Origin of the sequence: Pseudopedobacter beijingensis (assembly GCF_042678145.1) — a bacterium.
In the GTDB taxonomy this organism is placed as follows: Bacteria; Bacteroidota; Bacteroidia; order Sphingobacteriales; family Sphingobacteriaceae; genus Pseudopedobacter; species Pseudopedobacter beijingensis.
In genome coordinates this window covers 1-57,671 of sequence record NZ_JBHUDG010000006.1, presented here as the reverse complement: position 1 = coordinate 57,671, position 57,671 = coordinate 1, and the positions used below count along the sequence as shown (strand labels likewise).

General features: G+C 36.3%; 43 protein-coding genes, 1 tRNA gene and 1 riboswitch. Of the genes, 33 read left to right on the top strand and 11 right to left on the bottom strand.

Annotated features, from left to right (window positions below):
- Positions 1-176: 176 nt before the first annotated feature.
- From hemF to ACFSAH_RS07530, 3 genes are read right to left on the bottom strand one after another with little or no spacing between them, the layout of a single operon-like run.
- Positions 177-1,088 (bottom strand): oxygen-dependent coproporphyrinogen oxidase, encoded by a 912-nt coding sequence (gene hemF, locus ACFSAH_RS07540; RefSeq protein WP_379662103.1) that lies wholly within the window; start codon positions 1,086-1,088, stop codon positions 177-179.
- On the bottom strand, positions 1,088-2,869 hold the full coding sequence (locus ACFSAH_RS07535) for a chloride channel protein (protein WP_379662102.1): 1,782 nt from the start codon (positions 2,867-2,869) through the stop codon (positions 1,088-1,090). Before ACFSAH_RS07535 ends, hemF begins: the two co-directional genes overlap by 1 nt.
- Complete coding sequence (locus ACFSAH_RS07530; protein ID WP_379662101.1) at positions 2,870-4,096, bottom strand: MFS transporter; 1,227 nt, start codon at positions 4,094-4,096, stop codon at positions 2,870-2,872.
- 432 nt (positions 4,097-4,528) lie between these two features.
- On the opposite strand from ACFSAH_RS07530, the gene ACFSAH_RS07525 reads away from it, so the two are divergent.
- From ACFSAH_RS07525 to ACFSAH_RS07505, 5 genes are all read left to right on the top strand, one after another.
- Complete coding sequence (locus ACFSAH_RS07525) at positions 4,529-4,996, top strand: DUF4442 domain-containing protein (protein ID WP_379662100.1); 468 nt, start codon at positions 4,529-4,531, stop codon at positions 4,994-4,996.
- 72 nt (positions 4,997-5,068) lie between these two features.
- On the top strand, positions 5,069-6,433 hold the full coding sequence (locus ACFSAH_RS07520; protein WP_379662099.1) for an MATE family efflux transporter: 1,365 nt from the start codon (positions 5,069-5,071) through the stop codon (positions 6,431-6,433).
- Positions 6,434-6,470: 37 nt separating this feature from the next.
- Positions 6,471-6,761: a DUF3817 domain-containing protein gene (locus tag ACFSAH_RS07515; RefSeq protein ID WP_379662098.1), complete on the top strand. Its 291-nt coding sequence runs from the start codon at positions 6,471-6,473 to the stop codon at positions 6,759-6,761.
- A 17-nt stretch (positions 6,762-6,778) separates the two neighbouring features.
- A complete protein-coding gene (gene map, locus ACFSAH_RS07510; protein ID WP_379662097.1) occupies positions 6,779-7,543 on the top strand; it encodes a type I methionyl aminopeptidase in 765 nt (254 codons plus the stop codon).
- A gap of 448 nt (positions 7,544-7,991) precedes the next feature.
- A complete protein-coding gene (locus ACFSAH_RS07505) occupies positions 7,992-9,221 on the top strand; it encodes an exo-beta-N-acetylmuramidase NamZ family protein (protein WP_379662096.1) in 1,230 nt (409 codons plus the stop codon).
- 91 nt (positions 9,222-9,312) lie between these two features.
- On the opposite strand, the gene ACFSAH_RS07500 is transcribed toward ACFSAH_RS07505, so the two are convergent.
- The 4 genes from ACFSAH_RS07500 to ACFSAH_RS07485 form a co-directional block, all read right to left on the bottom strand.
- A complete protein-coding gene (locus tag ACFSAH_RS07500; RefSeq protein ID WP_379662095.1) occupies positions 9,313-10,206 on the bottom strand; it encodes a polysaccharide deacetylase family protein in 894 nt (297 codons plus the stop codon).
- Between the two features lie 146 nt (positions 10,207-10,352).
- On the bottom strand, positions 10,353-10,727 hold the full coding sequence (locus tag ACFSAH_RS07495) for a DoxX family protein (protein WP_379662094.1): 375 nt from the start codon (positions 10,725-10,727) through the stop codon (positions 10,353-10,355).
- Positions 10,728-10,742: 15 nt separating this feature from the next.
- On the bottom strand, positions 10,743-11,201 hold the full coding sequence (locus ACFSAH_RS07490; RefSeq protein WP_379662093.1) for an SRPBCC family protein: 459 nt from the start codon (positions 11,199-11,201) through the stop codon (positions 10,743-10,745).
- 1 nt (position 11,202) lies between these two features.
- Entirely contained in the window at positions 11,203-11,535 is a 333-nt protein-coding gene (locus tag ACFSAH_RS07485) for an ArsR/SmtB family transcription factor (protein WP_379662092.1), read from the bottom strand.
- Positions 11,536-11,775: 240 nt separating this feature from the next.
- Between ACFSAH_RS07485 and ACFSAH_RS07480 the strand changes: the two genes are divergently transcribed.
- The 5 genes from ACFSAH_RS07480 (at position 11,776) to ACFSAH_RS07460 (ending at position 14,753) form a co-directional block, all read left to right on the top strand.
- A complete protein-coding gene (locus ACFSAH_RS07480) occupies positions 11,776-12,372 on the top strand; it encodes a superoxide dismutase (RefSeq protein ID WP_379662091.1) in 597 nt (198 codons plus the stop codon).
- A gap of 12 nt (positions 12,373-12,384) precedes the next feature.
- On the top strand, positions 12,385-12,828 hold the full coding sequence (locus ACFSAH_RS07475; protein ID WP_379662090.1) for a tetratricopeptide repeat protein: 444 nt from the start codon (positions 12,385-12,387) through the stop codon (positions 12,826-12,828).
- Between the two features lie 10 nt (positions 12,829-12,838).
- Positions 12,839-13,459, top strand: a complete 621-nt coding sequence (locus ACFSAH_RS07470; RefSeq protein ID WP_379662089.1) for a peroxiredoxin — start codon at positions 12,839-12,841, stop codon at positions 13,457-13,459.
- Positions 13,460-13,593: 134 nt separating this feature from the next.
- Positions 13,594-13,881: a hypothetical protein gene (locus ACFSAH_RS07465; protein WP_379662088.1), complete on the top strand. Its 288-nt coding sequence runs from the start codon at positions 13,594-13,596 to the stop codon at positions 13,879-13,881.
- An 86-nt stretch (positions 13,882-13,967) separates the two neighbouring features.
- On the top strand, positions 13,968-14,753 hold the full coding sequence (locus ACFSAH_RS07460; protein ID WP_379662087.1) for an amidohydrolase family protein: 786 nt from the start codon (positions 13,968-13,970) through the stop codon (positions 14,751-14,753).
- 15 nt (positions 14,754-14,768) lie between these two features.
- Here the strand turns inward: ACFSAH_RS07460 and ACFSAH_RS07455 are convergent, their stop codons facing one another.
- Entirely contained in the window at positions 14,769-15,041 is a 273-nt protein-coding gene (locus ACFSAH_RS07455; RefSeq protein WP_379662086.1) for a hypothetical protein, read from the bottom strand.
- 427 nt (positions 15,042-15,468) lie between these two features.
- Here ACFSAH_RS07455 and ACFSAH_RS07450 point away from each other — a divergent pair, with 427 nt between their 5' ends.
- Positions 15,469-16,110, top strand: a complete 642-nt coding sequence (locus ACFSAH_RS07450; protein WP_379662085.1) for a DUF6266 family protein — start codon at positions 15,469-15,471, stop codon at positions 16,108-16,110.
- A gap of 127 nt (positions 16,111-16,237) precedes the next feature.
- Here the strand turns inward: ACFSAH_RS07450 and ACFSAH_RS07445 are convergent, their stop codons facing one another.
- Positions 16,238-17,827, bottom strand: a complete 1,590-nt coding sequence (locus ACFSAH_RS07445) for an ATP-binding cassette domain-containing protein (protein WP_379662084.1) — start codon at positions 17,825-17,827, stop codon at positions 16,238-16,240.
- Positions 17,828-18,357: 530 nt separating this feature from the next.
- Here ACFSAH_RS07445 and ACFSAH_RS07440 point away from each other — a divergent pair.
- From ACFSAH_RS07440 to ACFSAH_RS07375, 14 genes are all read left to right on the top strand, one after another.
- Positions 18,358-19,347: a diaminopimelate dehydrogenase gene (locus tag ACFSAH_RS07440; protein ID WP_379662083.1), complete on the top strand. Its 990-nt coding sequence runs from the start codon at positions 18,358-18,360 to the stop codon at positions 19,345-19,347.
- A 490-nt stretch (positions 19,348-19,837) separates the two neighbouring features.
- On the top strand, positions 19,838-24,187 hold the full coding sequence (locus tag ACFSAH_RS07435) for a polysaccharide lyase family 8 super-sandwich domain-containing protein (RefSeq protein WP_379662082.1): 4,350 nt from the start codon (positions 19,838-19,840) through the stop codon (positions 24,185-24,187).
- 32 nt (positions 24,188-24,219) lie between these two features.
- Positions 24,220-25,671 (top strand): T9SS type A sorting domain-containing protein, encoded by a 1,452-nt coding sequence (locus ACFSAH_RS07430; protein ID WP_379662081.1) that lies wholly within the window; start codon positions 24,220-24,222, stop codon positions 25,669-25,671.
- Between the two features lie 223 nt (positions 25,672-25,894).
- Complete coding sequence (locus tag ACFSAH_RS07425; protein ID WP_379662080.1) at positions 25,895-29,020, top strand: SusC/RagA family TonB-linked outer membrane protein; 3,126 nt, start codon at positions 25,895-25,897, stop codon at positions 29,018-29,020.
- Positions 29,021-29,032: 12 nt separating this feature from the next.
- On the top strand, positions 29,033-30,619 hold the full coding sequence (locus ACFSAH_RS07420; protein ID WP_379662079.1) for a RagB/SusD family nutrient uptake outer membrane protein: 1,587 nt from the start codon (positions 29,033-29,035) through the stop codon (positions 30,617-30,619).
- A 16-nt stretch (positions 30,620-30,635) separates the two neighbouring features.
- Positions 30,636-31,559, top strand: a complete 924-nt coding sequence (locus tag ACFSAH_RS07415; protein ID WP_379662078.1) for a DUF5017 domain-containing protein — start codon at positions 30,636-30,638, stop codon at positions 31,557-31,559.
- A gap of 133 nt (positions 31,560-31,692) precedes the next feature.
- Entirely contained in the window at positions 31,693-32,943 is a 1,251-nt protein-coding gene (locus ACFSAH_RS07410) for a glycoside hydrolase family 88 protein (RefSeq protein ID WP_379662077.1), read from the top strand.
- A gap of 102 nt (positions 32,944-33,045) precedes the next feature.
- Entirely contained in the window at positions 33,046-35,427 is a 2,382-nt protein-coding gene (locus ACFSAH_RS07405; RefSeq protein WP_379662076.1) for a glycoside hydrolase family 3 N-terminal domain-containing protein, read from the top strand.
- Complete coding sequence (locus ACFSAH_RS07400; RefSeq protein ID WP_379662075.1) at positions 35,424-37,091, top strand: beta-N-acetylhexosaminidase; 1,668 nt, start codon at positions 35,424-35,426, stop codon at positions 37,089-37,091. Before ACFSAH_RS07405 ends, ACFSAH_RS07400 begins: the two co-directional genes overlap by 4 nt.
- A 689-nt stretch (positions 37,092-37,780) precedes the next feature.
- A complete protein-coding gene (hepC, locus tag ACFSAH_RS07395; RefSeq protein ID WP_379662074.1) occupies positions 37,781-39,862 on the top strand; it encodes a heparin-sulfate lyase HepC in 2,082 nt (693 codons plus the stop codon).
- Positions 39,863-39,900: 38 nt separating this feature from the next.
- Positions 39,901-42,048: a surface glycan-binding family protein gene (locus ACFSAH_RS07390; protein WP_379662073.1), complete on the top strand. Its 2,148-nt coding sequence runs from the start codon at positions 39,901-39,903 to the stop codon at positions 42,046-42,048.
- A 24-nt stretch (positions 42,049-42,072) separates the two neighbouring features.
- Complete coding sequence (locus tag ACFSAH_RS07385; RefSeq protein ID WP_379662072.1) at positions 42,073-45,213, top strand: SusC/RagA family TonB-linked outer membrane protein; 3,141 nt, start codon at positions 42,073-42,075, stop codon at positions 45,211-45,213.
- An 18-nt stretch (positions 45,214-45,231) separates the two neighbouring features.
- On the top strand, positions 45,232-46,914 hold the full coding sequence (locus ACFSAH_RS07380; protein ID WP_379662071.1) for a RagB/SusD family nutrient uptake outer membrane protein: 1,683 nt from the start codon (positions 45,232-45,234) through the stop codon (positions 46,912-46,914).
- A gap of 232 nt (positions 46,915-47,146) precedes the next feature.
- Positions 47,147-47,251: riboswitch (SAM riboswitch) on the top strand.
- 225 nt (positions 47,252-47,476) lie between these two features.
- Positions 47,477-48,001 carry an OsmC family protein gene (locus ACFSAH_RS07375; RefSeq protein ID WP_379662070.1) on the top strand — a complete coding sequence of 175 codons (525 nt, stop codon included), beginning with the start codon at positions 47,477-47,479 and terminating at the stop codon, positions 47,999-48,001.
- Positions 48,002-48,093: 92 nt separating this feature from the next.
- Here ACFSAH_RS07375 and ACFSAH_RS07370 read toward each other — a convergent pair whose 3' ends face one another.
- Together ACFSAH_RS07370 and ACFSAH_RS07365 are read right to left on the bottom strand one after the other, a co-directional pair.
- Complete coding sequence (locus ACFSAH_RS07370) at positions 48,094-49,086, bottom strand: hypothetical protein (protein ID WP_379662069.1); 993 nt, start codon at positions 49,084-49,086, stop codon at positions 48,094-48,096.
- Positions 49,087-49,194: 108 nt separating this feature from the next.
- Entirely contained in the window at positions 49,195-49,632 is a 438-nt protein-coding gene (locus tag ACFSAH_RS07365) for an N-acetyltransferase (protein WP_379662068.1), read from the bottom strand.
- Between the two features lie 201 nt (positions 49,633-49,833).
- On the opposite strand from ACFSAH_RS07365, the gene ACFSAH_RS07360 reads away from it, so the two are divergent.
- From ACFSAH_RS07360 to ACFSAH_RS07325, 8 genes are all read left to right on the top strand, one after another.
- Positions 49,834-49,907, top strand: a tRNA-Pro gene (locus ACFSAH_RS07360).
- Positions 49,908-50,065: 158 nt separating this feature from the next.
- Complete coding sequence (locus ACFSAH_RS07355; protein ID WP_379662067.1) at positions 50,066-51,340, top strand: site-specific integrase; 1,275 nt, start codon at positions 50,066-50,068, stop codon at positions 51,338-51,340.
- A gap of 755 nt (positions 51,341-52,095) precedes the next feature.
- The gene (locus ACFSAH_RS07350) at positions 52,096-52,410 is read left to right on the top strand and encodes a hypothetical protein (RefSeq protein WP_379662066.1); all 315 of its coding nucleotides are present in this window, start codon (positions 52,096-52,098) and stop codon (positions 52,408-52,410) included.
- Positions 52,411-52,737: 327 nt separating this feature from the next.
- Positions 52,738-53,496: a hypothetical protein gene (locus ACFSAH_RS07345; protein WP_379662065.1), complete on the top strand. Its 759-nt coding sequence runs from the start codon at positions 52,738-52,740 to the stop codon at positions 53,494-53,496.
- A gap of 983 nt (positions 53,497-54,479) precedes the next feature.
- Positions 54,480-55,103, top strand: a complete 624-nt coding sequence (locus tag ACFSAH_RS07340) for a hypothetical protein (protein WP_379662064.1) — start codon at positions 54,480-54,482, stop codon at positions 55,101-55,103.
- A 107-nt stretch (positions 55,104-55,210) separates the two neighbouring features.
- Complete coding sequence (locus tag ACFSAH_RS07335) at positions 55,211-55,867, top strand: hypothetical protein (RefSeq protein ID WP_379662063.1); 657 nt, start codon at positions 55,211-55,213, stop codon at positions 55,865-55,867.
- A gap of 146 nt (positions 55,868-56,013) precedes the next feature.
- Positions 56,014-56,910 (top strand): hypothetical protein, encoded by an 897-nt coding sequence (locus ACFSAH_RS07330; protein WP_379662062.1) that lies wholly within the window; start codon positions 56,014-56,016, stop codon positions 56,908-56,910.
- Positions 56,911-57,161: 251 nt separating this feature from the next.
- Positions 57,162-57,602: a JAB domain-containing protein gene (locus ACFSAH_RS07325; protein WP_379662061.1), complete on the top strand. Its 441-nt coding sequence runs from the start codon at positions 57,162-57,164 to the stop codon at positions 57,600-57,602.
- The last annotated feature ends 69 nt before the right edge of the window (positions 57,603-57,671 follow it).

Here is a 57,671-nt window from a genome sequence, read left to right as displayed (position 1 = left end):
TTTTGCTTGTTGGGATGCTTTTCGAAATATGTTTATCACTTAAAAATATAAATAAAGGTATTTTATGTAAAACCTATTGGTGATCAAAAAGTGTAATTAAAAGAAAAAAGTGTCCAACAATGGATTGCCTTTATTACAGTTTAATAGGTTATTATATCTTTTAGTCTATTTCAATATTATCCCACCCAATTAATATCCTTTTTTAAAAGGTTCAGCGTTTTTTCTTCCAGACTCCCGTTTTCTGGTTTATAGTCGTATACCCAGGAGGCCATAGGAGGCATACTCATTAAAATAGATTCTATCCGACCGTCTGTTTCTAAACCAAATTTAGTACCCGAGTCATAAACCAGATTGAATTCTGCATAACGACTCCGTCGAATGTATTGCCATTGTTTATCCTGCTCTGTTATAGATTTATCCCGATTATTTTCTACCAGATGAGTGTATATTGGAACAAAAGACCGTCCCACGTTTTTAGAAAATTCAAAAATGTTTTCATAAGACAGACCTGTGTTTTGCGGTGTCAGTCTGTCGTAAAATATACCACCTATTCCACGGGTTTCATGTCGGTGTTTGATGAAAAAATAATCATCTGCCCATTTTTTGAATTTAGGATAAAACTCCGCTGATGATCTATCGCAGACTGATTTGATATGCTGGTGAAAAAACTGAGCATCCTCTTCTATAACATAATGCGGAGTTACATCAATGCCGCCTCCAAACCACCTTAACGATTCGCCGTTGTTAGCATCCATTTCAAAATATCTGATGTTCATGTGAATGATAGGAACCCAGGGATTATGCGGATGCAGCACTATGGACACTCCGGTAGCAAAAAACTCGTCTTTATCTGTTTTAAAGGCTTTCTTAATAGCTTCTGGTAATATACCATGTACTGCAGAAAAGTTAACGCCTCCTTTTTCTATTAAATCTCCATTTTGGATAACACGTGTTCTGCCACCACCGCCACCTGGTCTTTCCCAGTTTTCTTCTTCAAAGATGGAGATACCGTCCAGTTTTTCGAGTCCATGGGTAATCTCTGATTGTATCTTTTTGTATTCTTCGGCGATTTGTTCTTTTTTCAGCATTAGTTAAGTGTTAACTTTAATTTTATCCTGTAAGCAGTTAGCAAGAGGTTTTTGGAGACAAAGCCTTCAAAAACTCCATCTTCGAAGATAGGAATTAATCGGATATCTGTTTTGTCGAAAATGTCAATAATCTGATTGATTGAAGCGTTGCTATCCAGCTTTTCTATGTCTTTTTGAATAAGCTCCTGTGCCGTAATATGGTCTTGCTGAAGGTTATGGTCTAGTAATAACTTCCTTACTTTATCAAAAACGATAAAACCTTTGTATTGTCCATGATGATCATTTATGACGATAATATTATGATCCGAGTTTTTGAACAGTTCACTTAATTGGGCTAAGGTGCTGTCTTCGGTTACAGAGACATAATCTTTCGTAATAATTTCGTGTATTTTAATCAGGGAAATAATGTTGTCATCGTAGTTCTCTGTAAATATTTTTTTGCCTTTTATCAGCTCTTTTACATCCATGGAATGGGGTTCGTAAAATTTAGCTATAATGTATGATGAGGTAGCTACTATCATCAGAGGAATTATTAAGTCGTACCCTCCGGTGATTTCGGCAATCAGGAAAATTCCGGTTAAGGGAGCATACATTACCCCACTGAGTATGCCACACATCCCTACTAAAGTGAAATTATCTACGGGGATTTGCCTGAATCCTAAAAGGTTGATCGCTGAGGAGAAAAAGAACCCCATAAATGCACCCGTAAACAATGATGGTGCAAAATTACCTCCGCTGCCTCCGCTTGCCAATGTGATAGAGGTGGCTAAAACTTTGGTGAGGATAATGAGTCCTGAAAATAGGATGATAGTCCATTGATTATAGCCGCTGAAATTAAAAAAAGTACCCTTTAATATTTCCTGCGGGGTGTTAGATGCTAAATATTTAATACTTTGGTAGCCCTCGCCAAATAATGGTGGAAATAAAAAACAGAGCAGGGCGATGATGAGTCCACCAAAAATAGCTTTGTAATAGGCGTTCCATTGAAGGTAATCGTGAAAAAAGAAGTCTATCTTTTTAGTTATCCGGGAATAATAAACCGAGACGAGTCCACTGAAGATACCAAGTGATATGTATAAAGGAACATTGATATAATCAAATTCCCGCAGGCTTTTAAATTCAAACAGGATATCATCGTTAAGGATAATTTTAGATAAGAGGGTGGCCGATACGGTGGAAATAATAAGGGGAATGAAATCTGAAAACACAACCCCTACCAGGATTACCTCAAAAGCAAACATGAGCCCTGTTATGGGAGCATTAAATGCAGCTGCAATACCCGACGCTACTCCACATGCCAGTAAAAGGATGCGTTCCCGATAAGTCATTCTGTATGTTCTGGCGTAGTTGGACCCTATTGCCGCACCTGTAACAGCAATGGGGCTTTCTAATCCGGCAGAACCTCCAAAACCTACCGTTAATGCACTTGTAATTACCTGAGAATATATTTTGTATTTAGGTACTACGCCTGAACGCTGAGAGATATCCTGTAAAATATTGGCAATTCCTTTACCATCTTTTCCTTTTAAAAATCTTTTGACCACCCATACAGTCAGTAATATTCCTATAAGTGGAAGGAATAAGTTGAGGTAGGGGTAGCTGAAGATCTCGAGTTGTGTTTCGGTTAACAGATTAATATAATGAACCGCACTTTTGAGAAATACTGCCGCAGTGCCAGCAGAAAGGCCAACGAGTATCCCGGATAATATCAAGAACTGATTTCTTGAAAGATGCTGATTGAGGTACCGTATGGCTATTCTATGCTGTCTTAAATATTTCATTTATTCTTCTATATAATCAAGGTCTTTCCCGTAGGTCTCTTCCAGGTTATAAACAGATATGAAAGCGATGGTTATACAGGTAATGCCTACAACCAATGCTGCGTTTATAATTCCCAATGGAGCTTTTAACCCTTCGAAGCTTAATGTTACCACAACAAGTGATCCTCTGATAAAGTTTGGAACTGTAGTAGTTACCGTTGCCCGAAGGTTAGTGCCAAACTGTTCTGAGGCAATAGTTACAAATATTACCCAAAAACCAGTAGAAAGACCTAATAACACGCATATCAAATAAAACTTTTCTGTGGTCATGTTTTGGGTGAAGAGGTAAATGAGTACGCTCACCAATGTAGCTATCAGGAAACCTGCCACTACTTTTTTTCTTGTTTTAAAATACTGGCTTAATAAACCAGAAAGTACATCGCCCAAAGAAATTCCCAGATAAGTAAACATAATTCCTTTACCGGCACTTAAGGGCTCTGTGGCGCCCAGTTCTTTTCCAAATTCAGGAGCGAAAGTAACCAATATACCCACAACAAACCAGGTGGGTAGAGCTATAAGGGTGCAGTTAAGGTACTTTTTAAAACGTTTCCAGTTGCCTAAAATCATCATGAAGTCGCCTTTTTTTACTTTCTTATCTTGGATTTTATGAAACATGCCCGATTCAAATACACCAATTCTTAAAACCAGTAATATTAGTCCCATGCCGCCACCAATAAAATAAGCTGTTTGCCAGGCAAATTTGTCTCCAATTAAACCTGCAACTACAGCACCTAATAGGCCTATAGATGCAACCAGCATGGTTCCGTAACCTCTTTTTTCTTTGCTCATGCTTTCAGTAACTAAGGTTATTCCTGCTCCCAGTTCGCCTGCAAGTCCCACTCCGGCAATAAACCTGATAATAGCATAAGTGGTAACGTCTGTTACAAATCCGTTAGCAATATTGGCGATGGAGTACATTAAAATAGAACCGAATAGTACTTGTAAACGTCCTTTTTTATCGCCCCAAATACCCCAAAGTAAACCGCCAACAAGCATCCCTATCATTTGAGAGTTAATGAGTGTAACTCCTACAGAGAGGAGATCAGCATCGGCTACACCAATGCTTTTTAAGCTGGCTACCCGGATAACCGAGAAAAGCACCAGGTCGTACATGTCAACAAAATAGCCCAGAGAAGCTACCAAAATTAAAAAGGTGACATTTTTTTTAGTTCCAGAAGGGGAATCCATACATTATTGGTTTGAAAGTTCAAACTTGCGAAAAATTTAAAAAAAATGGTGAACCTGTTTAAATTTATATTTTAATATTTCTTTTCTGGTACTGCTTCTGAAAGGAAGACATCTAAGTATAAGAGCTATTCAGAAAAAACTGTGCAATACCCGCTATCTGCCAGTGCCTTTATCAGGTATTTACATTCTTATCTTTCCGCCCCTCATGGGCAAGCCACGTCCTTTAAAGACTTTCAGGGATTTGTTAGTTTTTTTATTCCCTTTTTATCAAGAGAAAATGCCTGAGCATTCTTGATAGCCATAGTCAAAAAGAATCATGATAAATTATTTAGATGAATTTTTAAGCAGACGTTCCATTTCTATTGTAATATTTTTTTCATAATAAGTGTATAAATTCTGATTACGAGCTTATTTTGTGAAATTTGCATCACTATGAAAGTAAATGCCAGCACTTTAAAATGGGCTTTAAGAATGTACCCTCCATTATTTTTTCAGAGAATATGGGTGCAGCGCTTTGCTCCTGATTTTACATCTGTAGATGTGAAAATCAATAAAAGTGTGCTGAATAAAAACTATAACGGCACTATTTTCGGAGGGACTATATTCTGTGGAGGCGATCCTTTTTATGCGATCTTGTTTGACCAGATTTTTAAAAGAAAAGGTTATAATACCATTGCATGGCTTAAAAGTGCGCATATCCAGTATATAAAGCCAGGTACTACAACATTGTTTTTTAGAATACAGCTTACGGATGACGATATAAAGGAGGCGCAGGAACAGCTGGATACGGTGGGAAAGTTTGTGAAGACTTTTCCTATCGAGATTAAAAACAAGTATGGCGAGATATGTGCTGTTGTAAAAAATGAGATTTACGTCAGAAATACCGATCGCAAAAATTAGCAGCTTTTTTATATAAAATAATATTGAAACCATTTTTTGGTAGTGGGGGAGGTTTATGGGGTATAACGGTTTATGAAACAGATTTATTTAAAGTATAAACAACATTATAAGGATAATTTAATACTGGCCATTCCGGTAGTAATCTCGCAATTGGGGCATACACTGGTACAAACAGCAGATAGTATTATTGTGGGACAGTTTGCAGGAACCATTCCTCTGGCTGCTTCGTCTCTGGTGCATAGCGTTTTTATGGTGGTCATGGTCATAGGTATAGGTATTTCTTATGGACTAACTCCTTTGATAGCGCAGGAAAACGGACGGGGAAATAAACTGGAATGTGGGAAATTACTATCTAATAGTTTGCTGCTCAATGTTATATCCGGGTTAACCCTTTTTGCTTTTATTTACTTTGGATCGGTGTTTTTAATTGAACATCTGGGACAAAGCGAAGAAGTTGTTCAGCAGGCAAAACCGTATCTGCATGTTATAGGTATCTCTATTTTACCTTTGATGGTGTTTTTGACTTTTAAGCAATTTGCTGAGGGATTGGGTTTTACCAAACAAGCTATGCAGGTTTCTATTTGGGGAAATGTGCTGAACATTATTCTGGGGGTTACTTTTGTAAAAGGACTTTTTGGGATAAAACCCATGGGATTAATAGGTGTAGGCTACAGTACTTTAATAGACAGGACTTTGATGGCAGTGGTAATGGCTGTTTTTGTTTTTAAGTCAAAGTATTTTAAAGAATACCTGCGCAATTTTAAAGTTACTTTTATAGATCGCCTAAGGATGTGGAAGATTTTTAAAATAGGTTTCCCTACAGCCATGCAATATACTTTTGAAGTAAGTGCTTTTAGCGGAGCGGCTATTTTAATAGGTACTATTGGTGCAGTAGAGCAGGCTTCGCATCAGGTTGCTATTAATTTGGCAGCCATGACTTATATGATGGCCAGCGGAATTTCTTCTGCTGCGGGTATAAAATCAGGTAATAATTTTGGAAAAAAAGATTTTGGAGAGCTCAGGAAATCAGCAATAGCCAGTTATCATATAGTATTGGTTTTTATGAGTTTTACAGCGTTGTTATTTGTATGCTTTAACCGTTACTTACCACAAATGTTTACCACTGACGAACAAGTGGTACATATAGCTGCCGGTTTGTTGTTATTTGCTGCATTTTTTCAATTGTTTGATGGAACACAGGTGGTGGGCTTAGGAGTATTGAGGGGAATGGGGGATGTGAATATTCCTACACTCATTACTTTTGCGGCTTACTGGGTATTTGGTTTGCCTATAGGTTACCTTATTGGTATTGTGTATGGAATGGGAGCTAACGGAGTATGGATTGGACTGACGATTGGTTTACTGATTGCGAGTGTATTATTATTTATAAGATTTAATATGTTAACTAAGCTATATCAGAAAGAACTTACTGACTGATAGGTTGTTGAGCTGAAATTTAAACAAAAACAGACAAATGAATACAGACAAATTATTACAGAATTTTAGATTTATTGCTTATTGGGAAGGCTGGTCTTACCTGGCTATTTTTGTTACCATGATTTTTAAATACGTATTTAAAATGGGAACCGCTAATTTTATTGTGGGGTCTGTACATGGTATATTATTTATTTTGTATGTGATTTTGCTATTTTTACTTTTACTGAATAAAAGGATTAATATCACACAAGCTTTGATTGGTTTTATCGTTTCGTTAATCCCGTTTGGGACTTTCTATGCAGATAAAAAGTGGTTTTCAAAGTGGTAATAAACGACATTAGATAGATGCAAATAACAAATCAAGAAGAATTAGATGGAATAAAAGCAGCGGCACGAGTGGTTGCTGAAACACTGGCAAGTATGAAAGCTTTTGCCAGAGAGGGAATTTCTACAAAAGAATTGGACGATTACGGAGCAGAGCTTTTTAAAAAAAGCGGCGCCAAGTCGGCACCTATATTAACCTATGATTTTCCCGGGCAAACCTGTATTAGTGTTAACCATGAGGTTGCTCACGGGATTCCGTCTGAAAAAACTATCTTAAAGAACGGAGATTTGATCAATATAGATGTTTCTGCTGAGCTGAATGACTATTGGGCAGATAATGGATGTTCTTTTGTTATAGGCGAAGATGTTAACGGATATGATAAGTTGTTATCAACTTCCCGCGATATTTTAAAAAAAGCAATTTCCAGAATTAAAGGTGGAGTAAAGGTTAATGAAATTGGGCGACTGATAGAAACCGAAGCCAAAAAAAACGGTTTCAGGGTTATCAGAAATTTAACAGGACACGGTATAGGAAGAAGTTTGCATGAAGCACCCCATGAGGTAGCTAACTTTTGTGATAAATATAATCAAACTAGGTTCAGAAAAAACTCTGTGGTTGCTATAGAAACCTTTATTGCTACCCATTCTGATGCTGCAGATACTTTAGCGGATGGCTGGACACTGGTGGGTAACAGAGGAGGTTATGTAGCACAGCATGAGCATACGATTATTGTTACGGATGGTGAACCGGAAATATTGACTTTAGGTAATGGAGTGTGGGATTAAGTTAGGGCTTGATATTGAGTATAGACCATAGTCTATAGTCCATAGCTTGTAAAACAAGACAATATATTGCTAAGTACGCTTCCAGCTTTTATAGGTGGATTATGCTTTAGTAACTTTATTTATAGTTTATGGAATGAGGTACGAATTCATGAATAGCTTATTAATTATAAAAGCTAATGAGTAATGCTTTGCAGTTCTTTGAGGAAGATTGTCTCAAAAAACTGCGTTCGTCATCTTGGACTTCCCAAACTTGATTTGGGTAGTTCAAGATGATAAATTCTACTAATTAATATAAGATTCTTTTATTTTTTGATACAATTTTTCTGCAATGTTTTGCAGTATTGAAAATACATGATGCGTTTTTATGCATTTTACTTTTTATATCCTGTATAATAATGCATTTAATTATTATATTTACTAGGTAATAATAGTATAATTCCAATTCAAGATGAACTTTAGATTTATTATAAAACTATTTTTAGCACTTTTTGTACTGGGGCTACAAAAAACACTATGGGCAAAAGAGCCGAAATCTTTGCATTACAGTAATGATGTTATTGTAACGGGAGCAGACCAAACGCAGCTTTATGTAAATTATTTGAAAGGGAAACGTGTGGCAGTGCTGGCTAACCCCACTACAATTATTGGAAACCGACATTTGGTGGATAGTTTGTTGGACTTAAAAATCAATATTGTTAAAGTATTTGGTCCTGAACATGGTTTTAGAGGCAATGCCAGTAATGGAGCCAGGGTGAAAGATGAGGTAGACGAACAGACCGGTCTGAAAATAGTGTCGTTATATGGGAACAAAAGAAAACCAAGTACTAAGGATCTGGAAGATGTAGATGTTTTTTTGTTTGATATACAGGATGTTGGCTGTCGTTTTTATACTTATATAAATGTGTTGCGTGATGTGATGGAATCTTGTGCTGAAAATAATAAAGAACTATTAATATTGGATCGTCCTAATCCAAATGGTTATTTAGTGGATGGGCCCATATTGGATATGAAGCTTAAATCAGGAATCGGGCAGTTTCCTGTTCCCATTGCTCACGGGGTAACCATAGCGGAGTTTGCACAGATGATTAACGGAGAAGGTTGGTTGCCTAATAAAATGAAGTGTAAGCTTAAGATTGTAAAAGTGGCAAACTATAACCATAACATGCTGTATAAGCTTCCCGTTAAACCATCACCAAATCTGAATACCGAACAGAGTATTCTGCTGTATCCAAGTACTTGTTTATTTGAAGGAACCAGTTTAAATCATGGGCGCGGAACCGATTTCGCCTTCACTATTTTGGGAAGCCCTTATTTAAAAGGTAAGTATAAATTTAATTATACACCGGTAAGTAAAAAGGGAATGAGCGAAAGCCCTCTATATATGAATGAAATATGTTATGGCATGGATTTAAGAAATTACGACCTGCAAGCCCTTATTAACAGTAAGAAGATTAATATCTCATGGATGATTGAGTTGTATAAAGCCACGCCTAATAAAGCTGCATTTTTTGATCAGAAAATAAGCAAACAGATTGGTAATATAGATTATCTGGCAGGGGTATACGATTTTCGTAAACAGATAGCAGCAGGTGTTAGCGAAGAGAAGATCAGAAAAAGCTGGGAGCCTGGTTTATCCGTTTATAAAGAAATGAGAAAGAAATATTTGATCTATCCTTAACAGGATAGCACATCAAAGGTTATAAAAGTAAAGCCCAACCTTTTCCGGTTTAAGGAAGCAGGTTGGGCTTTATTCTTAGGTACAACATCTTTTATTTAAAGGAGTTAACCATGTTGCTGTGCAATGTTTTCGAACTCCAGTAGCCACTGGCAATAATTCTTCTGATGGTATATAAAGGATCCTCTTCGTCACGGGTTGTAGAAAGAATATATGCAGATCTCAAGCCTCTTGCTTTTAATGCTTTGATAGCTTCTTTATTCCATAAACCAAAAGGATAAGCAAAATCAACAACCTGCTGGCCGGATATTTCTTCTAAAAGAGCTTTAGGTTTAGTAATTTGTTTATTCCATTCGTCTTCACTGGTTATTTTCTTAACGTTAGGATGGTCGTAAGTATGTAAACCAACAGCATTACCTCCATTAGCTATTTGCTTAATTTCATCTCTACTCATGTAATTCACTTTGCCACGTTTACCAATCACAACGGTCATCATAAAATACGCTCCCTTAAAACCATATTGTTTGAGAACTTTATCGCCCACCTCTAACTGGTCAAGATCTGTATCATCAAAAGTAATCATTACCGGTTTTTGGGGAAGCTGATCTCCATAAGCCAGGTAATTATAGTATTGATCCGGAAGGATGGCCGTATAACCACTGTCTTTAAGCATTTTTATCTGAGCTTTAAATGTAGCTACCGGAATAATGTAGTCACGGGCAGTTTTAGAATCGGTTTCACGCCAGTCTCTTATCTGGTGATAGCATAAAACAGGAACTTGTTTTTTTGCCAGAACAGTTTTTGCATCCGCAATAGTACGATTGGTGTTTGGGCTTGCCTCTGAACTTGTGGAAGATGAGGATTCTGCTTTCTCTTCGTTTAAGGTATTTGCTGTTTCTGAATGTTCTTGTTTGGCGTTGGTGTTAGTACTGCATGCAGAGAACATCATAACGGTTGCCAGGCCGAGTTGCGCAATATATAGTTTCATAAATAATTTACTTTACAGCAAAAGTATAAAATTGTAGAATTGTTTTAGCTTTTGCTGTAAAAGTATATTCTGATAGCCAAAACTATGCTAAGTGCTGCATTTCTTATGCTTTTGACCGAAAATTACCTCAGAGTTACCTGGGCAAGTTAAGCAGTACACAATTTTCTTGATGCTGGTCTTAAATACCATGAAACAACAGCTAAAATAACAATGATTAAGGGAGCAATAATATGAAACAGTTCACTACCTGATACAATGTGAGAAATTGAAGCGCCTGTCATAGCGAAAACTATACCTGCATAAGCCCATTCTTTTAAAAGAGGGAATTTAGGAACAAGCAATGCAATGATGGCCATAATTTTCCAAAAGCCAATGATGGAAATAAAATAAGTAGGGTAACCCAAAGGAGCAAAGCCTTCGACAACTTCTTTTACCTGTAATAATTGACCTATACCACCGGATAAGGAAAGGCATAACAAGCCTGTAATAATCCAATACGTTGTGTGTTTTGTTTTTTCCATTTTAAATTTGTTTGATTAATTAAATATTTTTTGAAGTCTGTTGTGAGCCATATTAATACCTTGAACAAAGGGAAGTTTTAGGTTTTCGTCTCTCAGGGCAACAGATTTATATATGGATTGGATTTGTAATCTGCAGGTATTATCAGAGAGCCTCTCAAATTCAAGAAATTCAAGCTGCACACCAAAAGACATAGTTTCCATTTCAAATGTGCGGATTATCTTTTCGTTGGATATAATATGATGAATGGTGCCATTAGCGCTAAAAACAACCTTTCCTTCGGCATTAGAGGTTTCAAACTGGTAAAAGCCATGTGGACTGCAATCCATCTTAATTACTCTGGTGCCCATCCATTGCTCAATAAGCACAGGCTCGGTATAAGCTTTAAACAGCATTTGAACCGGTAAATCGAATTCTCTGGTAATGAATATTTCCTGTTCATTTTCCCGGGCAATAACTTGTGTTTTAGGTTCCATATTATTGTTGGTTATTTTCACTCATATATGCTTTCATAACGCTTTCCAGTTGATTAAACCGCTCATCCCACATTTTGCGGAAAGGCTCTATGAAAGCAGCCACTTCTTTCATTTTATGAACATTAAAATGATAATAGATTTCCCTTCCATTAGGCTCTTTTCGTAATAACTCACACTCGGTTAGTATTTGCAAGTGCTTAGATATGGTAGGTCTTGCGGTTTCAAAGTTTGAAGCAATGGCCCCTGCGGTCATGGCTTGTGAAGCTATCAATAAGATAATTGCTCTTCTTGTGGGATCGGCGATAGCCTGAAATACATCTCTTCTTAAATTCATAATGTAGCTATTTGGCTACAAATATAAATGTAGTTAAATGACTACGCAAATTTTTAAAAAAATAAGTGATTAGAAAGAAAAGAATGAGTACTACAGAGGAAAAATATGCATATGTTAGATTTTTATAATATTAATTGTTAGATTAATCTAACTTTGTTAGCTTTGCATAATCTTAATCATAAAGATTACCCTACAATGTATTTAGGCAACCAGATTTAAGAACTTAAAAAACGAAGAATAATGAAAATAACACAAACACTACCAGAATTACCGTACGAAAAAAATGCCTTAAACCCGATTATTACAGCAGAAACCTTTGACTACCATTATGGTAAACATCATGCCGCTTATGTGAATAATCTGGCTGCACTGGTAAGAGATACAGCCCTGGAAGAAGCCAGTGTCGAACAAATTATTCAAAAAGGCTTTGATGAAAACAATGCCGGATTATTTAATAATGCCGCGCAACACTGGAACCATACTTTTTTTTGGCATTGTTTATCTCCTGAAGGAGGGAAAAAACCGGATGGAAAAATAGGCGAGCTTATTAACCGTGATTTCGGAGATTTTGACTCATTTAAAGAGCAGTTTTCTACCACGGCCGTTAAGCTTTTTGGTTGCGGATGGACCTGGCTGGCTTTAAATGAACAACAGAAGTTAGAGATTTTACCCTTAAAAGATGCTCATACACCATTAACCGAAGGGAAGAAGCCTATTCTGACGTTAGACGTATGGGAGCACGCCTATTATATAGACTACAGGAATGCGCGCCCCAAATTTATTGAAGGTTTTTGGGAATTGGTAAACTGGGATTTTGCTAATCAAAACTTGAAATAAAGGCGTATTTGTATGGATAATGAAGAAAAGCATTGGGAAGAAATAACGTTGCTTGCGAATCAGCTTTTTGATAGAGGAGATTATGAAAAAGCACTATTAGATTATAAAAGAGCCTTAAAGTTGGTTGAAAAATTGAATGAGGATGTGCAGAATTGCTTACGCTTAAAAATACCTTTCATGCAAATGTATATCATATCCTGTAATAACCTGGCTTATACTTATGAAGAGCTGGGGCAATTAGATAAAGCAACAGGAATGTTTAAACGAGCTGTATATTATCTGCTGCATTTGCAAGAAGAAGAGCATTTGAATAAAAATGAATTGTATACAGCTCAACGAAGAGCGGTATTGACCTATACCGACTTTATTGATAAAAACAATATACAGAAACAAGAGAAAATGCAGCTGTTGGAACAGCTGAAACTGGAAGCTTCAAAAACCGAGTCAATAAAATAAATAAAATATCATGTGCAATTCGTTAAAAAAACTAATTAATCAGGAAAATGCGCAAACGGTTCAGAAAGGACCATTGAGCATAGGCGATAAGCTGCCTGATTTTTCAAAAAAAGCAGTAGTTGGTTCCGGTAAAGGAATTGACATTGTGGAGATTAAACATACCTATGCGTCTGAACAGGGTAAATGGCTGGTATTATTCTGGTGGCCTAAAGATTTTACGTTTGTTTGCCCCACTGAGATTATTGAATTTAACCAAATAGCATCACAGTTGGCAGAGCATAATACGTTGATTATAGGCGCTTCTACTGATTCTGAATATGTACATTTAGGATGGAGACAACAACATCCGGGTTTGATAAACTTAACCATCCCTATGTTAGCAGATACTTCTAAGTCGTTGGCAGAAGAAATGGGGGTGTTGGATAATGATGAAAAAGTGGCTTATAGAGCAACCTTTATTGTAGATCCGCAAGGGAAGATACAATGGTTAAGTGTATATCCCATGAATGTTGGAAGAAATACAGACGAGGTTTTGAGAGTATTGCAGGCTTTACAAACGGGAGAGTTAACTGCGTGTGGGTGGAGCCCCGGAGAACAAACTTTAACAGCTGTTTTAGAAACTGAAGTTTAATTTTACTTATTATCTGAACGAACCCAAATGATATGGGAATTGTTTTTAACGGGTTCGTTCAGATGAATTTTTTATGGATAAATTAGTATGTTAAAGAGTTGGTTGTCAGTTTTTAGAGTGTGTAAAATAATGAAATGGAAGAAATAACCTTACCCCATTCAGAGATATGGAAATTAAACGCACTGCATTATAAAACAGGCGAGGCCATATCTATAAGTGTAGATAGACAAAAGATTACTGCTATTCAATCATATCACACTCAGGATAAACCAGAAAGGCTTTTAGCTCCCGGTTTTGTAGACTTGCAGGTAAATGGCTATAAGGGGTATGATTTTAATAAACCCGGAATGGTTTCTGAAGACTGGGACAGTGTAATTGCAGAGTTTTATAAAGTAGGTGTAACCACTTTTTTCCGACTTTAATAACCAATTCAGAAAACAATCTGAGTCAGCTTTTTCATGATCATTCTAAAATATTAGAAGGGAATAAATCCATCGGAGGATTTCATTTGGAAGGACCCTACATCTCACCTATGGATGGGCCAAGAGGAGCACATAAATCTGGCGAAGTGAGGAAGCCGGATTGGGATGAGTTTTGCAGACTACAGGAAGCTGCAAGAGGTCTGATTCGGTTAGTTACACTCTCTCCGGAATATGAGGAAACACCTGGTTTTATTGAAAAAGCGGTAAGGGCTGGCGTTAAAATTGCCATTGGCCATACTTCAGCAAGGTCAGATCAGATTAAGGCTGCGGTAGAAGCCGGCGCTACATTATGTACACATTTAGGAAATGGATCTCACACGATGCTGCCAAGACATCCCAATTATATTTGGGATCAATTGGCAGAAGATTGCTTATGGGCCACGGTTATTGCAGACGGACATCACCTACCTGAGAATGTTCTTAGGGTATTTAACAAGGTTAAAAGAGATAAAATGATACTGGTGAGTGATAGTGTGGCGTTGGCTGGATTACCTCCGGGAAACTATCAGGCCGAAGTTGGCGGTGCAGTTACACTTACGCAGGCGGGATTATTACATTTACAAGGAAAAGAGCATACTTTGGCCGGTTCTGCTCAAAATATACTCGAGGGAATCCGGCATATTGTTAATATAGGAATATGCAGTCTGGCCGAAGCGATAGATAAGGCTTCTATATTGCCCGCCATGGTTATGGGGTTAGATAATTATAAAGGTTTGGAAATAGACGCTCCGGCTGATTTTTTATTACTAAACTGTTCTGGCTCGGAAATTACAGTTGAAAAAACATTCAAAAATGGGATAGAGGTTTTATAGGTCTCTAAAAAAGTGTTATGAGTTTTTTCCAGAAATGTATTGGGGATAAGATCTGGCATCAACACCATTTATCCCTCTCACGAATGCTTTTTGCGTAAGCATCAAGCTAATGCAGAAAGCATTCATGATCTCGTTATGTGTGGACTGGGTCCAATTTCTCTGTGCTAGCGGGCGGGATAAAATATCCATTTTTAATGATCTATTACTCCAAACTACAAATTCTTCAACTCCGCTCAGAATTATGAGAGAAGGGATGTTGATGATGATATCTACGGTACTCTCCTTCACTTAACGCTCATTTTAGAAGGTCAAAAGAAGCACTCAGCAATAGATTGTCATATATTATTGCAAGCTATGGACTATTGATCATGGACCATTAACTATTAAAATGTATCAAGCCCAGACAGTAATCCCCGTTTACCTAAATTTGGCCTTAACCCGCCTATGAAGGGTAGAAAGGGAAGAGGGGAAATACCTGAGTATTTAAATATAGCTTATTCACCCGTTATTCATTCATTATACATTTATTATTGTAAGCTTTTTTAAAGAGATTTCTTAGTGAGATAATAGAGGGTTTATAGAGGGTTCATAGAGGTAGAACTCTATAAAACCACTACTTTATCACTCCTTTATTTTTAGTTCAATACTATTATTAGTATATTTATGATATAACCCTCTTCTAATGAGGGAAATACTTTATAAACCTTTATGCATTATGGCAATACTTAAAGATGGTATCAACGGTCCGTTTTCGGGGAAAGTGGGCAGTATTGTAGGTTATCAGTTGAATGGTCAGACTATTATCCGTGGCTTACCTACCGTGGTCAGGCGTAAACCGACCGCATTGACTCTACTTAACAGGTCGCGGATGAAGGTCGTGTCACAGTTTTTAAAACCCTTAAAACCCGTGATTGATTTTGGCTATAAGAATACAGCTCCCCGGGGAAGTCGGGTAGGGGCTTTCCAGTCTGCACAATCTTATACTTTCAGAAATGCTATTGACTATGACGAAAACAATGTGCCGTATGTTAATCCGGAAAAGGTATTGGTTTTTAGGGGGAATTTGATGGAGCCCTCTCTTTTGGTAGTTACGCGTGAAGAAAATACTATCCATATCCAATGGGACAGTACGCAATACAAATACAAGCGAGGGATACTTTTGGTGGTGGCTTATGCTATTGAAGAAGAGCAGGTTTTATTTGATGAAGGCGGGGCTAAAATATCGGCAGGAACTTTTACCTGGAATCTGGGTGAGGAGATTTCTACTGCAAAATATCCGCACCTCCATATATATGTCGGGGTTTATGATGTGGTACGGAATGAGTTGTCGGATTCGGTATATGGTGGGTGTGTATAAGCATTTTTGTGATACAGTGGGCTCAAATGATAGCTTTATCATATATAATTGGGGCTGTATCAAGTTGATGTTTTGTTAACCTAAGTATTTAGATAAGATGATACAGCCCTTTGTGTTTTTTGAGTACTTACAGCTGGATGATACGATCAATTTGCAGGTCGTTTAGAAAGTACTCATCATGAGATACCACAATAATAGCTCCTTTGTAAGACTTGATGGAAAATATTAACTGATTTAAACTTTTGATATCCATATTATTGCTGGGTTCATCCAGTACAATAAGATCCAGATTTTCATTGGCTAGGTTTAAGCAGCAAAGCAGTAATTTTAGTTTTTCTCCACCGCTTAGGCTATCTACCAGATTATCCCATAATAAAGCAGGTAATTTGTACTGCACCAGATGTTGTTTGAGTATATGCTGCTCTAAATGCCTGAGATTGAAATTTTGCAATTGCTCAAAAACAGTGATGGATGGATGAAGTGGTGTATAAGACTGATCCAGGTAAATCCATTTCATCGCTGCCCTTTTTACTTGTCCTGTAAGAAGATTGGTTTCTCCTAGCAATGCTTTAATAAGCGTGGATTTACCACTTCCATTTTTGCCTTGTATGGCTATTCTTTCTCCGTTTTTTATCAGTACATCTAATGGCGATTTCCATAGGTTTTGTGTCCCGAAGGCAATTTGCAATTGTGTTGCTTCTATCAGTGCTTTACCCAGAGGGAAAGCGGTGTTTGGAAAGCGAAATGAAAGTAATTGTTCTTGTCCAAGGTTGGTTCTTGCTTCAGACAAAGTATTTGAACGCTCTTCCTGTCGTTTTTGCTGCTGTTCTTTTTTGATAGCCATGTTTTTTTCGGACTGACTGGCTAATCCATTGGCAATTATTTTGGGTATTCCTCCCTGTTTTGCCAGTTTTTGATTCCGCCCTTGTTGTTTCTGCATCCTATCATTATTAAGCTGTGCTTGTTTTTTTGCCAGTTTCAGATCTTTTTCTGCGTCTTTAACCAAATGAGTTAAAGCGGTGAGTTCTTCATTTTTAGCTTCCTGATAAAAATTATAATTACCTCCATATACCCTAAGGTTGTTTTTAGAAATCTCAAAGGTTTTTTGTTGTAAGTTTAACAGTTTTTTGTCGTGACTGACCACGATGATGGAGCCTTTAAAATCTTCTATTAGTTGGTAAAGTTTATTTCTACCCGTTGTATCTAAATGATTGGTAGGTTCATCCAATAGTAAAATGTCTGGCTGATGGATGGTAATTCCTGCTAAAAAAACTCTTGTTTTTTCGCCACCACTTAGTGTGCTGAGGGGGGTATGCAAATTTACCAGAGGTAAATCCCATTCCTTTAAGGCATCTAGTGAACGTTCCTGAATGGTCCAGTCATCAGCCAGTGCATCAAAAGTTTCCACATCGGTATTTCCATCCAATATAGCCCTCAATGCATCTAATTTATGATGGATATGGAGTGCTTCGGCTACTGTGAGTTTTTCCAGTTGCCCGAAATGTTGTGGGATATAGTACGGTTTTGATGAACAAATTAAATCGCCTTTGTAATCAGAGATAAGTCCGGACAGAATGCGTAGCAAAGTGCTTTTCCCACTTCCGTTATCTCCAATTAAACTAACTTTTTCATGTGTGGAGATATTGAAAGATATATTATCAAATAAAAGTTGCCCATTAGCGTGTGTATAGCTTATATGTTGTGCCTGAATACCCATGTATTAATGAAAGTTAAAATGAAAGAATAAATAGATTAAAATCCCAGATGGGAAACGTATTGTAAATCTTAAATTTTCACATGATTTCTAAGTAATTTTCCTTGTTTAAGGTAACAAGCAGTTAAACAACAGACCAATTGAATGAATGCCTACTTGGGCAATGAACAGGTCTATTGAAGACCTATTTACTTAGTTATTTTCATTGGAGTATTACATAATTTGTGTACAAATATACGATTTTGTGCACTATAAAAACAAAATTGGTCGAAAAGGAGTAGGGAATACTACTTGTTAAAGCTAAATAGCTAGTTGTTTAATTGAGAATATTAGCGTTTCTGCTCTTTGTATTGTCTACATTTTATTTAATTTAGTCGCCGAAAAGCTCGGCTTCAAAGTGAATTAACTTCTGTTTCTGAACAGAAGATTTCTTCAAAGATTCCCTTTAATGTAAGTCTGAAATTGATGACATTTCATAGATATGCTCAATGAGATTTTTATATAGGAAAGCTATTGGTAAATAACAAAATATAATGGAAAATAACGCAGGAAACGTTTTAAGAATAGGTATCGTTGGATACGGAAACCTTGGAAGAGGTGTTGAATTGTCTATACGTCAAAATCCGGATATGGAGTTGGTGGCTATTTTTACAAGAAGAGATCCTTCTTTGCTAAATATAGGACCCAAAGCTGTATCTATTTCAAAGATAGAGGAATATAAAGGCAAAATTGATGTGATGATTTTGTGTGGAGGTTCTGCTACTGATTTACCGGAGCAGGTTCTGCAAATTTCTAAAATGTTTAATACGGTTGATAGCTTTGATACGCATGCAAAAATTCCGGAGTATTTTGAAAATGTAGATAAAGTAGCTAAATCCAGTAATACTTTAAGCCTTATTTCTACAGGTTGGGATCCGGGTTTGTTTTCTATTGCCAGATTATTGGGACAAAGTATTTTACCACAGGGAGAGGAGTATACTTTCTGGGGGAAAGGACTAAGTCAGGGACATTCTGATGCTATCAGACGTGTGGCTGGTGTTAAAAATGGTGTGCAGTATACTATTCCGTTAGATAGCGCACTGGAGCGTGTTAGGGCTGGAGAAAATCCTCAATTAACAACGGCAGAGAAGCATCAGCGTGTTTGTTATGTTGTTGCTAATGAAGGGGCAAGTGTAGAGGAAATTGAAACTACAATTAAGACGATGCCGCATTATTTTGATCAGTACGAAACTACGGTTCATTTTATTTCGGAAGAAGAGCTTAAAGCCAATCACTCGACTATGCCACATGGGGGAACTGTATTCCGTACAGGAACTACAGGTACAGATACTAAACAGCGTATAGAATTTAGTTTAGCACTTGAGGACAATCCTGAGTTTACATCCAGTGTTTTGGTGGCTTACGCCAGAGCAGTGGCTAAAATGGCTGCAAATGGTCAAACAGGGGCGTGTACGGTATTTGATATTCCTTTGGGATGTCTTTCTCCTAAATCTGCTGCCGAATTAAGACGTACTTTATTATAGAAACCTATGAAAAATTTCACCATATAAATTTAAACAGGCTCTAAGTCTTTAATATCATTTAAATAAATAAAGGTGTTTGCTGTATTTGAATGCAGTAAGCACCTTTTTTATTTGTCCATAGTTCAGCAAAAGGATTTTGTTATCCTGAATTTACTTCAGGATCTGTTAGCTTAGGCAAAAGGGCTTATTGGTTTATACCTTTTCATATGCCCGCAGATGCTGAATCGAGTTCAGCATGACGATATCGATGATTTTGAGTCATCCTGAGTGCAGTCGAAGGATCTGTTTCAGAGGTGCTTATGAGGAATGTTTCTCTTCACTGTGTTCATCGAAATGATAATATTTTATTTTTGATATAGCTTCAAATTCATCATTCCTTAACACTTATTCCTGTTAAACTAAAATAAACCCCTACTTATACGTATTTATACCCCTCTGTATAAAGCCATTGTTATCAATTTAGGTAAAGCAAATCAATTATAAACATAGTATGAATAAAGCTTTACTTACCGGGGCATTCATGTTGGTGGCTGAGGTTTCTCTGGGGCAGTTGCGGTATGAGAATTTTGAATCAGGTGTACCAACTGATTATAGTGCCAGTTCTGCGAGTACAATTTCCATTAGCAATAACCATAAAAAATCAGGTGCAAATAGCTTACAGTGGAATACGAAACATAACGAGATACTCAGCATTAATAATTTACAAATTCCTGCTGCGGAAATTTATAATTATTCGGCTAATTCAGCACAATTCTGGATTTACTCAAAAGCAATTACCAATGATACGCTTGTTTTTAAATTTTACGATAATACAAATGCACTGAAAAGAGAGGCTCGTATTGTTTTAAATTATAAAGGCTGGCGGGATTTTCACAGAAGTTATCGTTACGATTATAATAAGGGAACCGAACAGCCTGGGTTTATACTGAACAAAATTACGGTTACTTATAGAGGTTATCAGGGAAATACGGGATCTAATCAGGTGTTTTTTGACGAAATGACTTATGCTGGCAATGGAGATACACGCATTCCGGGACCGCATAATGGCAAGGATTACCTCGATTTTCGTTTTACCAGTAATTATACGCAGGCTATATTGGCCTATAATAATCAGCCGGATATTCCCTTATCGGCAATAAGTCCGGCAGAACTGTCGGCGATCGAAAATCTTAAAGTCTTATATAAAAGAACTGTTGGTAGTGCAACCCCTGTACAAATAACAGAAGCAAAAAACTATGTAAATACATTAAATATAACGCTCAATACAGATGGAACGTTAAATGGGAGAGGAATATACGATATCTATAAGCTAGATACTTTACTAAAAGTATCTAATTATGTAAGTTATTTGAGCAGGGCTTATGTGAAAAATAATGATAACGATGCCTTAGCCAAATTAAATTCATTTCTATCATACCTGATTGATCAGGGCTTGGCCGAAGGTGGTCGTATAGTGATCCCATATAATGATTATAGCTCGGCAAGAAACTTCCCGATAGGCTTCTTAGAAGCTATTCCATTATTGACCGATCAGTCTTTGAGAGAAAAAGTTGTTAAGCTATTAAAGTGGTCTCACGAGTTCAATACTATTTATAATACGAATCCGGTACCGGGTTTAGAAATGGATTTTCTTCACATCAAATCTAACTTTTTGGTAGAGCTGGCTCTTTTGGAGAATACTAATGATGAGATAGCTCGCGACCTGAAAAGTTTTGGCCGTTATCTGGAACAGTTTACTTATAGCAGTGCAGGGGCAAGGGATGGCATCAAAGTAGACGGAGTAGGTTTTCATCACAACTCGCAGCATATTAGTTATCAGTATGCTTATGGTACATGGATAAGCCGGGCTTTCGAACTGAAGGGAACACCTTTTAAAATAAGTCAAACAGCTTATCAGAATATGAGCCGGGCCATAAAGACGCTTTTTTTAGAAACATCTAAAGGGGCTTTTTATCCAAACTCAGCATCAGGCAGGGGCCCGTTCCCTTCATCTGTTCCGGTTAATGCTGTAGCGTTTGATAGGTTGGTGCAGGTAGGTGGAGATTTGATTGGCGAAAGTATAGATCCGGAAATGGCTCGCTTCTATAACTATGTTTTTCAGGAAAATAAATACCCGGTTACAGCAGCAAATTACGATGGTTACTATCAGTTGAATTATGCGCAAACAGGTATTATGCGTAAAAATAACTGGATAGCTGTTTCGAGAGGGTTTACAGACCGTATGTTTGGTGCAGAGATATATGCCGAAGCAAACCGTTATGGACGTTACCAAAGTTACGGCGCTTTAGAGGTTTTATATGATGGAAGCCTGACAAGTACCGGTTATATAGCTGGAGGCGCTGGTTGGGATTGGAATATGATGCCCGGAGCTACCACAGTAAAATTATCTTACGAAAACCTGAAGCCAATACCTTCGGGTACAGCCTCCGAATATCAGGCAGATGCTTTTGCCGGAGCATTGGCCGATGGAAATACAGGAGTGTTTGGGATGAACTTTGTAGAAAATGCCGGTGCAAAATATGTAGGTAGTAACCTGAAGTTTAGAAAATCCGTATTTACTTTCGATTCGTTAATGGTATGTTTGGGAAGTACAATAAGTGCAACAAACTCTGCAGATCCGGTTATTACCACATTATTTCAGGGGGTAAATGCTGTCTCAAATCCTTCTATATATATCAATTCGGCAACACCTGTAAGTTCCGCTTACGATCAGGCAATATCTACCACAACTAACGGGTTATGGCTGGTTAATGGACAAACTACAGGTTATTACATCCCTAAAGGAAATGGGGATGTCAATATTTTCAGGGGAACGCAAACCACACCATTGCATACTACAAATAATGTAAGTAGTACGGCAAGTGCTAACGTTAGTAAAGCATGGTTTGCTCATGGTGTTAAACCAACAGACTCAAAATACCAGTATGTGGTAGTACCGGCAACAACTCCTCAGAAAATGGATGCTTTATCGATCAAGATAGCACAGGGAGAATTGTATCAGGTACTTAAACAAACCGACTCTGTACATGCGGTAAAATATATACCCGATAGTAGTATACTGTACAGTTGTTTTTTGGCACAGCCTAATATTAATACCGGTTTTGTAAAAGGAATATCGGGAAGAGCACTGTTGGCGGTTAGGGAAAAGGGTAGAGATACCTTGGTGGTTAAAATAGCAAATCCGGACTTGAACGCTACGGAAAATGCAGAAAGTACATGGATATCGTCAGTAAGCGAAGTAACGGTATCGTTAAAAGGTAATTGGAGAATTGCCGAGAATACCTCGAATGCAGGGATAGTTTATCAGGATAATCAGTTAGATGCAAGCTTTTCTTTAAAAGATGGTTTTGCCCAAACTTTGATACTGGTAAACGATGACCTTACAGAGGAAGAACATACTGGTGTATGGGACAACCCATCGCAACAATGGGTATACGATTTAACCACCGGAACCGGACTTTCTGGTTTTGGAACGCCACCGACCTATCAACAAGGAAGTTCAATAGTTACGGCTAGCTATAGCCATTCTATGTCATCCGCTGGTTCCCCAGGCTTTTTGCCTTATCCACCAACAGGAACAAGTAGGGTGCATATTGTTAATGCAGCAGGAGGTACTAACGGAACAATTGTACTAAACCCAGATGGTACACTCAAAATGTCGGCATCAGCCGTTTCTGGAATCAGTAAAGTTTCGGCATACAGTATTGAACAGGCTACGCCTGTAGCAAGCATGTTTTTTACCATTGCTTTTAATAGTACACCAACTAATGGAGCATTTATTTGGGCAATAGGAAATAGGGGAGTAACGAGTAATACTTTTAGTAATGCAAATAGTGTGTATAAGTCTGCTCCGGAGTTATTTGCCGCTTTGCAGTGGAATATAACTGTTTCGGGAATCAACTTCAACTTTAGAGAAAGTGCTGACGGAACGGGTGCAACTTATAAACTGATTAGCAATAGCGCCTTTAAAAAAGGAGAAAACTATGATGTAGAAGTTTATGCCAACAATTCATCGGTAACAGAACACTATACACGAAATGGAGAACACTATGAACTGCCTGCCGGAAAATTGAACATTTGGGTAAAACCTCATGGTAAATTGGTTCGGGCATCTCGGTTAATTTACAACGGTTCCGCAGCTATTGGTGCCTCTGGGGAAATGGTTAGCGGTGTAGTATTAAATAGCTATTTGTTTCAGGGAGCAAGCAGTACACTGCCATCAGCAAATGCCGCAGAAATAACCTTAGCCAACATGGAAATGAATTATGCTAAAGCAGATCCTTTGCCTGTTAGCATGCTCTCTTTTGAAGGTAAACCAGGCAACAATGCTGTTTTACTAAACTGGATTGCTGTTAGCGAAAAAAACACATCGCACTTTGTGGTGTATCGTAGTACAGACGGGCTAAATTTTAAACAGATTGCTACAGTTGCTGCTGCCGGAAACTCTTCGGAAGCCCTGCATTATTCTTTTTCTGACAATGAACTGCCTTTGTATAATCAGCAGCTTTATTACAGGCTGTTGCTAATAGATAAAGACGATGTGATAAGCTATGAAAGTACTATCGTAGTTAAATTATCGATAAATAAAAGTTACGACGTTTTACTGTACCCAAATCCTGTTCATCAAATGGCTAATATCAATGTGGTGTCGCCCCGTTCGGAAGTGATTAAAGTTGTACTTACTGATTTATTGGGGAAAGTGCTCTTCTCCAGATCGAATAATATTGTTGAAGGAGAAAACCAGATTTCGATAGATGTATCGGGCTTGCCTGCGGGAACTTATGTTCTGTTACTACAAGGACAAGAACGCAATAAACAAATGAAATTTTTAAAACTATAATAAATAAATCAAACGCTAAAAAATAAACAATTATGAAAAGAAAACTACTATTAAGCCTGGGTTTACTATTGAGCGCGGGCTTAGCAAATGCGCAGTTTAGTCCTTATAATAGAGAAATCAAACCAGTACTTGGAAATGGTGGATTTACTTGGTCGTGTGATGGAATCAGTAACAACTTTGCTGAAAGTGGGAAAATAGACAGCCCTCTTCCAACGCAGTCAAATGGTGTATTAAGATTAATAGGGACTACTAATACGGGGAAAATTGATTTTGTTAATTCAACAAGTATTTTTATCAATGCTACGGCATCCGGAGTAACTAAATTTTCTCACTATTCTTTAACAAATAGTAAATCTGTAGCAAAGATTTCATTTAAAATGAAAGTTTCACTTGATGCTAATGCTACAGCAAAGTCTGCTTCATCTATTTCTTTTACTATAGGTAAATTAGGATCTGGTTTGATGAGGAATTCTAGTTCTGTTTATAGAAGTTCTAATGAGATATTTTCTAGTGTACGTTGGTTGTATGCTTCTGGTAAATTTGATTTTCAATACAGAGAGGGATCAACAGCTAATACTACTTCAAATCTATCATTATCTAATACATTAATTATTCCTGAAACTGAATATCAATATGACTTCTTTTATAATAATTCTGATGCTAAAGTTGATTATGTTCATAACAGTATTGATTATGAAATTGAATCGGGGAAAATTGATGTTTTTGTTAATAATGTTAAATTAGGTACTATAAATAGAACAATAGAAAAATCAGGTAATGGAGCGTTGACAGATGCTTTGCCTTCTATAGCTTTACCAATCAATTCTGAATTAGATTCTTACATGTTTATTCAATCGGGGGGAGCGAATATTGGTGCTACAGATGGATATAGTATTAAAGATCTCTCTATTACTTACCCGTCAGCAACAGATCCAACGCTTCCAGTTTCCTTAACCTCTTTCAATGCTTCAAAAACTCAAAATGGTATCCAATTAAACTGGCAGACAGCATCAGAACAAAATAACAGTCATTTTGATGTTTTAAGATCAGCCGATGGGAAAAACTTTAATAAAATAGGGTATGTAGGTGCTAAAGGTGATGGCTTCTCAGTACAGCGTTACAATTATGTGGATGCTCATCCTGACAATGGTATCAATTATTATCAATTACGTCAGGTAGATAAAAATGGAGAAGCGACTACCTATACGGATAAAACACTTCGGGTTACTGTATCCACAGTTGACAACAAGTTGCAGGTAAGAAATATAGCTAATGGATTAGAAGCTAGTATTTATGTTGTACAAGCACAACAGGCAGAATTGACTGTCATCAATATTGAGGGAAAGCTAATGGCTTCACAGAGAATATCTTTACAAGAAGGGATAAATGTGGTTCCTGTATCGGGATTGGTATTGTCTAAAGGAGTGTATATGATCCGGGTAAAAGGAAATACAGCAGACCTGAAAACAAAGTTTATCAACTGAGGGTTATTTGAGATAGATGGATATGTTCTAAAACAGGATTAAACTTCAATTTTGAATAGAAAACACTTGTTAATTAATTATTACCCTTATTTCAACTAATTATTACCCCTATTAAAGAAGGGTTAGTGTTGAATTTTGATATAGAAAAACTAATTAAACAAAGGCTATACATTATAAAATAGTACTGTATAAACCTAAAAAACTATTATTAACAACTTAAGTTATGAGAAAGGTATCACTATTTATTTTTCTGATTTTGACTTACCTGAACTTGTCAGCACAGCAGACCAAGTTAATTACAGGTACTGTCCATGATGCAGAACTGAATGATGCTTTAATTGGGGTTAGTGTGTCTGTTAAAGGAAGCACTATAGGAGCCGTTACAGATGTAAATGGTAAGTATTCCATTAAAGTACCACAAAATGAAAAACCTGTTTTAGTGTTCAGGTATTTAGGGTATTCACCTAAAGAGGTAGCAACAGGAGAACTGACTACTGTAAACGTTAAACTTTCTAAAGAGAATAAGTCTTTGAATGAGGTGGTTGTTATAGGATATGGGGAGGTGAAAAGAAGAGATGTAACAGGTTCTGTAGCTTCTGTAAAGATGGAAGATTTGCAAAAAGCTCCTGTAGGTTCTGCTATTGAAGCATTAGCTGGTCGTGTAGCGGGTGTGCAGGTAAGTTCTGTTGGCGGTAAACCAGGGGGAGGAGTTAATATTATTGTGCGTGGAGCAAATTCTATTACGCAGGATAACTCTCCATTATACGTAATAGATGGTTTTCCTATGGAGGATGCAAATAGTAATGTGTTGAATCCTTCTGAAATTGAATCTATTGAAGTTTTAAAAGATGCATCTGCGACTGCAATTTATGGAGCGCGAGGAGCCAATGGGGTTATATTAATAACCACTAAAAGAGGGAAAGAGGGTGCTCCTCAGGTAAATTATTCAGGATATGCAGGAGCTCAGAGTGTAATCAATAAAATTGAGCTGATGGATCCGTACGAATTTGTGAAGTTAAATGCAGAGAGAGATCCTCAAGATATTAAAAAGACTTATTTAAGAGGAGATACTACTTTAGATTATTATAAAACTGTAAAAGGTATAGATTGGCAGGATGAATTATTTAGAACTGCATTTATGCAAGATCATTCTCTCTCTATTTATGGAGGGAATAAAACCACTAAGTATTCATTTTCTGGCAACTTGTTCGATCAAAAGGGAGTTATTATTAACTCGGGATTTGGTAGAAAGCAAGGTCGTGTTACGTTAGATCAAAATTTTGGTAAGAAATTAAAAACAGGAGTTGATGTACGCTATACATCGACTAAAACTTATGGAGCTAATCCTGCTTCACCAGAAGCAAATCACTCTGCTATGAATTATCTAATGTATAGTGTTTGGGGATATAGGCCCATTACTTACGGTGATAATAGAGATTTGATTGATGATTTGGTAGCGCCAGGAACTGACGAAAATAATGATTACAGAATAAATCCTATTCTCTCTGCAAAGAATGAGGTGAGAGATAATTATAATACCAGAATTATATTTAATGGGTATGCAGAGTATGCTATTTTACCGGAGTTAAAGTTTAAAATAACAGGTAGTGCTAACAATTCTGATTGGAGAAATGAATCTTTTAATAATTCAAAAACCCGTTATGGTTATCCAAAGAGTAATAACAAAGTTAATGGATCAATTTTATATACTGAAAGTGATACCTGGCAAAATGAAAACTTATTGACTTACAATAAGAGTATTAATAAGGTGCACAATATTAACGCTGTTGCAGGTTTAGTATTTCAGGAAAATAATTACAAAAGATATGGCGTTTCTGCTATTCTATTACCTAATGAAACCTTGGGTTTAGCAGGATTGGGGCAGGGAGTTGCACAACCGGTTACGTCAATTATTACATCATGGTCAATGATGTCTTATTTAGGTCGTGTAAACTATAATTATAATAACAGATATTACCTAACCGCATCATATAGGGCAGATGGTTCTTCCAAGTTCATGAAACAAAACAGATGGGGGTATTTCCCTTCTGCTGCTGCCAGTTGGAGGATTATCCAGGAAGACTTTATGAAAGATATAAAATTCCTTTCAGATGCGAAAATCAGACTTGGTTACGGTGTTACAGGTAATAATAGGGTAACTGAGTATGCACCTTATGCTGCATTGAATTTTGAAAATACAGGTCCAGCAAGTAATGGATACTATGCATTTGGTAATGCACTAACACCTGGCGTTTATTTAGGTTCTATTGCCAACCCAGATTTGAAATGGGAAAGCACTGCACAAAGTAACGTAGGTATAGACTTAGGAGCGTTTAAACAAAGACTAATTTTTACGGTAGATTACTACAAGAAAAAAACTACAGATTTATTGTTGAATGCGTCTTTGCCTTACAGTACCGGATATAGCACTGCATATAAAAATATTGGTAGTACAAGTAACGAGGGTATTGAGTTAAGTGTAAGCGGTGATGTGATTAAGAATAAAGAATTCAATTGGAATGCGTCATTTAATATTGCATTTAATAAAAATAAAGTTCTGTCCTTAACTCAAAATCAGGAAAGTCGTACCAGTACTGTGAATTGGGATCAGTTCTATAGAACTATTCCGGCATATATTGCAAAAGTTGGGCAACCGCTTGGGCAGATATATGGATATATATGGGATGGAGTTTACCAGTATGACGATTTTGATAAACAAGCAGACGGTTCTTATAAACTTAAACAGGGAATTACAAATAACGGTGCTGCTGTACAGCCGGGTGATATCAAATATAGAGATTTGAACGGAGACGGAACTGTAAACGATTTAGATCGCACAGTAATAGGAAGAGGATATCCTATTCATCAAGGAGGATTCTCAAATAACTTTACCTATAAAGGATTTGATTTAAACTTGTTTTTTCAATGGTCTTACGGTAATGATATCATTAACGCTAATAGACTGTGGTTTGAGGGAGGAGATAAAGCTTATTTAAATCAATATGCAACATTTAGTGATAGATGGACTCCTGAAAATCAGAGTAATACCATGTTTAGAGTTAGAGGGCAGGGATCTTATGCCTATTCTTCTAGAATTGTTGAAGACGGCTCGTATCTGAGATTAAAAACAATATCACTAGGGTATAAATTTCCTGTAAAATATTTAAAGGGAATGAATATCAAAAACCTAAGGGTATATGCGTCAGCTCAAAACTTATTGACGTTTACCAAATACTCTGGTTATGATCCTGAGGTGGCTGTTTATTACAGTGCATTAACACCAGGGTTCGATTATTCATCTTATCCTAGGCCAAAAACAATTGTGTTCGGGGTAAATCTATCATTATAAGGAGAGTAAATAATGAAAAATCATTTAAAATATATAATAAGCAAATCTGGTTTTAGAAGACTGGTAGCATTTGGTCTTTTTGCAATCACTACTCAGGGATGTTCTAGCTTTTTGGATAAAGAGCCCACTTTTATAGTGAAAGAAAACTATTTCAATAACGAGAATGATGTTAATATGGCTCTTACCGGTATCTATGATGTTATGGGGAGAGAGCAGTTTTATGGAAGTAGCCTGCCTGTCTATTTATCTATTGCTGATGATGGAGCATACTACAGAACGGCATATACATCAGGACCTGCAGTATATGTATTCAATGCGTCAGAACCATTAGTAGAGCAATTGTGGCAATACTTATATCAAGGAATAGAAAGAGCAAATGTGTTTTTGAGCAGAGTAGATGAAGTGAGTATGAGTGAGACGGATAAAAACGATGCGATAGGACAGGCGAAATTCCTGAGAGCATACTATTATTTTCTACTGGTTAGCAATTGGGGAGATGTGCCATTGAAAACGGTACCAACCCCATCTGTAAATACAGTCGATGTTCCGGCTACTCCGCAAAAAGATGTATATAACTTTGTTGTAAAGGAAATGGAAGAAGCAGAGGGAATGGTGAAGCCTATAACTGCATATGGACACGCAGGGAGGGTTTCTAAGTCGGCTGTCAGAGGTATATTGGCTAGAGTTTACCTGAAAATGGCAGGTGCACCATTAAAAGATGTGTCTAAGTACGCGGATGCTTTAAAATGGGCTGAAAAACTGGTACACCCATCTAATGGAGATTATCAGCATGCTTTGGTTTCAGATTATTCAAAAGTCTTCAAAGATATGGCGGGGGATAAGTACAATATAAAAGAATCTATCTGGGAAGTAGAGTTTTATGGAAATAATTTTACGGACTTTGAAGCGGGAAGAGTAGGTAATTTACAAGGAATTCAGTGTAATGATGAATCTAAAGGGTTTTCATACGGTTTTGTAGTTGCTACGAAGAAGCTGTATGAATCTTATGAGAATTCGGATGAGAGAAGAGATTGGAATATTGCTACTTATAAGTATGTACATGTTAATAACGTAGTTACAGATTCTACATTTTACCCAAATACGGATATAGAAAATAGAATGGCAGCTAAGTTTAGACGCGGTTATGAGACTTATAGACCTAGAAATAAAAACTATACTCCTATTAATTTCCCTGTATTACGTTATTCTGATGTATTATTAATGTATGCAGAGGCCGAAAATGAAGTCAACGGTGCAACATTAAATGCTAAAAATGCATTAAAAGAAGTAAGAGACAGAGTACATGCTTCGGATATAAGTGCAACATTAGTTACACCTGATGACTTGAAAAAAGCAATAAAAGAAGAAAGGTTTAGAGAATTGTGTTTTGAAGGACTTAGAAAGTATGATTTAATAAGGTGGGGCGAATTTGTAGATACTATGAATAAGCTGGGAAGTGATATCAGAACTTCAGGAATGGCAAATATTAAATATACAGCATTGGCAGGAGAAAAGGTTACTACGAGGAATAATTTACTGCCGATTCCACTTTCCGAAATTTCATTAAATGGAGGAGTACATCAAAATGAAGGTTGGTAATAAAGAAAACAAGCATATGAAAAAGATATTTTTATATATAGCGGGTATTGTCTTATTAGCTTCATGCGACAAAAAAGAAGTAGTAAAGCTTAATTTTGACGTGAAGACAGATAAACAAGAATATAAATTAGGAGATTCCGTAAAATTTATATTATCCGGTAACCCAGATCAGGTGGTGTTTTATTCCGGAGAGAATGGACATAAATATGATTATAAAAGCAGAACTGAGGCAGAAAGTAATGAAATTACTTTAGAATTTGCAACAAACAGACGTTATGGTTCAGATGTAGATCAACCGCAGTCTTTCCGGGTCTTTGCTTCTCAGAAGTTTAATGGAATATACTCAGAGGAAAATGTTAAGGAAGCATCTGAATGGACAGAGATAACCAGTGCATTTACACTATCTGCTATTATGGGTAATGATAATTATACTCCATCCGGAGCTAAAAATTTGTTGGATTTAAGTTCTTTAGGTTTGAATATAGATAAAACCAAGCCTATTTACTTTGCCTTTAAATATAAGGGAACAACAGGTACTACACAACCAAGATGGTGGGTGAATAAGTTTGATGTAAAAATGAAGACAAGTGATGGGGAAGTGCTTACAGTTACTACTATAGGAGATGCAGGTTGGAAAAATGTTAAATTTGGTAACTCCCCCGTTTTATGGACATTTAATTCAGATAATACAGTTAAATTTCAGGGAGGAGGAGCCGCGGTAGGGAGCAACGAAGTTTGGGCTGTAACAAAAGCAATTAAATTAACTTCTGTAACGCCAGATGCGGGAAAACCACTAAAAAACATGACTACTAAATTAGATGGTTATTCATATTATTTTTCAAAGCCAGGTACGTATAAAGTAACCTTTGATGCGTTTAATGTAAATATTTATGGAGAAAGCAGGACGGTTAAAAGCATAGAAGTTAAAATTAACCCATAAAACATCAAATAATTATTAAGAACTGTCTAAAAACATTCTTGCCCTTCCATGATGTTGTGGTTTAGAGATTTTTAGACAGTTTCTTCAAGAATAGAACAGAATAAATTACATATACAAATTACCGAGATACGAAATGATTAAGAATTTGATAATTGCATCTTCGATTGCAGTTGGTGGGACATTATTATCATCATGTGGTGGAAACAAAGACATGGTAAAACAAGATTTTGAGGTAGCAGAAAAGCAGTATACCATCATGTTAGATCAATCCAAAGATCTTACCAGTTTTCCAAGAACAACCAATCCGGATGGTTCTGTAAAAGGAACAGATATTTGGGATTGGACACAGGGCTTTTTTCCAGGTGCATTATGGTATATTTATGAGTTTAATCAGGATCCGAAGTGGAAAGCTGAAGCCGAAAAATGGACAGATGCTTTGGAGCAAGCTAAATTCTTAACGCAGCATCATGATGTTGGTTTTGTAATGTATTGTTCTTATGGAAATGCAGTACGTTTAGAGAAAGATACAGCGAAGATTAATAAATATAATAAAATATTAATCCAATCTGCAGAATCTGCCTTAACCAGATACTATCCTAATGTAGGTTTAATCAAATCATGGAATGATAAAATGTCGTGGGATGGAAAAACACTTTGGACTTATCCGGTTATCATCGATAATATGATGAATCTGGAGTTGTTGTTCTATGTTTCTAAACTTACAGGAGATCCTAAGTATAAAGACGCAGCTATATCGCATGCAGATAAAACTATGAAAAACCATTTCAGAAGTGATTACAGTACCTATCATGTTGTAGATTATGATGCCAAAACCGGAGAGGTATTACATCAGCAAACCAATCAGGGGTATTCAGATAATTCTACATGGTCTAGAGGACAGGGATGGGCAATTTATGGCTATACGTTGATGTACCGCGAAACAAAAGATCCTAAGTATTTGGAGCATGCTAAAAAAGTTGCAGATTTCTTTATCAATCATCCGAATCTACCGAAAGATAAAATACCTTACTGGGACTTTAATGTAGAACAGGAAGGTTATACTCCAGACTGGGATTATAAAGGACAAAATAAGTTAAATTATATTCCAAGAGATGCTTCGGCTGCATCGTTGGCAGCGTCTGCTATGTTAGAATTAAGTACTTATACAGGTGAAGAAGGTAAGAAGTATTTTAATGCAGCAGAAGAGATATTAAAATCTTTATCAGGAACAGAATATTTGGCGGCACCGGGAACAAATTCTGGTTTTATATTGAAACATTCAACAGGAAGTTTTCCGCATAATAGTGAAATAGATGTACCGTTGATTTATGCTGATTATTATTTTCTGGAAGCGCTATTGAGATATAAAAAGATCAAAGGATAGTATTAAGTAAAAGAACACACCTATAAACGCCGCAACTGTCGGGGTCAGGTAGCTTTAATGCACTTTACTCTACCGATGGTTGCGGTTTTTTAATGACAGGACATGAAACAGAAGTTTATTATTGCTGGTTTGGTAACCGCCATATACACGGCAAGTTCATTTGCCCCACCATCAAAAATCTACAAAAAAGGTTGGATAGATCTGAATAAAAATGGAAAAAAAGACATTTATGAAGATCCATCCAGAAGTGTAGATGATCGTGTAAATGATCTGATTGCACAGATGAACCTGAACGAGAAAACTAACCAGATGGCTACTTTGTATGGATATAAACGTATTCTTAAAGATTCGTTACCTACAGCCAATTGGAAAAATGAGATATGGAAAGATGGCGTCGCAAATATAGATGAACATTTAAATGGTTTTATCAATTGGACCCAGCTAGAAACTAAACTTGATCTGGTAACCGATATGAAAAAACATGTTTGGGCAATGAATGAAACACAACGTTTCTTTATAGAACAAACGCGTTTAGGAATTCCGGTAGATTTTACCAATGAAGGGATAAGAGGTATAGAAGCTTATGAAGCTACGGGCTTTCCAACACAGTTGAATATGGGGATGACATGGAATCGCCTGTTGGTGCGTAAGATGGGAGAGATTACAGGTAAAGAAGCCCGGGCTTTAGGTTATACCAATGTTTATGCACCTATTTTAGATGTAGCCCGCGATCAGCGTTGGGGGCGTTTGGAAGAGGTTTATGGAGAAGATCCTTATCTGACAGCGCGCTTAGGAGTGGAAATGGCTTTAGGAATACAGGGAGCGGGTGCTGCATCAACACCTAAGCATTTTGCCGTTTATAGTGCTAATAAAGGAGCAAGGGAAGGACTGGCGAGAACAGATCCGCAGGTTTCGCCACGTGAGGTAGAAGATATTTTATTGTATCCTTTCCGTAAAGTGATCAAAGAAGCTAATATAATGGGGGTGATGAGCTCTTATAATGATTACAATGGAGTTCCGGTATCGGGAAGTAAATATTGGCTGATAGATAGGTTGCGTACAGATATGGGGTTTACGGGTTATGTGGTAAGTGATAGCGATGCGCTGGAATATTTGTATAACAAGCACCATGTTGCTGCGGATTTAAAGGAAGCCGTTTATCAGGCTTTTATGGCTGGAATGAATGTGCGGACTACATTTAGAACACCGGATAGTATTATCTATAATCTGAGAGAACTGGTAAACGAAGGTCGTATTCCTATGGATACGATAGATAGTCGTGTGAAAGATGTATTAAGGGTGAAGTTTAAATTAGGATTGTTTGACGAGCCTTATGTTAAAAGCGCAGAAAACACCTTAAAGTTGGTGAACAGTGCAGCACACCAACAAATAGCATTACAGGCTTCGAGGGAAGGTATTGTGTTGTTGAAAAATAAAAATAATGCATTACCCTTAACAAAAAATATAGGTAAGGTGGCTGTTATTGGTCCCAATGTGATAGATAATGACTATGCGCATACGCACTACGGACCATTGATGTCTAAAAGTGTTAATATGCTGGAAGGGATCCAAAATAAAATAGGTAAAGACAGGGTGTTGTATGCCAAAGGGGTAGAATTGATAGATAAAAACTGGCCTGAAAGTGAAATCTTTCCGGAAGCACCAGATGCAGCGGAACAGGCTATGATAGATGAGGCTGTAAAACAAGCTAAAGCGGCCGACTTAGTAGTATTGTTTATTGGCGGGAACACCAAAACAGCGGGAGAAAATAAAAGCCGTACGTCTTTGGATTTACCAGGACATCAGCTAGATTTAGTAAAAGCTATACATGCTACCGGTAAGCCTTATGTAGTAGTGTTGATAGGTTCACAACCTGTATCTATCAACTGGGTAGAAAAATATGCGCCAGCTATAGTTTATGCCGGATATCCGGGTGTACACGGTGGTACGGCTGTGGCCGATGTGCTTTTTGGAGATTATAATCCAGGAGGAAAACTGACGTTGACCTTTCCTAAATCTGTAGGACAATTACCTTTAAATTTTCCAACCAAGCCCAATGCACAAACAGATGAAGGTGAAACAGCAAGGGTGAAGGGACTGCTTTATCCGTTTGGGTATGGACTAAGTTATACGCAATTCCAATATAGTAACTTAAAGATCAACAATCAGCTGACTGCTCAGGATAAAGTTCATATTAGTGTAGATGTTACCAACACAGGAAAAGTAGCAGGAGAGGAAGTCGCTCAGTTATATATCAGGGATGTGTTGAGTTCTGTAACTACTTACGAAAAGTTGCTGAAAGGATTTGAAAGAACATCGCTTAAGCCGGGCGAAACAAAAACAATCCAGTTTACTATTGAGTCAGACGATCTGAAACTTTGGAACAGAGATATGCAAAGAGTGGTAGAGCCGGGAGATTTCAAAGTAATGGTAGGTTCGTCATCAGAAGATATCAGGCAAACAGGTATATTTACGGTATTATGAAAAACTTGAAGAGTAATAAGTTTGTAGTTAGATTATTGATGTTGCCTATGCTCATGTTTAGTCATGCGCTTTGGGCACAAGTGCAGAGCCCGGTTATTCCAAAGCCTCAGGAAATTGCATTTAAGCAGACCTATTTTAATCTGAGTAATGGAAGCGCTATTCAGATTCGCCATGTTGTAGGACAAAAAGCGGCTTATTATTTACAAACCGAAATATTAAAGCATACCGGGGTCACCTTAGAAATAAAGAAAAATGCTGTAACAAACATAATTTATGTACAGGCATCTTCAAAGGAACTGAAAGGGAACAGCTATCAATTGTTGATGTCTGCTAACCAGATAACTGTAAAAGCTGCAGACGAAGAAGGATTTTTTCTGGGAACAGTAACGCTGTTGCAGTTGGTTAGAAATACCCCTGTAATTGATCAAAAATTAAAACTAGCCTGCTGGGATGTAAGCGATAAACCATTGTATGGATGGCGTGGTTTTATGCTGGATGAATCGAGACATTTTTTTGGAAAAGAAAAAGTTAAGGATATCCTTGATTGGATGGCTTTTTATAAGCTGAATAAGTTTCACTGGCATTTAACAGATCAACCGGGCTGGAGGATAGAGATTAGAAAATATCCACGTCTGACGCTGGTAGGGGGGATAGGTAACTATTCAGATCCTTTAGCTCCGGCACAATATTATACGCAGGAAGATATTAAGGAAATAGTGCGTTATGCAGCCGAAAGGTATATTGAGGTGATACCAGAAATAGATATGCCGGGGCATGCTACAGCAGCAAATATGGCTTATCCGCAGTTTAGTGGTGGTGGTTCTGAAAAATATCCTGAGTTTACCTTTAATCCGGCTAATGATGCTACATATCAATACCTGACAGATATTCTGAAAGAAGTAAACGTACTTTTTCCTTCTCAGAAAATACACATAGGTGCAGATGAAGTACATTTTGGAAATCAACATTGGCATAAGGATGTTTATGTGCAAAAGCTAGTCAAGGAAAAAGGCTTTAAAGATTTGAAAGAAGTAGAGCATTATTTTTTGAACCGTATGGCAGATACATTATTGAAAATGGATAATGAGATTTTGGCATGGGATGAAGTTGTAGGTTCGTCTTTGCCAATAGAAAAAACTACTGTCTTTTGGTGGCGACATGATAAAAAAGATGAATTGAAAAAGTCTTTAGAGAAAGGGTTTAAGACTGTATTATGTCCGCGTTTACCCTTGTATTTTGATTTTGTACAGAACGAAAAACACAGTATAGGTAGAAAATGGGCGGGAGGTTATGTTCCTATAGAAAGCGTTTATAATTTTCCTACCGAAGACATTCTCAATTATCCGAATGCCGGGAAATTGATCCAGGGAATACAGGCAAATTTATGGACCGAAGCTGTGTCTACAGAGCAACATCTGGAATATATGCTGTTTCCACGTATAACGGCGCTAGCCGAATCTGCCTGGACACAGCCACAGCATAAAGATTATAGTGATTATCAGGGTAGGTTGAAAAAACATCTTTCTATATATGCTAAAGAAGGACTTTATTATTACGATCCTTTTAATCCCGAAAAGTATAATGAATTTTTAGGACCTGTACAAAGGTCTCAAATGATGCCTGGTACAGATGAGCTTACTAAACAGGAAATGAATAATAAATAATATGTAGAGTGTATTTTGTCTTCTATTATAGGCTTATCTTCTTTTAGTGCTATTTATGGAAGAAGACATAGGGTCAACAACTTTCTTTTTTCAGCATCGTCTCAGTGTGGACGATGCTGATTTTGTTTTATCCTCCCGCACAATCTTGCCTGTTCTGGGTGAGCATTTTCTTTTTCTTGATGGAAGTACTTAGCAATGGGTTGCTTTGCGCTATTACAAGCTATGGACTATTGTTCATGGGCTTATGCGACACATCGTTCTTTCAGAGACGATGTTGGTAAATAAGACTAGTATATCCTCAAAATTAAAATTGACAAAAATCTTTTTTCCTTCTTCACTTCTTTCAAATAGTTGGTTAGAAAGTAAACAAAAAGTTACCCACCGTTAAAGAGAAGTTACCGTCCTTTGTATAGAGAAATACATAAAACAAATTATTATGTATAGCCCCTATAAGGGCTCTATGGCATTATTATAATGTCATCACACCTGTAATGTTAAGATAAGTATAAAAATAAGTTAAAGCTGTTTAATGGAATAGTGAAGGCGGTTATTAGTCAATATTAAAACAATATTAACCAAAATTGAAATACTAAAAAACATATAGAAACGATATTCGCTATAGCATTAAGCTAACACACCTAATTAAATAAGTAATAGTGATAGAAGGAAAATCTAAATTATAAATCTATATGAAGTATTTCATTTACGCTCTGGTAACTTTTACGCTCTTATCTTGTAATAAAGAGCAGATTAAAAAAAGCACTTCGGGATCAAAAGATTCTGAAATTACCAAACCAAATACAGCTATAAACTCCAAGCTTTTTGAAGTGATTAATCTGGATTATCCGGGATTAGAAAAAGCAAAAGCACTTTACGAGGCTGATAAATATTATGATGCAGCAAAGGCTGTTTTAGAATATTACAGGATGAGAACCAATGTGGTTAATCCTAATATTTCATTGATAAACGTAACGGCAACAGAAGACGATAAACTTAAGGCAGATTACGCCTTAGATAACTACCGATTTTTTGTAAACAATTATTATGAAGATGCGGCGAAGAAAATGCCTTATTCTTTAAATAATGCTGGCAAAATAAACTGGGCTTTTGTGCCTAAAGGTGCCGATGACGAATATCAAAAGCAATTACACCGACATCAATGGTTTGTGCCACAAGCTAAAGTATACCGTACATCAAAAGACGAAAAGTATATCCAGTCATGGATTAGTGTATATAAAGATTGGTTAGCACAAAACCCGATGCCGGCAACAGGTACTAATAATACAACCTGGTGGCAGCTTCAGGTTGCCGAACGTGTGTCTGTTCAGACTCAATTGTTTGATTACTATAAAAACTCTATCAATTTTACTCCAGAGTGGTTCTCTGAATTTATGGTGCAGTTTGCAGCGCATGCAGATTTTCTGGTGAAATATCCTTATCCTGATGGTAATATCCTGATTTCGCAGGGAAGTTCACTGGCTTATGCAGGGGTGTTATTTCCTGAGTTTAAAAATGCGTCTGAATGGATGAATACAGGATTCCAGACCCTGAGTGCAGAGGTACAGAAACAGTTTTTGAGCGATGGAATGCACTTTGAGTTGGATCTGAGCTACCATATAGCAGCTATAGCAGATTTTTATGAAATTATGAAACTGGCTGATGCAAACAGACAAATTGTTGGCAGTATAGGGACAAACTTTAGTCAGTATCTGCATAAAGCAGCACAGGTGGTTATGCATTTTACCTATCCGCACTATTTTGTGGCATCATCATCTTCCTTATATCCTTATTATGTGCCAGGTTTTAACGATACCAGACAAAACTCCTGGACAAGATCTGTCTTGAATAAAAACTTTGTAAGGTATAACGAAATGTTTCCGGATGACAGTGAATTACTTTATATGTCTACATACGGGAAAAGAGGTACAGTGCCATCTTCAGCACCAAAAGCATTTAGTACATCTGGATATTATATGTTAAGGAACGGATGGGATAAAAATTCTACCATGATGGTGCTTAGTAATAATTATACTAATGATCCTATCAGTTCGTGGAGCCATAACCAACTGGACAATGGTACGTTTGAGCTTTACCATAAAGGCCGTAATTTCTTCCCTGATGCAGGCGTTTATGCTTACTACACTACAGGAGGAGATAACAGTGCCCGTAATTGGTATCGTCAGACCAAGGTACATAATACTATGACCTTGGGCGGAGCCAATATTACAACAGGGAAAGGAAAGTCTTTATTGGTGACTTCTAACGGACAAACGGATATTGTAGCGACAGAAAATCAGGCTTATAGCAATTTAAAACACCGTCGTTACGTGTTCTTTGTTAATAAAACATTTTTTGTTTTAGTGGATGAAGGTATTGGATCTGCAGCCGGAACGGTAAATCTGAATTTTAATTTGTGCGAAGGAACGGATAGCGAAGTGAATGTAACAACCGATAAAAATGGCGCATACACTAGTTTTACTGATAATAACAATATGGCAATCAGAACATTTTCTGATTTAGCGCTATCCACAACAGCATCTAGTAGTAAAGTATCATACGCATTAAATGTAGAGGCGGCTCGTAAAGCTTATTCTGTAAATATGACAAAAAGTGCCGGACAAACAGCGCGCTATATAACCGTATTGTATCCAAGTAATCAGGCTTCGGCAGTGCAAATGAATGCTGTGTTTACACAACCTTTCTCGGAAAATGGTGTGGCCTTAGAAGTAACTGTAGATGGCGTGAAATATAATCTTAATTGTAATCTGTAAATAATATTATTATGGAACCAATAAATATAAAACTCAAAATGAAAAGATCCCTTTCGTGGGTATTGGTCTTGTTGCTAATTACGGCGGGATGTAAGAAGACTGAAATTGTAGACGGGACAGAGTTTACGGTTTATTATACGGGAATGACCGATATAGGTCCGTCCATGAATGGAATTATTGCTGCCCCGTCTTATATTGGAGGGAAACCGGGCGACTTTGAAATTGTAAAAATTACATTAGATGGAGAAGATTATACGGGTAGTAGCAGCTTTGAAATCAACAAAGATAACGGAGGTATCAGCATTAAAGAAACTACAGGTATGCCTGTTGGTTTGTATAAATTAACTATCAGCTGTTATTCTAACGGATCCAGGTACGAATTTAAAGATGCCGTGTCTGTAAATATGATGCGACCTGTACCTGATGGTATACAGGTAGTACCTAATAAGCTGACAGCAAGTTATTCTGATGTTATTGATGCTAACAGTACTGTAGAACTACCAACAGCACAGGTAACCACAGATAAAAATCACGTATCTATCAGCAAATATGAGATAGCAAAAAGTGATTACTCTAAATACTTTGCAATTTCATCAACAGGGGTAATTTCTATAGTAAGAGGAGATGCCGGCTTATTACCAGGTAAATATGTGCTTTCTTTAAAGTTGACTACAGGTGCTTCGGGAGAAGATGAGGGGATTTTTGAAAATGCTGTTGAAATAGATATTACTTCTAAGCCATTGGGTTTAACTTACGATCCGGCTTTAGGTAAATTAGAAGAAGAGTCGGCTTTAAGCGGAAAAACCTCTTATACCAGCAAGGCTCCAACACTAAAGGGTTCTTTAGATAATGTACAGTACAGTATTAAAAGTATCAGTCCGGCCACTAATAAGATTACCATTAATGCGCAGACAGGTGTTATTTCTGTGGCAGAAAACCATGGGCTTACATCTGGACAGCAATATAAAATTAGTGTAAATGTAAAAAATGTATACGACCAGACAGGAGTAGATTTTGCCAATGTATTTGAACTGGATGTGGTAGAATTTATAGAACCGATACAGAGTTTTACTTACCAAAATAAGAATGCTACACAAGCAGTTGCTTTCTCTGTAAGTCCTGATGCCGCTTTCAAAGGAGACGAAGTGAATTTCGGTTTTGTAGATCTTCCTGCAGCATTGCAAGGAAAAATAACCCTGAATAATCAAGGCGTAATCAGCGCTGTAAAAGGAAATACCATTCCTATGGGGACTTATACCGTAAAAGTGAAAGCAAGCAATCCTAAAGGGGAAACAACAGCTTCGTTTACATTAACTGTAGCTGCAAACCCTAATTATTTTACGTATGTAAGATATGGCAATAACCTGAATCTTACGCCAGCTGAGAACTATGCGAATCAATTCCGTATAGCTGCGGGTACCGCTACATCAGGCTTTAAGAGCAAAGTTCCTGTTACAGATGCAGGTTCAGGTATTAGCTTAACTTATGAAATCAGAGGTATACAGCAATCAACTGGTACAACTATCGATGCCTCTACAGGTGTTATTACGATAGGAACTATCAATGCGGCAAACTGTGGTATATTTATGGTTACAGTTACTGCAGGTAAAGGTACACCTTCAGAATTTTCGGTTCAGACACCTGTCTTTTTCCATAATTCGGAGCCGGTAGCAGTACCTAATAGTACAGAAAAAGCATTGGTTGAGTATTCACCGTTTGTTTTTCAAGTCAATCCAAATTCGGGAGGAAGATCCGTAGCACCAACTATTACAGGTATTAGCAATATGTCCAAATTTTTTATGGACTATAGACGTAACTTCAATTATTATAATTTCTTTGGTAACCATGTGAGTGGGCAATTAACTAATCCACCATCGCCAGCAGATCTTTTTTTAGGTCTTCTGTGGGATAACTATGCTGCTGTAAAAGGTGTTAATCCAAATTATGGCTCTAAAGACCCGGTTTCCTATTATAGCAATGCAGATAATCTTAGTTTGCCTTTAGCATACGTTGCTCCGAATAACTATAGTGTAGTGGTTAATCCGAATAGATGGATTGCTGATGGTCAACCCGCAAATGGTGTAATGACTGGGCAAATCACATTTGCAAATGATAATGCGGCGAATAGCATAAATAATGGAGGTCAAATATTCCCAATTGTTTTATGGTTTGATACGAAATTTTAGAAAGGAACAGCAATGTATTATAATATGATAAATAACGCAGGAGTGTATAAACAGCTCATCATGTCCGTTTTGGCCTTGATGTGCTGTATCAATATTTATGCACAACAACAGGTAACCTTAAGAGGTAAGGTGCTGGACGATAAAGGGGCTCCGTTAAAAGGAGCTACTATCTCGGTTATTGGCAAAACCAGTAAAACATCAACAGGTGAGAATGGAACTTTCTCATTGAAGGTGCCACAGGGCGAAACTTTAATGGTTACCTATGTAGGTTTTATAGAACAAGCTATTCGTGTGGGAAGCCAAAATGATCTTATTCTGAGGATGCAACCCGAAACTGCATTTTTACAGGAAGTTGTGGTGGTGGGATATGGAACCGCTAAACGTGAAGATGTGACAGGTTCTGTATCATCTTTAAAGGGAAAAGATGTAGAAGGTTTTAAATCAGGTTCTGTTCTGGCGGCAATAGGCGGTAAAGTAGCGGGTGTACAGATTACGCAGTATGATGGCGAGCCGGGATCTGGATTTAATGTTAATATCCGCGGTATTGGTACTTTAACCGGAGATTCTTCTCCGCTTTATATCGTAGATGGTTTTGAGGTTAGTGATCTTAACTTTATTTCTAATGCAGATATAGAGTCTATGGAAGTACTAAAGGATGCATCAGCGTCAGCTATTTATGGAGCAAGGGCAGCTAATGGTGTCGTGTTGATTACCACTAAATCAGGTAAGATAGGCAAACCAAAAATAGCCTATTCAGTAGCAAGTACTAATCGTCAGATAGCGAATAAATTAGATGTACTAAGTCCTTACGAGTTCGTGAAATTACAGGCAGATGTAAACAGCGCTTATGCTGGTACTTATTACAAACCAGGGATGGATGATAATGGAAATCCTTACAAGTATCAATCAGCAGAAGATTATATAGGTGTTGGTGGTATAGATTGGCAAGATGAAACCTTTAGACCTACCTGGTCTAATGACCATAACCTAAGCGTAAGTGGAGGTGTAGAAAATACTAAATACAATTTCTCTTTAAATAAATATGACGAGAACGGAATTTTCAATAACAGCGGGTTTGGAAGAACTACTGCTAAAATGAGAATTAACCAAAAACTAATAAAGCAAATAACTGTTGATGCTGCCATTAATTATGGTAAAACAAATAGATCTGGTGTAGGTACAACGGCAGATAATGGACGTTTTAATATGTTGGCTCAAATTCTGAGTGCTCGTCCTACCGGTGGATTAAAGATAGATGACGAAACATTGTTGACCACAGCCATTGACCCCGAGATGTTAGAAGATGGAACAAGTTTGGCACAGGTAAACCCGGTAATGCAAACACAATCTGTAGTAAATAACAGGGGTTCGGAACAGTGGTCTACTAACCTCTCTGTTAACTGGGAAATTATGAAAGGTTTAACTTTCCGTTCGGCGGGGACTTATAATACCACGAATACACGTAATGACCTGTTTTACAAAAATGGTTCTAAAGAGGCGTATCGTAATGGACAAAAACCTTATGGACAAACACAGATGGGTAAAAACGTTAGATGGACTAATTACAATAACCTGACCTGGAAGAAAAAGATCGATAAGAAAAATCAATATGATATTATGTTAGGTCAGGAAACATCTTTCAGCAGTTCAGAATATTTGTTAGGTCAGGCCATGGATTTTCCGTTTGATAATTTAGGAAACGATAATTTGGGAGTGGGGGCTACACCAAGTAAAGTATCTACAGATTATTACGATAAAAAGCTTTTATCATTCTTTGCTAGGGCAAATTACAACTACGATAATAAATATTTGTTTACAGCAACGATGAGGGCTGATGGTTCGACCGTGTTTTCTGATAAAAACAAATGGGGATATTTCCCATCTTTTGCAGCAGCATGGCGTATTTCTCAGGAAGATTTTATTAAAGACATCAGAGCTATTTCTGATTTAAAACTTCGTTTAGGATGGGGTGTAGTTGGTAACGACCGTATACCAAACTACTTATCATTGGATTTGTACGATCCTGTTAAATATGGTATAGGTAATTCTATATATACCGTTTTAACGCCAAAACAATTAAGAAATGAAAACCTGAAATGGGAAGGTTCTTCTACTGTTAATATGGGAATTGATTGGGGTTTTTTGAATAATCGTTTAACCTTGGTTACAGATTTCTTTATTAAAGACACTAAAGATCTTTTGTTAGCGCAATCACTGGCGCAAGTTACTGGTTTCTCTTCTCAATATCAGAATATTGGAAAAATCAGAAATAAAGGTGTGGAGTTAAGCATTACAGGTAAACCTATTATCAAGAAAGATTTTTCGTGGGAAACTAACTTCAATATATCCTTTATTGATAATAAGCTGGTATCGTTACAATCAGGAGTTAATGCAATGTATTCACGTTCTGGTTTTGATAGCAATTTTACAGAATATGATTACGCAGCTATTGTTGGACAATCTTTGGGTTTGATATACGGTTACGAGTTTGATGGTATCTATCAACATAGTGATTTTAACACTACACCGGATGGGAAATTGGTGTTAAAGGACGGAGTAACCAATAATGCGCGTCTGACCAATCTGGCACCTGGTATGGTGAAATATAAAGATCAGGATGGAGATGGTGTAATTACCACCAAAGACCGTACGGTTATTGGAAATGCTATACCAAAATGGTATGGAGGTTTTACCAATACATTCAATTATAAAGGAATTGATTTAGGTGTGATGTTCCAATTTAACTATGGTAACGATGTTTATAATGCCACTCGTTTATATGCTACCCAATCTCGTTCGGGCAGACGTAATATGTTGTCAGAAGTAGCAGACAGATGGACACCTACCCATGCTTCTAATAAAGTACCATCTACAAATGGATATGTGACCAATGATGTTTACTCTCGTTTTGTTGAAGATGGTTCTTTCTTAAGATTAAAGAGCGTTTCGTTAGGTTATACCTTACCGGTTGATTGGTCTAAGAAAGCTTATATGTCGAGAGCAAGGGTGTTTGCATCTGCACAAAACCTGTTTACCATTTCGGGATATAGTGGTTATGATCCGGAGGTAAGTACTTCTGGTAATAATCCAATGACTCCGGGGCTGGACTGGGGAGCTTATCCTAGAAGCAAGGTGTTTACATTCGGATTAGAAGTTCAGTTTTAATTAAAAATCGAAGAAGAAATGAAAAAAGTTGTTTTTTATATACTGACATCGGCCATGTTCATGATGAATACTTCATGTTCTGATTACTTGGCTGAAGAATCTAGAACAAGTATAGACAAGAATAAGTACATGTTGAATGCTGCTGAAGCAGAAAATGTGTTGTTGGGTGTTTATCGTAATATGGTAGCTGATGAAGTTTACGGTTATAACCTGTCTATTTTGTTTACGCTGGGTACTGATATAGCCCAGGTAGAGGGTAGTACCAATGAGAATTTTCGTATTATACCTACCAACTCTTTCTCTCCCAATCAATCAGAAGTACAGGGAACATGGGCAACATTGTATAATTCTATCTACAATGCCAATGATTTTCTGGAGAGTTTAGAACAAAAAATGGTTGATTATTCCAGTAAAGATAAAGAGCTGGCTACGGTGTACATGGCAGAGGCAAGAGGCTTGCGCGCATTGTATTATTTTGAGTTGTTGCGTCGTTATGGCAATATTGCATTAATGACTAATACGGCTATGTCAAAACAACCACCTGCTACTTTTGTGCAGGAAGATCCGGTAAAAGTTTATGAGTTTATAGAGCAGGATTTGAAATTTGCCATAGATAATTTACCGTATGCTACAGATGATAAACTAAGGGTAAATAAAAGCTTTCGTTTATCAAAAGGTTCGGTGTTAGGTTTGTTGGCAAAGGTGTATGCTACATGGGCAGGCTATCCAGTGAAAGATGCATCTAAATGGGAGATGGCCGCCAAAACAGCTCAGATATTAATAGAATCTAACAAGCATGGTTTACTGGATAATTACGAGCAGTTATGGAAAAACTCAGGAGCCGGTATCTGGAATCCGACAGAAAGTTTAATAGAAGCTTCTTTCTATTATCCAACAGCTACAGGCGGTGCTTCTGATCCGGTGGGACGTATAGGAAAATGGAATGGAGTTAGAACAACAGCAATAGCAGGAGAGCGTGGTTCTAATGCTGCAAACGTAAAAGTAGTACATACTTTTGTGTTAGACTGGAGAGGCTATCCAGAAGATTTAAGGAGAGATATTTCGGTGGCAAACTACCAGTACAATCCCACCAAACAATTATGGGTAGGAACAGATGCTGCTGCAGCTGCCAATGATGCAGACCCTACAAAAGCTCAAAAAGCAAAGCAAAACTACACTCCTGGTAAATGGGATACAGAAAAATACGTTCCACAAAGTAATAAGTTAATCAATAACGATAAATCTAATGTTAACTGGTATGTTTTACGTTATGCAGATGTATTGTTGTTATATGCAGAAGCATTGAACGAATGGAAACAAGGACCTACAAATGATGCTTATACCGCCATTAATATGGTTCGCAGACGTGGGTACGGACTTCCTGTAAGTGCGGCAAGTAATTTAGCTGATGTGCCGACAGGTTTAGATGTTCAGGGTTTTAGAGACGCTGTTCGTAAAGAAAGGGCTTTTGAGTTAGCTTTTGAAGGCCATAGAAGGTTAGATTTAGTACGTTGGGGCGTTTATTACGAGACTGTTAAAGCTACAGCACAAAGATTAGGAATATGGTGGATTACTGCAGGTTCTCCAAATTATGCCGTAGCAACACCAGGTTATACCAAAAAGAATAAACATGAGCTTTTCCCTATTCCACAAAGGGAAATGGATATTATGCCACAGTTTGATCAGAACCAAGGTTGGTAAAATAAAAAAAGCCTGAGAAATTTCTCGGGCTTTTTTTATAACTAAATTCTATTCTATATAGACAAAATAGGTACAGCAATTATCAGTTTTTCTCAATACGGGTGAGTGTTTACTGTTCTATTAAACAGCAAAAGATTTTGTCTGAAAAAAATATTCTAAACTAGGTTTATATTTCAATCAAATTATTATATTTGCCTCGTAATTATTGAAAGACCTCTCTAAAAAGAGTCTTGATTTATAAAGAAGTGGCGAGAGACAGGCTCTATAACCCACTGGCAACCATCAAGAGATTGAACGGTGCTAATTCCTGTCCCCAATGGAGGGGAAAATATAAATAAGAGACATCATGAAAATCAAAAACATCACATTCTACACAGAATTAGATTGCCTTGTAACTATTAACAATACCTGCTGTTGTTGTAGTACCTGTATGCAGATGTACTAAAATCTAATTTTTATAAAAGTACAATTCTCCACATTTCTGTGGGGCTGTTGCTGCTAAATAAAATTCCGCAATTTTCAGGAGTTATTATCCATTCAATTATATTTTATTTATTAAAAAATGTCAGAATTCGTAAAACAATCATTAGGTAGCCTTATTCAGGAATTAAAAAAAGATGCAGATAAAGCACAAGTAAGTTTTGAAGCTACTTCAGTACTTGAAGAAGGTGTAAGTGTAAAGAGTACTGTAAGACAATTTGAGTTTAAGTTTGATGAGCCAGAGTTATTGGGAGGTAAAGATGCTGCGCCTAATCCGGTAGAATATGTACTAGCTTCTTTAGGTTCATGCCAGGCAATTGTATACAGAGCATTGGCTTCTTTAAAAGGTATACAATTAGATAGCGTAACGGTAAAAACTAAAGGAGATCTTAATTTACAAGGTTTTTTAGGTTTGGACAGTACGGTTCGTCCGGGCTATGAAAAAATAGAGTTTGAAACAATTATTGTATCGGATGAGAGTCCTGAGAAACTCGAAAGACTAGCTCAACAAGTAGATGCTATTTGCCCTGTTCTGGATATTATTTCTAACCCTGTAAAAGTGCAGGGAAAATTAACTATTCAAAGTAAACACGAATTGGTAGGTTAATACCTTCAAGAAAAAGGCGACTCCTATTGCAGGAGCCGCCTCATCTTAAAACCACTAAATCAAAAATCTGTATATCTGTCTTTAAGCTATTATTAGTTCAAAGCATTAATCATATTAATCAGCTGGCTTTTAGAAGTTGTTTTTATATCTTCAGTTCCTATAGCTATTGTTCCATTAGCAACAATAGTCGCTTTTTTGATAGCGTAAGCAACAGAACCATTGTTTTCAGACATAAATATTACGTGTAAGGTTAAGCCTACAGGGATAAAGCCATAATGCTCAGAGAAGAAATGATCTTGCATGTCGTAAGTGTCTAGTTGAGCCAGAACGTTAGGCTCGCCTTCATACGCTAAATATATACCAGCATTATCTTTATTGTAAGCTGAAGGTACGGTAACTTTTATCTGTGTTTTTGGACGCGCATCGCTGTAGAATCTATCCACATTTGTCCAGCCAAATTCATTATCCCATATAGCGTAGGTAGCTCTTTCAGTATTTATATTCATACCAGCTTCTTTTCCATGATTGCCACCTGTTTCGTCCCATACCAGGTTACCCTCCTGATCAATGGTTCCTCTCCACAATAGCATATCGGTATCTATTGCTCCGGTATTGTTTGCAGGTACAGATACGTTATAAGAACAACCAGGTTTTACTTCTTTATTACCTTGCATAATTTTTATATTGTATTGTCCGCCGGTAACTAAAGGAGACACATCACCATTGTTATTTCTACCCATTACCGGTTTATTGGCTAATACCATGCTGCCTCTGTCAAAAATTTCTATAAAAGAAATAGTTACGTTACCAGTTACAGGGTTGTTATTTTCATCAACCAGACAATTAGGGCTGATTTTTACTTCTACGCCTTTTGCGGAGGTGAAGTTAATTCCATCTTCTGCTTTGAAAACTTGGGTTTGTGTCATGTCTTCCAAGGTTTTTTTTCTGAGTTCCTGAAAACTGGCAGCAGAAGGGGCGGCCAGATCTATTTCAGGTCCTGATGAATTCTTTTTACAAGAAGTAGTGGCTAGCAAAGAAACACCGATCAATGCTGTCATTAATTTGGATGTGAAATTCGTTTTCATAGTATTAATCTTTTAAGTTTTTACAATGATTTATTACTATATAAAACCAATTAAATAATTGTTACCCCATGACATGAATTTTTTATCAGCGGGTTATAAATTCCTTTTTTAAACAAAATGGTTTTTAAACTGCATCACCAGTTCTTGTTCTCCGGTATCCTGGTCTGTTTTTTCTTCTATAATAGTGAATCCCTGTTTTTTGTAAAAAGCAATTGCGCCTGAATTTTTAGCAAATACACCTAGTTCTAAAATAGGGAAGTGTTCTTTAATGAAAGAAATTAGTTGTTTTCCAATACCTTTACTTCGTTGTTGTTGCTCAATAAAAATAGCTGCAATATAATTATCAACCATAGATATAAAACCAATAACTTCATTGTTTTCTTCATAAACAAAAGTTTGACTGTTAGGTAGGTATACATCTTTCATGTCTTTTATTTTGCTGTGCCAATATTCGGCTGCTACAAAATCATGGGCAAGCAGAGAAGTATTTAACCAAATATTTAATACTGCGGTCTCATCTCGTTTTTCTAAATTTCTAATTTTCATGATATATCCTTTTAAATACGAATGATACAAAATTAAGGGAGCCAATGTCTAAAGCACTTAACTTAAGCTAAGAAATAAAATAGATCAGAAAATTTATAGATGTTATAATAAAAGGATTCATTTCATGATAGGAACACCTTCTAATTTGTTTGCAGATTTAAAGTTATATTATATATTTGCCACTCGGTTAATCAAACAGTTCGGGATGTAGCGTAGCCCGGTATCGCGCCAGCATGGGGTGCTGGAGGTCGTCGGTTCAAATCCGGCCATCCCGACTAAGAAAAAGCCTTTAACAAAGTGTTAAGGGCTTTTTTGTTTTTGGTGAGAAATGGAAGATAGGTGGATTTTTCGGGGTTTTTGGTGAAATGTTTACACCATTTGTTTACACCAAAAATAATCCCAAAAGTGCTTTTACTGTCATAACAGCGCAGTTATGGTAACATTATCAATTGTTTTAAATACCACAAAAAAAACAGTTAAGGAAGAATATCCAGTTTGTTTGAGAATTACCTATGAAAGGAAAAGTAAATACGTTGCAGTAAATACAATCATTAAACATTCTTTTTACAAATTTAAATGCAAGAAAAGTGAATGGAAATCAGCAACTATAGAAGATGGTGGATTTGGAAGGTTTGCTAAATCAAAAGAAGATTTTGATATTTTAAATGACTTGTTATTAGATGCTTTAAATAGGGCTAAAAAACTTGCTAAGGACTACCAACGAAAGGATATCGACTTTACTTTTGATATGTTTATAAATGAACTGACAGAGAATAAGAATGATAAGAAAATAAAAATCAATTTGCTCTCTGCATTCTATACAAAAGTTATTGATGATCTGGAGCAGCAGAATAAGATTGGACTGGCAACCATTTTTGAAGATACACGAAATCAATTACTAAAATTTAAGCCAAATGCTAAAATAGTAGATGTAAATCTTAAATTTTTAGAAACCTTTGAAAACTATCTCCGATATGAGAGAAAGAATAAAGATACCACCATTAGTGTTAAGATTAGGAATCTCCAAAGACTGCTCAATATTGCTATTGAAGAAGGTTTGTTTAAGCGAGATAATTACCCTTTTGGAGAGAAAAAATATTCTGTAAATAGAAGGCTTAATCACAAGACAAAGAAACGTTCAGTACCTATAAACGTGATATCAAAAATAAAGAATTTGGAGTTGGAAAAAGGTTCTGCTTTAGATTTGGCAAGAGATATCTTTATGTTCAGTTTCTATACAAGAGGAATGAATTTTATAGATATTATTGGACTTACAAAAAACAGCATTATCGATAATGAAATCTATTATATAAGAAGTAAGACTAAACAACCTTTTTATATTCCCATAAACGAATATATCAGTGCAATTATAAAAAAGTACGGCGTTAACGGAGATTATCTATTTCCAATATATAATGATAAAATACATGTTACCCTAAAGCAAAAATATACGAGAAAGAAAACAGCATTAAAAAAGGTTAATGCCGATTTGAAAGAAATAGCTAAATTAATAGGGGAGCCAAATATAAACTTAACAACCTATGTAAGTCGACATAGTTATGCTACAAATTTGAAACATGCAGGTGTTGCTACTAGCTATATAAGCGAAGCCTTAGGTCATCAAACAGAAGAACAGACCCGAACTTACCTGGATGAATTTGAAAAAGGAGTTATTAGTGAGTTTGAGAAGAAAATATTTGATATATGATAATAACCAATTAGCAGGGTGTTTATACATCCTGCTTTTTTTATATTGATTAAGGTAAAATCAACCTAAGAAAAATTAGCCAATAAAATATAGGTATATATACCCCTGAAAATCATTGTCTATTCAAGTTTCCTTTTTTATATAGAAAATTGAGTAAGAGAAAATCCCTAGCTAGTAAAAATGGTAAAAACCGAATAAAAGGACATGAAATTATTGGTCATCGATTTAAGATAAATTAGGGTCCGTTGTTTGGGACAGTTTTTTTATTTTTATAAGCCGCTATAAATTTACTGTCCCAGCATTCTTGAAATTTTATTTTTTTGAAAAAGTGTCCCACTGTAAGACATAAAAATATTTTTTTTATTTTTTTAAAATTTCCAATCATTATTTTGCTATCCCCCTATATATTGCACACGGAACGTATAATCCTAATCATACCCTTACCCTTGTTTTGGGGAAATGAATAATATATCGGGCAGCAGAACGCAGGAGAAAGAACCCGGATCCATGAAAAATATTATTTCCCCAAAACATTGTCATTTATCATCTACTCTTTAGATGCACCCCAAAAATCTTTATTCCAAATGATTGGGTTTAGGGTAAAATATATTTTAGGACACTAAATATTTATCTTTTGGCCCTTAAAATTCACTGTCTTTTTTTTCTGATAACTATTTATTGCAAATTCTTTATAAAGCCTTGGTCTGTTCGATCGGGGCTTTTCTCATTTCATAACTTTCTTAAACTTTTCAACCATGATTTTCTTTGAATTCTATCAACTTATTGTTCCCAAGCAGATACTCGAGACTAAATATCCGGGAGGATTGGAACATTTCATAAAAGATATTCCTAACGGGACCTATACTGAAGATGCCAGACTGGCCAGTGCAAGGTTTTTGAAACTGGAGGAGATCAATGCTTTTGTTGACCTATTGGCAGGCAAAGGTCTGCATTTCCATAGACCGGAATTCTATTCCAATGATTTTACGGTATTTACCGCTACAGGGGCATGGTGGAAAGCGGATTGGCTGAATGCCAATGCCATGATATGCTTTCTTAAAGAATGCTAAGTTTTTTTAGCTAATATTACATAAAACTCTTTATTTTGCAGTTTAATTTATTGAATGACGAAACAGACATAATATAATAACTACATATTATTAAGATATAAGCGTTAGCTAAAGTTCTTGTAAGAAGAAACCTGAGAAATTTCAAAAACGTAAACAAGGACAGTTAGAATAACGTCTCATGCAATAAGCGTGGGGCGTAATCTATCTGTTGCGTTGGGTTTTCTCAGGACCTCTTCTTCAGATCTAAGGTTACAGTCCTGCGCTTATTGTATTTATAAACCACTGGTGACGGGCCTGCATCAGTATTAAAAACAAATAGATTTATTAATGAAAAAGATTTTAATGTTGGCATTTACTGCTACGATGATGCTTGTTGCTTGCAAAAAAGACAAGGGTGGTGATGAACCTGAAACTATTCCTACTTGTGCTACTGTTAAAACCGTGGAAAGACTTGGAAATTCGGTTTACAACAACACTAATGCTATTAAATTTGATAGCCAGGGGAGAATAAAAGAAGAGAACGATACATTTGAAAGTTTTTTATATGAGTACCAGTCTGATAAAATAACCGTTACCTACAGCTATCCAGGCAATGAGTATTTAAGTACTCTAACACTTGACAATAAAGGAAGAGTAACTAAAATTGATAATCGCTACGGAACATTTGAATATGAATACAACAGCGATGGATATCTTATTAAAGAAACATCTACTGAAGCTGGCTCAGCTACAACATCATTCACTTGGGAGTCTGGTAATCTTGTGAAAATTGTCAAGACCAATAATGGCACTTCTTACACTACAAACATTACTTATAGTAATGATGTAATTACCGACAAGCTAATTGCAGCAAATGTTTATGATAATATTTATGGTTTTGATACATTTAGACTGTATCAATACTTTGGTAAACATCCTAAGAATGCTCCTATTCTAGAGCAGAATAACAACACTAATTCAGGATACACAGCTAATTATTCTTATACAAAGGATAACAACGGAAAAATTAATGCTTTTAACATCGAAAGTATTTCTACAAATAACCCATACGAATGGGGTGTATCTGTTGATTACAACTGTAAATAAACATCCAATTACAACAACATAGAAGAAGCCACAGCAATGTGGCTTTTTTATTGAGCATCGATTTCAATCCTGATATCTTACCTCACCCACTTTTTGTCTGCTTACGATGGGATAAGGTAAGAATCAGTCTTTCGGTTAGGAAGAGGGCATGGTAATCCCTACAGATTAAAAGGTGGTACTTTCAGTTTGGGTTCGGTGTCAATCGGTTCAGCCATTGCAAACATGATAGGTAAAAAGGCATTCCGCAACGACTAAGAACGCATATAGGTTGCCAAATCCGGTTTCGTTGATCAGTCTTACAGACAAATCAACTCCACTGTTCACTATCGTTCAGGATTTGTCATCCTATCTGCAATGTTCAAACGAGTTGCTCCATGGAAGCTCTCCTTAGAATTATTGATATTCACTCCGTTCATTCTCTAATAATTCTAACCGCTTCCCACTTTTCAGCTCGCCTGCGTCTTCGAGAAAGCTGCGTGTCCGTCATGGTTATTGTAATCCTTACGCTCATTCCCCTTTAAACAATAACACACGCCAGACACTTGTGTTAAAACATATTTTGTCGTCGTTCTTTGAACTTTCCCGACAAAGACTTTCTCTCTTCTCGCAAGCGGCGAGCAGGGGCAGTGCCTAAGATTTAAGTTTAGTGGTAATGTTCTATTGATATCATACAGGAGGCACTAACTCAAGATAACAGATTTAACGAATGTGTTAATTCATGAAACCAACTAAAGCGGTCTAACTTTTTAAGTCAATAACTCTATAGCTCATCTTTCAGATGCTTTACTTCAAAGGTTTCAACTCGTATACGTCTCGTCATTTGCTCAGAACTGAAAATAGAGATGGAATTACTTGAAATAAATAATAATATTTTTAATTTGTTGTAAAATTCACATATTCGAATGACAGTAATAATAATTATACATATACAACCAAGTTATGGAGGTGATTCGATTACACAGTAGTCTAAAGTTTTAAATATCATGGTATCTAATAATAAAAATATTATACAATATATTTCTTTAACGGCAGTGATTGCACTATTTATCGCTATGTATCTATATATTGAGAATGAAAGAAAGATGAAAAAAATTTTAGAACTTGAGGAGGATAAATTAAAACTAATTTTAGATTCCCTTAAACAAAACCCAAATTTAAGTTTAGAGGTAAAAAAGCAACTTGAAAAACTAATCACTGAGTTCGAGAATATAGATATTAAGGTTTCTAATGAATTAGCACAAGCACTTCAGTTATTCCAAATAGGTCAAACTGAAAATGCAATTGAAGATTTAGTCAAAATTATTGAACATTTGTTAAGAACTCATTATCAAAATAGCCCTGAATATAAAAAATGGCTTAAAGAAAACAAGAAAAAATATGACCTACATAATTTGCTTACATTTTGTAAGACTGACAAGAAAATAGATGATATAGAATATCAATTTTATATAGCTATAAAAACTATCAGAAACAAAGAAGACCATACACTAGATTTAAAATTAGATGATTATATAAATGCATCTGGACTTATTGCCGCAATTGGAGGTGTTTTTAAAATTGCATCTATAGTTTATCCTAAAAAACAATTAGTTGAGTTGCTTAATTAAAAGAAATAATAAGAACTTATCTATGCTCGGAGCTGCTGTTGAGATTTAGCTAAAAATAAATTATATCAAAACAAATTGAAAGCAGGATATCTTATGATCATACAAAAATGAGTATTTATAAAATATGGTTATTTTTAAAATTTGGTAATAGGACAAATATTAAAAAGCTCTATGAAAATGGAACTATTTATATGAATCCTATCCAATATTTCAGAAAAGAAGAAGACGGCGAATTAAGAGGTGATTCTTATGAGGGCGCAATTAGAATCCATAACTATTTACCAGGACCTTTGAATATTCCAGAAATTGGATTTAAAGGAAATCACTTAGGTGTTCATTTAAAACATTCTAATGAGGAGGTCTTTGGGAATATCTATAGTTTATATTGTGTTTCTTCACATGGTTGGAAGCATCCTTCAGCATTTAACATAGATGAAAAAGTAAAAAATTTTGGTTCACATTGCTTAATGATTAAGAAACCAAAGATTTTTATTTCAAAAATGGAAAACCACTTCAAAAAGAACAAAATGAAATTTAATCATAATTTCATTAGCTATTACGATAAAACTAAAATAAATAGAGAAATAACACTTTTTGAAAAATCTTTAGAGTTTGAATATCAAAAAGAATTTAGGTTTTATTTAGAACGTGATTCTATTGACCCTTTTGTTTTTAACATACAAGGTTTGAGAGATATTTCAGAGATTTATACTACTTCTGATATTTTAGAAGGATTAAAATTAGAAATTAAAAAAAAATGGTAATAAAGAGTAAGCTCAAGAAGGGAGATGTGGTTTACGCGAAAGGGAAAGAAAATATAAAATCACATTTGCATAAATAAAAGAGAAGCTGAGGTACTCGGACACTTTACAATTTGGACAATAAACCCAAAATGGAATAAATAATTATTATGATTAGAAACCATCAATTTTATGAAGCTTATTTAAATAACCATTTTAAGATTAAATCTAGAACTGCAAAGTATTTTCTAAATATGGGAAATGAGCAATTAAGAAGAGCTTTAGTTTTGATGGATATTCCGACAAATGAAATTGAATTCCTTAAAACAGTTAAGATTGATTTAGTACAATCTTTTTATCAATCTATAGAAACTTTATTTGGATTTATACATAGCCTAGAGAATATTGAAGCACAACTTGATTTACCAAATTATTTAATAAAAATCGAGATTGGAGAGTTACATAAATTTATAAAATCATTCGAAGATTTTAATTTTGCATTAGAGTATTTAAATAAAGATTTACATACACCTAATAATGTAATTCCTAAGTTTCAATATCTATTTTATTTTGCGTCATTAGTAATCAGTGACTTTCCTAAGGAATATATGGAAAAAATTAAATCTGAAAGTAATATAAACGGCATTGCCCTAGTCCTTTCAGAAATAGCAAAAGAATTTAATAAAGAAGCTCATAACTCAATTAAGCATGGCTTACGTTGTCTTATAGTAAGTAAACTTAATATGCATTTTGATTTTCCAAAAGAATTAGAAGATATTAAAATGCCTAATAATTGGAAATCAGAAGATGATACTCTTCTTTACTATTCAAGAGAGAAAGGTCAAAATAAAGCTGTAATTGTTCTAGTCCCTTTTTGTGTTGAAAAGATAATTTATTTGGAAGAGGAACTTTCTAAGTTGCTTAATAGTTTGATTGATAATAGAAATATAGTTTTAAATAAAAAGGAAGATCTAGAGTTTTATTTTTTTAGTTCTAACAATCTTTCAAACAATTCATTTCTTACCTCTTCTAATTTTAAATCTATTAGAATAAGTGATTCAAAGTAATTTAATAGATTAAGGTTTTAAATCTTTAAATAATAGCCATAATTTTAGTGATCTTAACATAGAAGTGACATCATCAATCATTCCATCTAATTTAAGCTTGTGGTCTGAACACGTTTAAAGAAATTCCGGCATAAACGCTCCTGTGGCATTTACGCTCAAACCTATTTATTCCGTTGCTTCTTTACTTAGTTCAGCCCAAAGCTGATACAGATTCCATAATTAATTCTTTAATATTTTAATCATTTCAAATTATGGAACAAGAAAATGCCTTATTAGAGGTAAGCGAGATTCAATTGGTTTATAGACCTAAAGTAAAAGCATCGGAAAGGATACGTGTTAATGACGCAAAAGAAGCCTATGGAGTATTGATGAAATCCTGGGACATGGATAGCATAGAGATTATAGAACAGTTCAAGATGATCCTGTTAAATACAGGTAATAGGGTTTTGGGAATAAGCCATCTCTCTACAGGAGGAAGAACGGGAACACTGGTTGATTTAAAGGTTGTATTTGGTATTGCATTGAAAGCTGGAGCTTGTTCATTGATATTGGCTCATAATCATCCCAGTGGTAACTTAACGCCCAGTGAACCGGACAAACGGTTAACGGAACAGATTGTAAGAGGTGGGAAATATTTAGGCATTGCTATACTGGATTGTAATCTTACCCTAGCTAGCTACACCCAAAACTAAAGAATTCCAATCAGAATTGCTATTGCTATCCTGTTGGAATGTGGGAAACTCAGAGAGTTTTCCATATTT

What these genes read in the sequence shown, in the direction of transcription:
- hemF (WP_379662103.1), bottom strand. Translation starts at nt 1,088, where the DNA reads ATGCTGAAAAAAGAACAAATCGCCGAAGAATACAAAAAGATACAATCA.
- ACFSAH_RS07535 (WP_379662102.1), bottom strand. Translation starts at nt 2,869, where the DNA reads ATGAAATATTTAAGACAGCATAGAATAGCCATACGGTACCTCAATCAG.
- ACFSAH_RS07530 (WP_379662101.1), bottom strand. Translation starts at nt 4,096, where the DNA reads ATGGATTCCCCTTCTGGAACTAAAAAAAATGTCACCTTTTTAATTTTG.
- ACFSAH_RS07525 (WP_379662100.1), top strand. Translation starts at nt 4,529, where the DNA reads ATGAAAGTAAATGCCAGCACTTTAAAATGGGCTTTAAGAATGTACCCT.
- ACFSAH_RS07520 (WP_379662099.1), top strand. Translation starts at nt 5,069, where the DNA reads ATGAAACAGATTTATTTAAAGTATAAACAACATTATAAGGATAATTTA.
- ACFSAH_RS07515 (WP_379662098.1), top strand. Translation starts at nt 6,471, where the DNA reads ATGAATACAGACAAATTATTACAGAATTTTAGATTTATTGCTTATTGG.
- map (WP_379662097.1), top strand. Translation starts at nt 6,779, where the DNA reads ATGCAAATAACAAATCAAGAAGAATTAGATGGAATAAAAGCAGCGGCA.
- ACFSAH_RS07505 (WP_379662096.1), top strand. Translation starts at nt 7,992, where the DNA reads ATGAACTTTAGATTTATTATAAAACTATTTTTAGCACTTTTTGTACTG.
- ACFSAH_RS07500 (WP_379662095.1), bottom strand. Translation starts at nt 10,206, where the DNA reads ATGAAACTATATATTGCGCAACTCGGCCTGGCAACCGTTATGATGTTC.
- ACFSAH_RS07495 (WP_379662094.1), bottom strand. Translation starts at nt 10,727, where the DNA reads ATGGAAAAAACAAAACACACAACGTATTGGATTATTACAGGCTTGTTA.
- ACFSAH_RS07490 (WP_379662093.1), bottom strand. Translation starts at nt 11,201, where the DNA reads ATGGAACCTAAAACACAAGTTATTGCCCGGGAAAATGAACAGGAAATA.
- ACFSAH_RS07485 (WP_379662092.1), bottom strand. Translation starts at nt 11,535, where the DNA reads ATGAATTTAAGAAGAGATGTATTTCAGGCTATCGCCGATCCCACAAGA.
- ACFSAH_RS07480 (WP_379662091.1), top strand. Translation starts at nt 11,776, where the DNA reads ATGAAAATAACACAAACACTACCAGAATTACCGTACGAAAAAAATGCC.
- ACFSAH_RS07475 (WP_379662090.1), top strand. Translation starts at nt 12,385, where the DNA reads ATGGATAATGAAGAAAAGCATTGGGAAGAAATAACGTTGCTTGCGAAT.
- ACFSAH_RS07470 (WP_379662089.1), top strand. Translation starts at nt 12,839, where the DNA reads ATGTGCAATTCGTTAAAAAAACTAATTAATCAGGAAAATGCGCAAACG.
- ACFSAH_RS07465 (WP_379662088.1), top strand. Translation starts at nt 13,594, where the DNA reads ATGGAAGAAATAACCTTACCCCATTCAGAGATATGGAAATTAAACGCA.
- ACFSAH_RS07450 (WP_379662085.1), top strand. Translation starts at nt 15,469, where the DNA reads ATGGCAATACTTAAAGATGGTATCAACGGTCCGTTTTCGGGGAAAGTG.
- ACFSAH_RS07445 (WP_379662084.1), bottom strand. Translation starts at nt 17,827, where the DNA reads ATGGGTATTCAGGCACAACATATAAGCTATACACACGCTAATGGGCAA.
- ACFSAH_RS07440 (WP_379662083.1), top strand. Translation starts at nt 18,358, where the DNA reads ATGGAAAATAACGCAGGAAACGTTTTAAGAATAGGTATCGTTGGATAC.
- ACFSAH_RS07435 (WP_379662082.1), top strand. Translation starts at nt 19,838, where the DNA reads ATGAATAAAGCTTTACTTACCGGGGCATTCATGTTGGTGGCTGAGGTT.
- ACFSAH_RS07430 (WP_379662081.1), top strand. Translation starts at nt 24,220, where the DNA reads ATGAAAAGAAAACTACTATTAAGCCTGGGTTTACTATTGAGCGCGGGC.
- ACFSAH_RS07425 (WP_379662080.1), top strand. Translation starts at nt 25,895, where the DNA reads ATGAGAAAGGTATCACTATTTATTTTTCTGATTTTGACTTACCTGAAC.
- ACFSAH_RS07420 (WP_379662079.1), top strand. Translation starts at nt 29,033, where the DNA reads ATGAAAAATCATTTAAAATATATAATAAGCAAATCTGGTTTTAGAAGA.
- ACFSAH_RS07415 (WP_379662078.1), top strand. Translation starts at nt 30,636, where the DNA reads ATGAAAAAGATATTTTTATATATAGCGGGTATTGTCTTATTAGCTTCA.
- ACFSAH_RS07410 (WP_379662077.1), top strand. Translation starts at nt 31,693, where the DNA reads ATGATTAAGAATTTGATAATTGCATCTTCGATTGCAGTTGGTGGGACA.
- ACFSAH_RS07405 (WP_379662076.1), top strand. Translation starts at nt 33,046, where the DNA reads ATGAAACAGAAGTTTATTATTGCTGGTTTGGTAACCGCCATATACACG.
- ACFSAH_RS07400 (WP_379662075.1), top strand. Translation starts at nt 35,424, where the DNA reads ATGAAAAACTTGAAGAGTAATAAGTTTGTAGTTAGATTATTGATGTTG.
- hepC (WP_379662074.1), top strand. Translation starts at nt 37,781, where the DNA reads ATGAAGTATTTCATTTACGCTCTGGTAACTTTTACGCTCTTATCTTGT.
- ACFSAH_RS07390 (WP_379662073.1), top strand. Translation starts at nt 39,901, where the DNA reads ATGAAAAGATCCCTTTCGTGGGTATTGGTCTTGTTGCTAATTACGGCG.
- ACFSAH_RS07385 (WP_379662072.1), top strand. Translation starts at nt 42,073, where the DNA reads ATGATAAATAACGCAGGAGTGTATAAACAGCTCATCATGTCCGTTTTG.
- ACFSAH_RS07380 (WP_379662071.1), top strand. Translation starts at nt 45,232, where the DNA reads ATGAAAAAAGTTGTTTTTTATATACTGACATCGGCCATGTTCATGATG.
- ACFSAH_RS07375 (WP_379662070.1), top strand. Translation starts at nt 47,477, where the DNA reads ATGTCAGAATTCGTAAAACAATCATTAGGTAGCCTTATTCAGGAATTA.
- ACFSAH_RS07370 (WP_379662069.1), bottom strand. Translation starts at nt 49,086, where the DNA reads ATGAAAACGAATTTCACATCCAAATTAATGACAGCATTGATCGGTGTT.
- ACFSAH_RS07365 (WP_379662068.1), bottom strand. Translation starts at nt 49,632, where the DNA reads ATGAAAATTAGAAATTTAGAAAAACGAGATGAGACCGCAGTATTAAAT.
- ACFSAH_RS07355 (WP_379662067.1), top strand. Translation starts at nt 50,066, where the DNA reads ATGGTAACATTATCAATTGTTTTAAATACCACAAAAAAAACAGTTAAG.
- ACFSAH_RS07350 (WP_379662066.1), top strand. Translation starts at nt 52,096, where the DNA reads ATGATTTTCTTTGAATTCTATCAACTTATTGTTCCCAAGCAGATACTC.
- ACFSAH_RS07345 (WP_379662065.1), top strand. Translation starts at nt 52,738, where the DNA reads ATGAAAAAGATTTTAATGTTGGCATTTACTGCTACGATGATGCTTGTT.
- ACFSAH_RS07340 (WP_379662064.1), top strand. Translation starts at nt 54,480, where the DNA reads ATGGTATCTAATAATAAAAATATTATACAATATATTTCTTTAACGGCA.
- ACFSAH_RS07335 (WP_379662063.1), top strand. Translation starts at nt 55,211, where the DNA reads ATGAGTATTTATAAAATATGGTTATTTTTAAAATTTGGTAATAGGACA.
- ACFSAH_RS07330 (WP_379662062.1), top strand. Translation starts at nt 56,014, where the DNA reads ATGATTAGAAACCATCAATTTTATGAAGCTTATTTAAATAACCATTTT.
- ACFSAH_RS07325 (WP_379662061.1), top strand. Translation starts at nt 57,162, where the DNA reads ATGGAACAAGAAAATGCCTTATTAGAGGTAAGCGAGATTCAATTGGTT.